General features: G+C 32.5%; 48 protein-coding genes (1 of these 48 running past the window's edge). 19 read left to right on the top strand and 29 right to left on the bottom strand.

Annotated features, from left to right (window positions below):
• The 6 genes from OLM54_RS12470 to OLM54_RS12495 form a co-directional block, all read right to left on the bottom strand.
• Window positions 1-940: the 5' portion of an endonuclease/exonuclease/phosphatase family protein gene (locus OLM54_RS12470; RefSeq protein WP_264534944.1), read on the bottom strand. 107 nt of this gene lie to the left of the window's left edge; the window shows 940 of its 1,047 coding nt (coding positions 1-940); it begins with the start codon at window positions 938-940; its stop codon lies off the left edge, out of view.
• 19 nt (window positions 941-959) lie between these two features.
• Window positions 960-1,820, bottom strand: coding sequence for a rhomboid family protein (locus OLM54_RS12475; protein ID WP_264534945.1), 861 nt, complete (start codon window positions 1,818-1,820; stop codon window positions 960-962).
• Between the two features lie 56 nt (window positions 1,821-1,876).
• On the bottom strand, window positions 1,877-2,692 hold the full coding sequence (locus tag OLM54_RS12480; RefSeq protein ID WP_264534946.1) for a rhomboid family intramembrane serine protease: 816 nt from the start codon (window positions 2,690-2,692) through the stop codon (window positions 1,877-1,879).
• Window positions 2,689-4,596: a DNA mismatch repair endonuclease MutL gene (gene mutL, locus OLM54_RS12485; protein WP_264534947.1), complete on the bottom strand. Its 1,908-nt coding sequence runs from the start codon at window positions 4,594-4,596 to the stop codon at window positions 2,689-2,691. Before mutL ends, OLM54_RS12480 begins: the two co-directional genes overlap by 4 nt.
• Window positions 4,597-4,814: 218 nt before the next feature.
• Complete coding sequence (ribH, locus tag OLM54_RS12490) at window positions 4,815-5,387, bottom strand: 6,7-dimethyl-8-ribityllumazine synthase (protein WP_264534948.1); 573 nt, start codon at window positions 5,385-5,387, stop codon at window positions 4,815-4,817.
• Window positions 5,388-5,467: 80 nt separating this feature from the next.
• Window positions 5,468-6,247 carry a tetratricopeptide repeat protein gene (locus tag OLM54_RS12495; RefSeq protein WP_264534949.1) on the bottom strand — a complete coding sequence of 260 codons (780 nt, stop codon included), beginning with the start codon at window positions 6,245-6,247 and terminating at the stop codon, window positions 5,468-5,470.
• 323 nt (window positions 6,248-6,570) lie between these two features.
• Between OLM54_RS12495 and recF the strand changes: the two genes are divergently transcribed.
• The 9 genes from recF to OLM54_RS12540 all read left to right on the top strand — a co-directional run bounded on the left by recF (window position 6,571) and on the right by OLM54_RS12540 (window position 14,859).
• Window positions 6,571-7,650: a DNA replication/repair protein RecF gene (gene recF / locus OLM54_RS12500; RefSeq protein WP_264534950.1), complete on the top strand. Its 1,080-nt coding sequence runs from the start codon at window positions 6,571-6,573 to the stop codon at window positions 7,648-7,650.
• Between the two features lie 164 nt (window positions 7,651-7,814).
• On the top strand, window positions 7,815-8,492 hold the full coding sequence (locus tag OLM54_RS12505; protein WP_264534951.1) for a DUF2461 domain-containing protein: 678 nt from the start codon (window positions 7,815-7,817) through the stop codon (window positions 8,490-8,492).
• 96 nt (window positions 8,493-8,588) lie between these two features.
• Complete coding sequence (locus OLM54_RS12510) at window positions 8,589-9,644, top strand: glycosyltransferase (RefSeq protein WP_264534952.1); 1,056 nt, start codon at window positions 8,589-8,591, stop codon at window positions 9,642-9,644.
• A gap of 134 nt (window positions 9,645-9,778) precedes the next feature.
• A complete protein-coding gene (murB, locus tag OLM54_RS12515) occupies window positions 9,779-10,792 on the top strand; it encodes a UDP-N-acetylmuramate dehydrogenase (protein ID WP_264534953.1) in 1,014 nt (337 codons plus the stop codon).
• 35 nt (window positions 10,793-10,827) lie between these two features.
• A complete protein-coding gene (locus OLM54_RS12520; RefSeq protein ID WP_264534954.1) occupies window positions 10,828-11,442 on the top strand; it encodes an FMN-binding negative transcriptional regulator in 615 nt (204 codons plus the stop codon).
• Between the two features lie 83 nt (window positions 11,443-11,525).
• Window positions 11,526-12,632, top strand: a complete 1,107-nt coding sequence (locus OLM54_RS12525; RefSeq protein WP_264534955.1) for a glycosyltransferase — start codon at window positions 11,526-11,528, stop codon at window positions 12,630-12,632.
• Window positions 12,623-13,174, top strand: coding sequence for an RNA polymerase sigma factor (locus tag OLM54_RS12530; RefSeq protein WP_264534956.1), 552 nt, complete (start codon window positions 12,623-12,625; stop codon window positions 13,172-13,174). Before OLM54_RS12525 ends, OLM54_RS12530 begins: the two co-directional genes overlap by 10 nt.
• Before the next feature lie 159 nt (window positions 13,175-13,333).
• The gene (locus OLM54_RS12535; protein ID WP_264534957.1) at window positions 13,334-14,161 is read left to right on the top strand and encodes an energy transducer TonB; all 828 of its coding nucleotides are present in this window, start codon (window positions 13,334-13,336) and stop codon (window positions 14,159-14,161) included.
• 317 nt (window positions 14,162-14,478) lie between these two features.
• On the top strand, window positions 14,479-14,859 hold the full coding sequence (locus tag OLM54_RS12540) for a PH domain-containing protein (protein ID WP_264534958.1): 381 nt from the start codon (window positions 14,479-14,481) through the stop codon (window positions 14,857-14,859).
• Between the two features lie 67 nt (window positions 14,860-14,926).
• On the opposite strand, the gene OLM54_RS12545 is transcribed toward OLM54_RS12540, so the two are convergent.
• Entirely contained in the window at window positions 14,927-15,805 is an 879-nt protein-coding gene (locus tag OLM54_RS12545) for a M48 family metalloprotease (protein WP_264534959.1), read from the bottom strand.
• 321 nt (window positions 15,806-16,126) lie between these two features.
• On the opposite strand from OLM54_RS12545, the gene lipA reads away from it, so the two are divergent.
• The 3 genes from lipA (at window position 16,127) to OLM54_RS12560 (ending at window position 20,279) form a co-directional block, all read left to right on the top strand.
• The gene (gene lipA, locus OLM54_RS12550) at window positions 16,127-16,993 is read left to right on the top strand and encodes a lipoyl synthase (RefSeq protein WP_264534960.1); all 867 of its coding nucleotides are present in this window, start codon (window positions 16,127-16,129) and stop codon (window positions 16,991-16,993) included.
• Between the two features lie 90 nt (window positions 16,994-17,083).
• On the top strand, window positions 17,084-18,082 hold the full coding sequence (gene gap, locus OLM54_RS12555; protein ID WP_264534961.1) for a type I glyceraldehyde-3-phosphate dehydrogenase: 999 nt from the start codon (window positions 17,084-17,086) through the stop codon (window positions 18,080-18,082).
• A gap of 25 nt (window positions 18,083-18,107) precedes the next feature.
• Window positions 18,108-20,279 (top strand): ATP-binding protein, encoded by a 2,172-nt coding sequence (locus OLM54_RS12560; protein ID WP_264534962.1) that lies wholly within the window; start codon window positions 18,108-18,110, stop codon window positions 20,277-20,279.
• A 33-nt stretch (window positions 20,280-20,312) separates the two neighbouring features.
• Here OLM54_RS12560 and lpxK read toward each other — a convergent pair whose 3' ends face one another.
• From lpxK to OLM54_RS12575, 3 genes are read right to left on the bottom strand one after another with little or no spacing between them, the layout of a single operon-like run.
• Window positions 20,313-21,335, bottom strand: a complete 1,023-nt coding sequence (gene lpxK / locus OLM54_RS12565) for a tetraacyldisaccharide 4'-kinase (RefSeq protein WP_264534963.1) — start codon at window positions 21,333-21,335, stop codon at window positions 20,313-20,315.
• 4 nt (window positions 21,336-21,339) lie between these two features.
• Window positions 21,340-21,621, bottom strand: a complete 282-nt coding sequence (locus OLM54_RS12570) for a Txe/YoeB family addiction module toxin (RefSeq protein ID WP_264534964.1) — start codon at window positions 21,619-21,621, stop codon at window positions 21,340-21,342.
• Entirely contained in the window at window positions 21,597-21,848 is a 252-nt protein-coding gene (locus OLM54_RS12575) for a DUF2683 family protein (RefSeq protein ID WP_264534965.1), read from the bottom strand. The genes OLM54_RS12570 and OLM54_RS12575 overlap by 25 nt, the downstream gene beginning before the upstream one ends.
• Window positions 21,849-22,044: 196 nt before the next feature.
• Here OLM54_RS12575 and OLM54_RS12580 point away from each other — a divergent pair, with 196 nt between their 5' ends.
• The 3 genes from OLM54_RS12580 (at window position 22,045) to OLM54_RS12590 (ending at window position 24,958) form a co-directional block, all read left to right on the top strand.
• On the top strand, window positions 22,045-23,139 hold the full coding sequence (locus OLM54_RS12580) for a Nif3-like dinuclear metal center hexameric protein (RefSeq protein ID WP_264534966.1): 1,095 nt from the start codon (window positions 22,045-22,047) through the stop codon (window positions 23,137-23,139).
• A gap of 3 nt (window positions 23,140-23,142) precedes the next feature.
• Complete coding sequence (locus OLM54_RS12585) at window positions 23,143-23,922, top strand: zinc ribbon domain-containing protein (protein WP_072974617.1); 780 nt, start codon at window positions 23,143-23,145, stop codon at window positions 23,920-23,922.
• Window positions 23,923-24,106: 184 nt separating this feature from the next.
• On the top strand, window positions 24,107-24,958 hold the full coding sequence (locus OLM54_RS12590; RefSeq protein ID WP_264534967.1) for an alpha/beta fold hydrolase: 852 nt from the start codon (window positions 24,107-24,109) through the stop codon (window positions 24,956-24,958).
• Window positions 24,959-25,077: 119 nt separating this feature from the next.
• Here OLM54_RS12590 and OLM54_RS12595 read toward each other — a convergent pair whose 3' ends face one another.
• Window positions 25,078-25,761: an ArsR/SmtB family transcription factor gene (locus OLM54_RS12595; RefSeq protein WP_264534968.1), complete on the bottom strand. Its 684-nt coding sequence runs from the start codon at window positions 25,759-25,761 to the stop codon at window positions 25,078-25,080.
• A gap of 74 nt (window positions 25,762-25,835) precedes the next feature.
• Here OLM54_RS12595 and OLM54_RS12600 point away from each other — a divergent pair, with 74 nt between their 5' ends.
• The 3 genes from OLM54_RS12600 (at window position 25,836) to rluF (ending at window position 28,402) form a co-directional block, all read left to right on the top strand.
• Window positions 25,836-26,987 carry a cytochrome P450 gene (locus OLM54_RS12600; protein WP_264534969.1) on the top strand — a complete coding sequence of 384 codons (1,152 nt, stop codon included), beginning with the start codon at window positions 25,836-25,838 and terminating at the stop codon, window positions 26,985-26,987.
• A gap of 14 nt (window positions 26,988-27,001) precedes the next feature.
• A complete protein-coding gene (locus OLM54_RS12605) occupies window positions 27,002-27,346 on the top strand; it encodes an antibiotic biosynthesis monooxygenase family protein (protein ID WP_264534970.1) in 345 nt (114 codons plus the stop codon).
• Between the two features lie 243 nt (window positions 27,347-27,589).
• The gene (rluF, locus tag OLM54_RS12610; RefSeq protein WP_264534971.1) at window positions 27,590-28,402 is read left to right on the top strand and encodes a 23S rRNA pseudouridine(2604) synthase RluF; all 813 of its coding nucleotides are present in this window, start codon (window positions 27,590-27,592) and stop codon (window positions 28,400-28,402) included.
• Window positions 28,403-28,474: 72 nt separating this feature from the next.
• On the opposite strand, the gene OLM54_RS12615 is transcribed toward rluF, so the two are convergent.
• The 14 genes from OLM54_RS12615 to OLM54_RS12680 all read right to left on the bottom strand — a co-directional run bounded on the left by OLM54_RS12615 (window position 28,475) and on the right by OLM54_RS12680 (window position 46,564).
• On the bottom strand, window positions 28,475-29,221 hold the full coding sequence (locus OLM54_RS12615) for a LytR/AlgR family response regulator transcription factor (RefSeq protein WP_264534972.1): 747 nt from the start codon (window positions 29,219-29,221) through the stop codon (window positions 28,475-28,477).
• The gene (locus OLM54_RS12620) at window positions 29,214-30,956 is read right to left on the bottom strand and encodes a tetratricopeptide repeat-containing sensor histidine kinase (RefSeq protein WP_264534973.1); all 1,743 of its coding nucleotides are present in this window, start codon (window positions 30,954-30,956) and stop codon (window positions 29,214-29,216) included. The genes OLM54_RS12615 and OLM54_RS12620 overlap by 8 nt, the downstream gene beginning before the upstream one ends.
• 114 nt (window positions 30,957-31,070) lie before the next feature.
• Entirely contained in the window at window positions 31,071-31,577 is a 507-nt protein-coding gene (locus OLM54_RS12625) for a hypothetical protein (RefSeq protein ID WP_264534974.1), read from the bottom strand.
• A 255-nt stretch (window positions 31,578-31,832) separates the two neighbouring features.
• A complete protein-coding gene (locus tag OLM54_RS12630; RefSeq protein ID WP_264534975.1) occupies window positions 31,833-33,224 on the bottom strand; it encodes a DUF4173 domain-containing protein in 1,392 nt (463 codons plus the stop codon).
• A gap of 56 nt (window positions 33,225-33,280) precedes the next feature.
• Entirely contained in the window at window positions 33,281-33,574 is a 294-nt protein-coding gene (locus tag OLM54_RS12635) for a winged helix-turn-helix domain-containing protein (protein WP_264534976.1), read from the bottom strand.
• Window positions 33,575-33,578: 4 nt separating this feature from the next.
• Window positions 33,579-34,193, bottom strand: a complete 615-nt coding sequence (locus tag OLM54_RS12640) for a hypothetical protein (RefSeq protein WP_264534977.1) — start codon at window positions 34,191-34,193, stop codon at window positions 33,579-33,581.
• A 386-nt stretch (window positions 34,194-34,579) separates the two neighbouring features.
• Window positions 34,580-35,506 carry a magnesium transporter CorA family protein gene (locus tag OLM54_RS12645; protein WP_264534978.1) on the bottom strand — a complete coding sequence of 309 codons (927 nt, stop codon included), beginning with the start codon at window positions 35,504-35,506 and terminating at the stop codon, window positions 34,580-34,582.
• Between the two features lie 367 nt (window positions 35,507-35,873).
• Complete coding sequence (locus tag OLM54_RS12650; RefSeq protein ID WP_264534979.1) at window positions 35,874-36,761, bottom strand: bifunctional 5,10-methylenetetrahydrofolate dehydrogenase/5,10-methenyltetrahydrofolate cyclohydrolase; 888 nt, start codon at window positions 36,759-36,761, stop codon at window positions 35,874-35,876.
• Between the two features lie 136 nt (window positions 36,762-36,897).
• Window positions 36,898-38,250 (bottom strand): signal recognition particle protein, encoded by a 1,353-nt coding sequence (gene ffh / locus OLM54_RS12655; protein ID WP_264534980.1) that lies wholly within the window; start codon window positions 38,248-38,250, stop codon window positions 36,898-36,900.
• 238 nt (window positions 38,251-38,488) lie between these two features.
• Window positions 38,489-40,168 carry an MBOAT family O-acyltransferase gene (locus OLM54_RS12660; RefSeq protein ID WP_264534981.1) on the bottom strand — a complete coding sequence of 560 codons (1,680 nt, stop codon included), beginning with the start codon at window positions 40,166-40,168 and terminating at the stop codon, window positions 38,489-38,491.
• A gap of 1 nt (window position 40,169) precedes the next feature.
• Complete coding sequence (locus OLM54_RS12665) at window positions 40,170-41,501, bottom strand: GDSL-type esterase/lipase family protein (protein WP_264534982.1); 1,332 nt, start codon at window positions 41,499-41,501, stop codon at window positions 40,170-40,172.
• 82 nt (window positions 41,502-41,583) lie between these two features.
• Window positions 41,584-43,065, bottom strand: a complete 1,482-nt coding sequence (locus OLM54_RS12670) for an SGNH/GDSL hydrolase family protein (RefSeq protein ID WP_264534983.1) — start codon at window positions 43,063-43,065, stop codon at window positions 41,584-41,586.
• Between the two features lie 287 nt (window positions 43,066-43,352).
• The gene (locus OLM54_RS12675) at window positions 43,353-44,435 is read right to left on the bottom strand and encodes an HmuY family protein (RefSeq protein ID WP_264534984.1); all 1,083 of its coding nucleotides are present in this window, start codon (window positions 44,433-44,435) and stop codon (window positions 43,353-43,355) included.
• 17 nt (window positions 44,436-44,452) lie between these two features.
• A complete protein-coding gene (locus tag OLM54_RS12680) occupies window positions 44,453-46,564 on the bottom strand; it encodes a TonB-dependent receptor plug domain-containing protein (RefSeq protein WP_264534985.1) in 2,112 nt (703 codons plus the stop codon).
• Between the two features lie 105 nt (window positions 46,565-46,669).
• Here OLM54_RS12680 and OLM54_RS12685 point away from each other — a divergent pair, with 105 nt between their 5' ends.
• Complete coding sequence (locus OLM54_RS12685; protein ID WP_264534986.1) at window positions 46,670-47,572, top strand: DUF6607 family protein; 903 nt, start codon at window positions 46,670-46,672, stop codon at window positions 47,570-47,572.
• Between the two features lie 136 nt (window positions 47,573-47,708).
• Here the strand turns inward: OLM54_RS12685 and OLM54_RS12690 are convergent, their stop codons facing one another.
• The 4 genes from OLM54_RS12690 to OLM54_RS12705 all read right to left on the bottom strand — a co-directional run bounded on the left by OLM54_RS12690 (window position 47,709) and on the right by OLM54_RS12705 (window position 57,535).
• Window positions 47,709-49,142 (bottom strand): SusD/RagB family nutrient-binding outer membrane lipoprotein, encoded by a 1,434-nt coding sequence (locus tag OLM54_RS12690; protein WP_264534987.1) that lies wholly within the window; start codon window positions 49,140-49,142, stop codon window positions 47,709-47,711.
• 15 nt (window positions 49,143-49,157) lie between these two features.
• A complete protein-coding gene (locus tag OLM54_RS12695) occupies window positions 49,158-52,343 on the bottom strand; it encodes a SusC/RagA family TonB-linked outer membrane protein (RefSeq protein ID WP_264534988.1) in 3,186 nt (1,061 codons plus the stop codon).
• Window positions 52,344-52,899: 556 nt separating this feature from the next.
• Window positions 52,900-54,348 carry a RagB/SusD family nutrient uptake outer membrane protein gene (locus OLM54_RS12700; protein ID WP_264534989.1) on the bottom strand — a complete coding sequence of 483 codons (1,449 nt, stop codon included), beginning with the start codon at window positions 54,346-54,348 and terminating at the stop codon, window positions 52,900-52,902.
• A gap of 4 nt (window positions 54,349-54,352) precedes the next feature.
• Window positions 54,353-57,535, bottom strand: a complete 3,183-nt coding sequence (locus OLM54_RS12705) for a SusC/RagA family TonB-linked outer membrane protein (RefSeq protein ID WP_264534990.1) — start codon at window positions 57,533-57,535, stop codon at window positions 54,353-54,355.
• Window positions 57,536-57,671: the final 136 nt, after the last annotated feature.

Raw genomic sequence — 57,671 nt, forward strand, 5'->3', positions numbered from 1 at the left:
CAATTCTGGCAGGATAATATCTAAATTTATAAGTTGCGCCAAAACCTTGTCCCGCTTCTTCAAAAGTATCTTTTAATTTTCCTTTAATACTTCTGTAAACATAAGAGAAAGGACTATTATTCATGTCTCCACAAATAATATACGGCGTTTTACATTGCTTGATATTTTCTTTAAAAATCTCAGCTTGTTCTTGTTGCTGTCTAAATCCTTTACTGATTCTTGTATAAATCTGCTGTGATTTTTGCTTGTTTACATTATCAATATCATCTGATATTTTATCAACGTCCGGAGATATTTTAATCGATTGCAAGTGCATGTTATATACTCGTATAACATCTTTACCACGCTTTATATCGGCAAAAATGACATTATTATCTGATTTAGGGAAAATAATTTTTCCTTCGTTTATAATAGGAAACTTGGAGAAAATCGCCTGTCCGGTTTTTATTTGATTGCCATCAATAAAAATATAACGATGCGGATACACTTTTAAATCCAAATGAGCAGAGTTTGAATATTCCTGAACACAAAGAATGTCCGGATCTTTTTCGTCTATAAACGCTTTTATATTAGATGGAATATCATCGCGGTCTAACCATTTAAAAACATTAAACAAACGCACGTTATAACTCATTACTGAGAAATCCTTTTCGTCTTCAATATATTCTTTTGGAGAGAATTTGTAAAATTTGCTAATAAACGTGATTCCGGTTAGCAATACCAAACCAGACAAAATAAGGCGCTTTTTAAACTGAATTGCCCAGTAAATAAAGAACAGACCGTTTAAAACAAAAAACGCCGGCATAAAAAGCGTTAACACTGATAAAAGTGGAAAACTTTTAGGTGCCAGAAAAGGTAGAATATAGATACTAAAGGTCACTACAGTTAGCACTATATTTAAAAAGAACATTATTTTATTAAACCACGACAGGTTTTTCATTTTTTCTTTATTACACGGATTATTTTCCTGCTTTAAACAAAAATTCTTTTTCTTCTTTTGTCAAACAATCATAGCCAGACTGGCTAATTTTATCCAATATTTCATCAATTTGCTGTTGCGTTTTATCTTTCGTAACAATTTTTGATGTTGGTTTTTGTGTAGGTTTATTGTAATTTTTATGAACTTTTTTGAAGGGGGTCGATGGTGATTTTCTGAATAGATTCGTAAAAAAATCTAATATACTCGAAACCACTATACTCAAATCAGTTCCATTTTGAAGCAATTTAATGAAAATAAATCCAAAAACAGCGCCGGCAAGATGCGAAATATGTCCGCCCGTATTACCAAGTCGAAACTGCATCAAATCTAAAATCAAAATTACAGCCGTTATATGCCATAATTTTACATTTCCAATTATCAGTAAACGAATATTCATTAATGGCTGATATGTTGTTGTAGCCACCAAAATTGCCATAATTGCTGCCGAAGCACCAACAATAGATGCAGAATAATGCAGGAAATAATAACTTAAAGCAAAGATAAGTCCGGCAAAAATTGCGCTTAGAATATATAATCCTAAATATTGTTTTTGAGTAAAATAGGTTAGAAATAAAGTACTTGCGAAATTTAATACCATCATATTAAACAACAAATGCCAAAATCCGTCGTGAAAAAAAGCATACGTTAAAAATGTCCAGGGTTTAAACATAAACACATCCGGATTTGATGATAAAGCCAACCAATCAGGAAAGTCAAACTGCCCAATAGAAAATTGATAAAAGAATAGTGAAATCAGAAAACAGGCAATGTTCCAATAAATAAGACGCATCGCTATGCCTCCTAACTTATATTGTAATTTTAAATCATCCAGAATATTCATAAAAAACTTCTTTTTGGTCCCGAAACTCGGGATAATTGACTACCTAAAGTTAGAAATTAATTCCAACGATTTTTATTAAACTGATTTTTTTTCCAATACAACATCATAAAAAAACCAGCAACTGCTCCACCGATGTGAGCAAAATGAGCAATTCCCGTTCCACCTGCTCCAAACAAAGAACTTCCTTTAAATCCTAAAAACAAATCAATTGCCAAGATACCTGGAACAAAATATTTTGCTTTTATAGGAATTGGAATAAACATTATTCCTAATTGTGCATTTGGGAACATGAAAGCAAAAGCTGTAAGCAAACCATAAATCGCTCCAGAAGCACCAAGTACAGGTGACTGAACAATACCGCTTGCCTGAACTAATGAATTAAATTGTTCCTGAGTGCAATGTACCTTATTCAAAATAACTGAGACATCACTACCTTGTATCATCTTACCATTTGAATCAAATAATGATGAAAAATCAGCATTCAGAATTAAATGAAGATCAGATTTAGATAAATTTAAAGTAGATACAGAATCTAAAAAAGATTGCAACTGTAAATAATTAACACCTGTATGAAGTAAAGCAGCACCTAATCCACAGGAAATATAGAAAAACAAGAATTTTTTTCCTCCCCAAAAGTGTTCTAGTGCAGAACCAAAACTATACAATGCAAACATATTAAATAAAATATGAGCAAAATTTGGCAACTTAGCATGCATAAACATGTGTGTAATCACCTGCCAAATCCTGAAATTATCGCTTTCGGGATAATACAACATAAAATATTCATAAGAAACTGGCACTAATTGAGCGCCAATAAAAAATATGATATTAATTATCAATAATTGTTTTACTACGGGAGTTATGTTCATCATAAGGCAAACTTTTTATCTATATCTTCAACGCGCATCGTGATGAAGGTTGGTTTTTGAAAAGGTGAAATATTGGGATCTTTACAGGCAAATAATCCATTTACTAAATTATCCTGCTCTTTTTCGGTTAAATAAGATCCTGTTTTAACCGCTAAACTTTTTGCCATCGATTTGGCAATTGTATCGTTTTGACTGTAACTGCTGGCAGGAATTCCGTCTTGCAAATCGCTTAATAATTGTTCAATTACCATCGAAACTTCACTTTCGGTAATATTAACCGGAATTCCGGAAATTACAATATGATCTGTTTGTGCCTGCTCAAAAACAAAACCTGTTGTTTCCAGCGAAGGTTTTAGTTCTTCAATCAATGTCATTTCATCAGAAGAATAAAACAAATTTAACGGAAACAATAATTGTTGGCTTGAAGCCTGATTAACCGTCATATTCAGCAAAAATTGTTCGTACAAAATGCGTTGGTGCGCACGTTGCTGATCAACAATGACCATTCCTGATTTTATAGGCGAAACTATATATTTTTTATGTATTTGATACGTTTTCTGAGGCGCTTGTTCAACATCATCATCATTAAATAAGGAAGATGTTACTTCTTCATTTTCAAATGTAAAAGGAGAACTCTCTATGCTTTCGATACTTTCTGTATCTAAACCCACATATAAACTCTCCCAACTTGCAGTTGGCTCAACTCTTTTTGAATATCCTGAATACGAATTAGATCCGGAACCCGAACCTGATCCTGAATTCGAATTTGATTTAGAATAATGCTGATTGGTTTTATCATCGGTAAACGGATTAAAATTTCCATCAACCTGAATAGTTGGCGTTTCAGCTTCTAAATCTTTATAATAATAGGGCGTATCTAAATTAGCATCGCGATCAAAGTCTAAAACCGGAGCTACATTAAACTGTCCTAAACTATGTTTAATAGACGCTCTTAAAATAGCATATAAAGCTTGTTCGTCATCGAACTTAATTTCGGTTTTTGTTGGATGAATATTAATATCGATCGTGTTTGGCGGAACTTGCAAATAAAGAAAATAACTCGGTTGCGAGCCGTCTTTCAAAAGTCCGTCGTATGCAGCCATAACCGCATGATGTAAATAGCCGCTTTTAATGAAACGATCGTTTACAAAAAAGAACTGTTCTCCCCTGTTTTTCTTAGCAAATTCAGGTTTACAAACAAATCCCTGAACGTTTATAATTTCGGTGTCTTCGCTAACAGGAACTAATTTTTCATTGGTTTTACCGGACATTATACCCACAATTCGCTGACGATAACCTGCAGCGGGTAAATTGTACATTTCACTTCCGTTATGGTAAAAAGTAAAATGAATATTTGGATGTGCCAATGCGACACGCTGAAACTCATCCATAACATGGCGAAATTCAACTATATCTGACTTTAAGAAGTTGCGTCGTGCCGGAATATTAAAAAATAAATTTTTAACCGCAAATGAAGTCCCTTTTGGCAAAACAGCAACTTCCTGAGAAATAAATTTACTCCCTTCGATAACAATATGAGTTCCCAGTTCGTCCTGATCCTGCTTGGTTTTCATTTCCATGTGTGCAATTGCCGCAATAGAAGCCAAAGCTTCTCCGCGAAAACCTTTTGTACATAATGAAAATAAATCTTCGGCCTGACGAATTTTTGAGGTTGCGTGACGTTCAAAACACAAACGCGCATCGGTCACACTCATTCCTTTACCATTATCAATAACCTGAACCAAAGATTTACCGGCATCTTTAATAATTAATTTAATGTCGGTTGCACTTGCATCAACCGCATTTTCGAGCAATTCTTTGACTACCGAAGCGGGTCTTTGAACCACTTCTCCAGCGGCAATTTGATTAGCAACGTGATCAGGAAGTAATTGAATAATACTCGACATTAAAAAATTTGGGTTTAAGGTTATGCTTTGATTTTAGTTTATTGTATTGTAAAAACCTCAGATTGATACTGTTAATTTATTTCCGGTTATAAAATCCAAGTTCTACAAATTTAATGAATTTCTATTGGGTTTTAGAACTTCATCTGTCATAAAAAAAACAAAAAACCTATACTATTTTTACACAGTACAGGTTTTAATATTTTTAAAACAATTGTGTTTTATTCTTTTTCTATTTTTCTTGGAGTTTCCTCTATTTGAATCGCGCCAGAAGCTAATAAAGGCTGATTAAAAGGATGCGACATAGAAGCCTGTTGACGAATATATGCCATTTTTATTGCTGCAATTGCCGCTTCAGTTCCTTTATTTCCGTGAATTCCACCGCTTCTGTCAATAGATTGCTGGATATTATTATCTGTTAAAACACAAAAAATAACCGGAATATCAGTTTGAACATTCAAATCTTTTATTCCTTGCGTAACACCTTCGCAAACAAAATCAAAATGTTTTGTTTCTCCCTGAATTACACATCCAATAACAATTACTGCATCAACATTTTGGGTCTGCAGCATTTTTTTTGCTCCATAAATAAGCTCAAAACTTCCCGGAACATTCCAGCGAATAATTTGCTGTTGTGGAACTTCACAATCAATTAAGGCATCAAAAGCGCCATTATAAAGTCCTTCTGTAATGGTTTCATTCCATTCAGAAACAACAATCCCAAATCGAAAGTCTTTCGCATTTGGGATTGTGTTCTTATCGTATTCTGATAAATTTTTATTTTCGGTAGCCATCTTTATATTTAAGATTTTAGAGTTCAGATTTTAGATTCTTTAATACAAATCTACAATCTTAAATCTAAAGTCTAAAATTTTTATTGTGCTAATCCAATCAATACATCAACAGAAGCAGCTTCCGGAGTTGTATCGTAGTTTTCTTTAATATCTGTTAAATACTTTAAAGCATCTTCTTTTTGTCCTAAAGCAATAGCTGTTTTTCCGGCTTTTAATAAGAAACGAGGTGTTGTAAAGTCGTTTTTATTAGATTCAGCAGCTTTTACATAATACTCAAGAGCTTCTTTTTGTTGATTTTTTTGAGAATAAGCATCTCCAATTGCACCTTTTGCCAAAGCGCTTAAAATTAAATCTTCAGATTTAAATTCACCTAAATATTTAATTGCATCGTCAAATTTACCAGTATTTAAATAAGCCATACCAGCATAATAGTTAGCCAGGTTTCCAGCATCTGTTCCAGAATATTCTTCAGCAATTTTAATGAAACCGAATTTACCTTCAGAACCATTTAAAGCCAATTTGTATAATGAATCGCTTGCTACACCGTCTGTCGCTTTTTGAAAGTTTTGTTGAGCAACAAACATTTCATTTGCAGCTTCGTCTTGTTTAGGAGCTTCGATAAATTTTTGGTAAGCCAAATATCCAATAGTAGCAACTGCAATACCGGCAACTAAACCAATAATGATTTTTTGATTTTTAGCAACCCAATCCTCAGTTCTTGAAGCAGTTTCATCTAATTTTGAAAAAACACCAGCCGTTGTGCTGTCTTTTTCGTCAATGATTACCTGTGTTTCTTCATTTACTTCTTTAACTTCCTTTTCTTTTGGTGCTTTATATCCTCTTTTATTGTAAGTAGCCATTTAAAATTAATTTAGTGAACGGCAAAAATAAAATTTTTATTGAAACTAAAGCAAAAAAAAGCAAATTTATATCCATTTTAAAAAAATAATTCACTAAATGTTAATTTCTAATTCCGTAATACCAAAATAATTTACTCCTAAATCCTTTAAAAGCCTATTATATGGATATTTTTCAATAATTTGCACCCTCAAATTTTTGCTGTTCAACAAGTGATTTTTCTGAGCTAATACTGAAATTTTAGCCCCGGATTTTTAATCTGTAGCTAAAAACAAAAATCAAATTGATAAATACATCAAATTTTATCTTTAGAGTTCCTTAAAAAATGCATTTAAACAAAATTTCTTTATTCAATTATAAAAATTTCTCCGAAGCCAGTTTTGAATTCGATAACAAGATTAATTGTTTCGTGGGCAAAAACGGAATCGGAAAAACAAATGTGCTTGATGCTATTTATCATTTAGCTTACGGAAAAAGTTATTTTAATCCGCTTGCCGTGCAAAATATCAAACATGGAGAAGAATTTTTTGTTATTGATGCCGAATTAGAAAAAAATGGAAGAACCGAACAAATTGTCTGCAGCTTAAAAAAGGGACAAAAAAAAATCCTGAAAAGAAACGGAAAGGCTTACGATAAATTCTCTGATCATATTGGTTTTATTCCTTTGGTAATTATTTCTCCCGCCGATCGTGATTTAATTGTGGAAGGAAGTGAAACACGCCGTAAATTTATGGACAGCGTGATTTCGCAATTAGATTCTACATATCTTCATCAGCTTATTCAATATCAAAAAATAATTGCACAGCGAAATGCCTTGTTGAAATATTTTGCGCTGAATCATGTTTTCGACAATGATACCTTATCTATATATAATGAGCAATTGGATGGTTTTGGAAAGTCTATTTTTGAAAAGAGAAAAGATTTCCTCGAACAATTTATACCTATATTTAATATACATCATCAGGCCATAACCGGATCTGAAGAAACGGTACAATTGGTTTATGAAAGTCATTTGTTCGAAAAAGACTTATTGACTATTTTACGCGAAAATATTAATAAAGATCGTGCTTTGCATTATACAAGTGCGGGAATTCATAAAGATGATTTATCGTTTGAAATTGATTCGCATCCAATAAAGAAATTTGGATCGCAAGGTCAGCAAAAATCTTTTTTGATCGCTTTGAAACTGGCTCAATTCGAATTCCTGAAAAAACAAAGTGGTGTAAAACCATTATTGCTTTTTGATGATATTTTTGATAAACTCGATGAAACACGCGTTTCTAAAATTATCGAAATGGTGAATAGCGAAACTTTCGGACAGCTTTTTATTTCTGATACACATCCGGAACGAACCGAAGCTATCGTAAAATCAACACATCAGAGTTATAAAATATTTAATTTGTGAAAAGTTTTTTTGCCATGAATTTACTAAAATCAGAGCTTTGACAAAGTTTAAAACTTTGTCAAAGCTGAACGAAACCTAATTTAGAAATTCGTGAAATTAGTGGCAAAAAAAATCATTAATTTAGCTCTCAATAAAACTTAAAAACAACTGCTATACATACTGCTATGCTAACGAAAGAATCATTGCAATTTTTAGACGATTTAAAAATCAACAATAATAGAGATTGGTTTCAGGATAATAAGAAACGATACGAGGTTTTCAAAAAAGATTATCATCAATTGGTAAGTGATTTTCTTGATGTTATGAAACCACTTGATCCTTCATTAGAATTATTGGAAGTTAAAAATTGTACTTTTCGAATCAATCGTGATATTCGGTTTTCAAAAGATAAATCTCCTTACAAAGCTCATTTAGGCGTTTGGATCTCTGGCGGAACGAAAGGTTTAAATCGTGCCGGATATTATGTACATATTGAAAAAGGCGCGAGTTTCATTGCCGGTGGATTCTATTCGCCGGAATCTGAAGATTTAAAAAAAGTACGTAAAGAAATTGCGTTTTTCCATGATGATTTAGAAGCAATTTTAGCCGATAAAAATTTCAAAAAAGAATTTGGGAGCTTAGATGTCAACGAAAATAATTCGCTCAAAAATCCACCAAGAGGTTATGAAAAAGACCATCCTGCAATTGAGTTTTTAAAATTGAAAAGCTTCACCGCTGCTCAAAAATATGATATTAGCGAAGTGACCAAAAAAGATTTTGTTGCTAAAATGAGTCAGAAACTGATCGCTTTAAAACCTTTAAACGAATTTATTAATCGTGCTTTAGACACGGATGAATTTTAAAAAATAAGCAAAAATTTTCGCCACAAATTTCGTAGATTCACACAGATTTAATCTTTTAAAATCATTTAATCTGTGGCAAAAAACTAAAGTTATCGAATGAAAAGAAAAATACTTTTTCTGGGAGAATCTTATCGCGCCGATGCCATAACCTGGATGAAAGGTTTAAAAGAATTTGGCGATTTTGACATTATAACCTGGGAACTTCAAACTCCAAATAATTCAAAACTCAACCGTTTTAAGCGTATTGCAGAATATTTCTTCTCTCCTATTTCAATTCGGAAAATTATTCGACAACAAAAACCGGATATGGTTATTGCCGAAAGAACAACGAGTTATGGTTTTCTTGCCGCATTATCAGGATCTAAAACTATTGCAATTGCGCAACAAGGCCGAACTGATTTATGGCCTGAAGGTTCTGTTTTATTGCCTTTTAAGAAATTTATTCAGAAATATGCTTTTAAAAAAGCGCATTTAATACATGCCTGGGGTCCGGTTATGACAATTTCTATGAAAGAAATTGGTGTAGATATGACCAAAGTTTTGGTTATCCCGAAAGGAATTGACTTGACACTTTTTTCTCCTTCTGTTACTAATTCAAATAAAATTGAAGCTATTGTAACGCGTTCTCTGCAACCGGAATATCGCCATGATTCTATTTTGAAAGCCTTTGCAATTTTACATCAAAAAGGAATTGATTTTTCGTTAACGATTGTTGGCGACGGAACTCGTTTGCAATTTTTAAAAGATTTAGCCAAAGATTTACACATCGAGAACAAAGTGATTTTTACAGGAAGAATCCCGAATACTGAACTTCCTAAATTATTACAACAATCGAATATTTATATCAGCATGCCAATTACCGAAGGCGTTTCGGCATCATTATTTGAAGCAATGGCATGTAATTGTTATCCGGTCGTTTCAGATATTCCCGGAAACCAAAGCTGGATCAAACATCGTAAAAACGGGCAATTAATCGAAATTGATAATGTCGAAATACTGGCAGAAGAATTGATCTGGTCTTTTGAAAATACTGAATCTCGAAATAACGCCATTTTAGAAAACAGAAAATTTGTTGAAGAGAATGCTAATTATGATATTAATATGAAGGTCATTTCAGATAAATATCATGAGTTGCTGGATTCTCGAAATTAATTTACCACAAAGAGCGCAAAGTTTTACGCAGAGTTTGCTAAGCTTTGCGAGCATGGCGTAAAACTTTGCGCTCTTTGCGGTTAGACAAAATTATAATTCTTACTTTTGAACTCAGATTTAAAAGCCTTTTATTTATGGAAATCCAATCCAATTTTTCTTTAAAAAACTACAATACTTTTGGCATTGAAGCCAAAGCAAAACAATTCGTTGCTGTACATTCAGTTGCTGAATTGAAAACTATTTTAGAAGAAAACAAAAACGAGAAAAAATTTATTCTTGGAGGCGGAAGCAACATGCTTTTAACAAAAGATATCGATGCTTTGGTAATTCATATTGATTTAAAAGGCAAAAAAATCATTAAAGAAGACGATGATTTTGTTTGGGTCGAAAGTCAGGCCGGCGAAACGTGGCACGATTTCGTACTTTATACCATCGAAAACAATTTTGGAGGTTTAGAAAACATGTCATTGATTCCGGGAAATGTGGGTACAACTCCGGTTCAGAATATTGGCGCTTACGGAGCAGAGATAAAAGACACTTTTGTTTCGTGTGAAGCAATGAATATCGAAACTCAGGAAATGAAAACTTTTACAAATCCTGAATGCAATTTTGGTTACAGAGAAAGTATCTTTAAAAATGACGTTAAAGATCAATATATTATTACATCAGTAGTTTATAAACTGACAAAACACAATCATAAAATCAATACTTCATACGGAGATATTACGGCTGAATTGGCTAAAAACAATGTTACAACTCCAACTTTAAAAGATGTGAGTAACGCGGTAATTGCCATCAGACAAAGTAAATTACCGGATCCGAAAGAGCTTGGAAATAGCGGAAGTTTCTTTAAAAATCCGATTTTATTGAAATCTGATTTTGAAAAAATCCACCAGAAGTTTCCTGAAATGAAATATTATGAAGTTTCTGAAACGGAAGTAAAAGTTCCGGCGGGCTGGTTAATTGAGCAAGCCGGTTTTAAAGGAAAACGTTTTGGAGATGCCGGAGTGCATAAAAATCAGGCTTTGGTTTTAGTCAATTATGGAAATGCAACTGGACAGGAAATTTTAGCTGTTTCGAGAGATGTTCAAAAAACTGTTTTTGAAATTTTTGGAATTCATATTGAAGCTGAAGTTAATGTGATTTAATTTTTTTTGAAATCTTTGAAATAAAACTACCAAAAATGTATACACCTAACTTATACAAAAATGAAGATCCGGAATCAATCAGAGCTTTTTTGAAAGAAAATAGTTTTGGGATTTTGATTAATCAGACGAACGGAAAATTATGTGCAACGCATATTCCGATAGAACTTGAATTGAATGCTGACGGAAAAGAAATTCTGCAAGGACATATTTCAAAATTAAATCCGCAAGCTGAAGGTTTTGCCGAAAATGATCAGGTTTTAGTTGTATTTACTGGTCCGCATAGTTATATTTCTTCATCATGGTATGATCATGAAAATGTACCAACATGGAATTATATAGCCGTACATGTTTATGGACGAATAAAGATTGTAGATGAAACGGCGACGATAGAACAACTCAAAAAATTGGTTGACAAGTATGAAGCTAATTCAGTAAACCCAGTTAGGGTCGAAGATTTATCAGTAAAAACAATGCGTGAAGCCAGAGGAATTTTTGGTTTTGAGATTGAAATTGATGAAATCCAGGCCACTAAAAAGCTGTCTCAAAACCGCGATGATCACAATTATAAAAATATAATCTCCGAACTGGAAAAAACTGAAAACCCTCAGTCTATTGCTGTTGCGAAAGAAATGTCGAAATGCCGAAAGTAAATTGGTATTAACCGTTGAAAATTAGGAATTCATAAGTACATTTGCACTCGAAAGATTGAAAAATTAAAAGACATTAAAATCAGATGCTTATATATATATTTTACTTTTTTATTGCCATAGTTGTTGTGCAGCTTTTTTATTATCTTGGTGTTTTTGGCAAATTTGCTTTTGCTAAACCACAAACTATTACGCCAAAAAACATTCCTGTTTCTGTAATTGTATGTGCTAAAAACGAAGAAAAAAACGTTACAAATTATATTCCGTTATTAGCAGAACAGAATTATCCTGATTTTGAAATCGTATTAATTGATGATGCATCAAGCGACGAAACGCTGGAAGTTTTTGAAGAATACGAAAAAAAATATTCCAATATTCGTTTGGTTAAAGTACAAAATAACGAAGCTTTTTGGGGAAATAAAAAATATGCGTTAACGTTAGGAATAAAAGCGTCTAAAAAAGAATATTTATTGTTTACCGACGCTGATTGTTATCCAACTTCAAAAGACTGGATTACTGCTATGGCTTCGCAATTTACTACAGAAAAAACGATTGTTTTAGGATATGGCGGTTATGAAAAAAAGGAGAATTCTTTATTAAATAAAGTTATCCGATTTGAAACTATACTTACTGCTGTTCAATACTTTTCATGGGCAAAATCAGGTTTACCATACATGGGAGTTGGCAGAAATTTAGCCTATAAAAAAGAAGAGTTTTTTAATGTAAACGGTTTTATAGATCATATTCAGGTTCGTTCCGGCGATGATGATTTATTTATAAATCAAGCTGCAACAAAAGCCAATACCACGATTGCTTATAGTCCTGAAAGTTTCACTTATTCTAAACCAAAAGAATCATACAAAGCCTGGTTTATTCAAAAAAGAAGACATACCTCTACAGCAAACTATTACAAGTTTTTTGACAAAATGCAATTGGGTCTTTTCTATAGTTCACAATTATTCTTCTTTTTAACAGTTATAGTATTACTGGCTTTCCAATTTCAATGGATCGCCGTAGTGGCACTATTGGCAACCCGTTACACAATTGTGTGGATTGTAATGGGATTTTCTGCCGGAAAATTTAGAGAGAGAGATCTTAAAATTTGGTTTCCTATTGTTGAAATCATGCTTATATTCACACAAATTAATATCTTTATAACTAATATCTTTTCAAAACCTGTACATTGGAAATAAATTCTAAAATAGAGAAAGCTAAAAAAGGCGACCAGATTGCCTTTACTTTTTTATTAGATTTTTATTGGAATGAAGTGTACAGTTTTATGCTAAAACGTACCGAAAACGAAACGATTGCAGAAGATATTACTATCGAAACTTTCTCAAAAGCTTTTGACAAAATAGGATCTTATAATCCTGAATTTCAATTCAATACATGGTTAATCGCAATCGCGAAAAATGTCTATATTGATTTATTGCGAAAAAAGAAAACCAATCTTTTTATTGAAATTACAGATGCCGAAGATCAACAAGCTTACAACATCGCCGACCCTACTCCATCGGCGGAAGATGCTTTGATTAAAGAGCAAAATCTATCGCGTTTACTGCAATGTATTAAGGAATTAAAGCCGCATTATCAGGAAGTAATTCATTTACGTTACTTTCAGGAAATGACGTATCAGGAAATTGCACTCAAGATTGATGAGCCTTTAAGCAATGTAAAAGTAAAATTACTTCGAGCTAAAAAATTATTAGCAGAAATCATCGAACGTAACAGATAATTTATTATCTTTAGATAAAGAATAAAAAATCTTCTTATTTATTCTTAAAACATTACTAATTTAACAAACAAAAAGTTCTTTAATTTTCCGTTCTTAGTTACAAACTAATCCATTTGGCTTATGATTTAATGTTTACTTAACCTTAAAATCCAATTAACTATGTCTAAATCTAGTATCTACGAATCCAAGTGGACCAATCTTGTTTTCGAAAACAAAAACAAAGAGTATGGAGCGTATCAATTGCGCCAGGAAAGTTCCAAAACATCTATTACAGCACTATTTATGGCGTTGCTTTTAATTGCAGCTTTAGGAAGCATATCGATGCTAATTAGCAAATTCAGAGCGGTTGACATTGTTCAAGGACCACTAATTATTGATGAGCCAATAGTTCCTGTATTAATAGATCCAACTATTGTACAGCCAAAAACAGAAGAAGCGGTAGCGCCACCTGTTCAGCAACAAATTGCAGAACCAACAACTAATGTACAATTAATAAATCCGGTTGTTACAGCTACTCAGGATGCGGTACAAGATATCGCGCCAAACACGGAGAACCATGCTGTTGTAGACAATACTTCGACAGGAACAGGAACTTCTGTTAACACATTGCCATCAACTGGTAACGGTGGTGGAGAAGGAATTCAACCTGCAGATACAGGAGATTCTGTTTTGAGCACAGCTGCATTAGACAAAATGCCTGAATTTCCAGGTGGAATGGCGAAGTTTTATGCTTATGTTGGAAACAATTTTACAAGACCAGAATTAGATGCTGAAAGAACACTAAAAGTGTACGTTTCATTTGTAATCGAAAAAGATGGTTCTATAACTGACATCATGGTGAGAAATGATCCTGGTTACGGAGTTGGCAAAGAAGCTATTCGAGTTTTAAAATCATTAAAAACAAAATGGAGTCCGGGAATCTTAAACGGTAAAGCAGTACGAACTGCATATAATCTTCCAATTACAATAAAAACAGAAGCAGAATAAAAAAACAAAAAGCAGAATTTAGGTTCTGCTTTTTTTATGGGCTTAAATTATTTCACGCAGATTTTAAAAAGATTTAAGCAGATTTTTTAATTAAAAATCAATTATAAAATTATCTGCATATATCTGCTTAAATCTTTTTAAAATCTGCGTGAAACAAAAAACTTGTGGCTTAGCGACATTACAGCTAATTAAAATAGCACAAAACTTTACTTACTATTTCTTAATCTCTTAATGGTAAAAAACAACTTCATTTTTTTTATTTTAATTACTTTTACAATACAGAAAAAGAAATTCATTAAAACAAAAAAATCAATAAAATGGGAATATTTTCAGCACTTCTTGGTAACGCTGGCGCAGTTAGTCAGGAAGATTTAATTAAAAAATACGGTCAGCTTTTAACTGATAACGAAGAAGTAGAAATGGGATTTAAATTAATTCGTGATACTTTTATCTTTACTAATAAAAGATTAATTCTTGTTGATGTACAAGGAATAACGGGAAGTAAAACAGAATATAAATCAATTAGTTATAAAAGCATTACTCGTTTTAGCGTAGAAACTGCCGGAACTTTTGATCTTGATGCCGAATTAAAAATTTGGGTTTCAAGTGAGTTACAGCCAAGTATTGTAAAGCAGTTTACTAAATCTGTAAATGTGTATGAAGTGCAAAAAGTATTGGCACATCACGTTTTAGGATAATTTATTAAATAAGAAACCCGACAGATTTTAAAAATTTGTCGGGTTTTATTTTTGACTAAATTAGAAATTATTTCTTTTTAGTGGTTGTTGTTTTTTTAGTAGTTGTAGTCTTTTTTGTTGTTGTTTTTACAACCGGAGCAGTATTTACAATTTTTTGCTGTACATAAGCTTTATAAACACCATCTTTCTCTGCTCTTTTCTTAGCATCATCAGCTCTTTGTTTAGAGTCCGGGTGCGAACTCATCATTTGATCAATAAATGAAGCTTGGGTTCCTTCACTCATTTTTGCCAAAATTCTGAAAGCAGATTCTTCTGCATTTATATTATAACCATTCTTTTTCAAGAAATTATAAGAAAACAAATCTGCCTCAGCTTCTTGCTTACGGCTAAATTTACTATCAATAATAGAGCTTCCAATTTTTCCTAACTGGCTATCTGTAACACTTGCAACTGTTGTTGATTGTGAAGCCGCCGCATCCATTAAAGCTTCTTTTTTATAAGCCGCTTTAATAGCGTCCTGAGAATCATGATTTGCAACGTGACCAATTTCGTGACCAATTACAGCAAGCAATTCATTATCATCCATAATATCCATTAATCCTGAATATACACGAACGCTTCCATCTGCGGTAGCAAAGGCATTTACTTCTTTTAATTTGTATACTTTATAGTTTAAAGTATAGCCATCGCCGGTAGTATGTTTTCCAAAAACTCTATTCAATCTTATAGCGTATCCATCTGTTGCAGCAGCGACTTCATTTTCAGTATCCATTTTATCAACCGCAGCTTTAGATAATGCGGCAGCATCGGCGTTACTGAAAGTAAAACCTGTAACACCTTTTTGAACAGCTCCTATTGCTTTTTCTCCAAAATTAATTTGCGCATTCATTTTAGTAACTCCAAACGAGGCAAATAAAACTCCTATTACAATTAAATTCTTTTTCATGTTTTTTATAATTACAATTTAACAACAAATGTACTATTAAGAAAATATCATTTTAACCCTTGTTCACTTATTTTTTAACAAATAAAGGTATAAATTTTAAATGAGTAAGAATCAAACAACTGTCACAATTATTCATCTTTTCAGAATAAAAGATGGAAAAAAGAAAACTTTAGATCATTCTAGCATTTTTAAACATAATATTTTAACATCTTAATGAAACAATTATTAAAACGGTTGTATAGAAATCCGGTTTTAAATTAAATTATAAACGAATCTCCAAATAAACTACATTGCTTATCTTTGTACTTTGAATTTTGATATATGGAAACAATCATTGAAAATATACCAACTGCTAAACCTAAATGGTTGAAGGTAAAACTTCCAATTGGACAAAAATATACTGAACTACGCGGTTTAGTTGATAAATACAGCTTAAATACTATTTGTACCTCAGGAAGCTGCCCAAATATGGGTGAATGCTGGGGCGAAGGAACGGCAACTTTTATGATTTTAGGAAACGTTTGTACACGTTCCTGCGGATTTTGCGGTGTTAAAACCGGAAGACCTGAAACCGTAGATTGGGACGAACCTGAAAAAGTAGCGCGTTCAATAAAAATCATGAATATTAAACACGCTGTAATTACAAGTGTTGACAGAGATGATTTAAAAGATGGCGGTTCTATTATCTGGATAGAAACTGTGAAAGCTATTCGCAGAATGAATCCGAATACTACGCTTGAAACTTTGATTCCGGATTTTCAGGGAATCGAAAGAAATCTTGACAGAATTGTTGAAGCAAATCCTGAAGTGGTTTCTCATAATGTTGAAACAGTTCGTCGCTTAACACGTGAAGTACGTATTCAGGCAAAATACGATCGTAGTCTTGAAGTTTTACGTTATTTAAAAGAAAAAGGAATCAACAGAACAAAATCCGGAATCATGTTAGGTCTTGGAGAAACTGAAGAAGAAGTTTTTCAAACCATGACAGATTTACGCAATGCAAATGTTGACGTTGTTACGATTGGCCAATACCTACAGCCAAGTAAAAAACATTTACCTGTAAAGGAATTTATTACGCCGGACCAATTTGCTAAATATGAAAAATTTGGTTTAGAGTTAGGTTTCCGTCATGTCGAAAGCGGACCATTAGTTCGTTCTTCATACAAAGCACAAAAACATATTTTATAAAAAGGTTATTTGCTTAACTGTTTAATTGTTTAATCGCACTGGTAATTAAACGATTAAACAGCTGAACGATTAAACAAATAAACAAAGAGATTGAAAACTAGAATTGCTATTAACGGTTTTGGAAGAATTGGCCGAAATTTATTCCGTCTCCTTTTAAACCATCCTGAAATTGAAGTTGTTGCGATCAATGACATTGCTGATAATAAAACCATGTCGCACTTAATTAAGTACGACAGTATTCATGGTGTTTTGCCTTTTAAAGTAAGCCACGACGAAGAAAGCATTATTGTTGATGGAAAACATTATTTATTTTTTCATGAAAAAAAGATTTCAAATCTGGACTGGAAAAATCACAATATTGATTTCGTAATAGAATCAACCGGGAAATATAAAACACACGAAGAATTAAATGCGCATATTATTTCCGGAGCAAAAAGGGTAATACTTTCAGCTCCATCAGAAGTTGATACTATAAAAACTGTTGTTTTAGGAGTAAATGAACATATTTTAGACGGGACCGAAACTATTGTTTCAAATGCAAGCTGTACGACAAACAACGCTGCTCCGATGATAAAAATTATCGATGAATTATGCGGAATCGAGCAAGCGTACATAACAACGATACATTCTTACACGACAGACCAAAGTCTTCACGACCAGCCACATAAGGATTTACGCAGGGCGAGAGGCGCAAGTCAGTCAATTGTTCCAACAACTACAGGTGCAGCTAAGGCATTAACAAAAATTTTTCCTAAATTGCATGAAAAAATAGGTGGCTGCGGAATTCGTGTACCGGTTCCTGATGGTTCATTAACTGATATTACATTTAATGTAAAGCGTGCCGTAACTATTGAAGAGATTAACAAAGCATTCGAAAAAGCCTCAAATACAAGTTTAAAAGGAATATTAGATTACACAGAAGATCCGATCGTTTCGGTTGATATAATTGGCAATACAAATTCGTGCTTATTCGACGCACAACTAACATCTGTTATCGATAAAATGGTAAAAGTGGTTGGTTGGTACGATAACGAAATTGGCTATTCATCACGATTAATAGATTTGATTTTACTGATGAGAAAAACATAAATTCATTGTAAAAGCATTGCAATACATGAAATACCACCTTTTAATTCTAATTAGTTTTTTTAATTCAATTTTGTATTCTCAAACTAGACAGAATATAGATAGTATTTCCTATTATAACAAGTTAGCCAACACCAATCTTAAAACTAAAAAATACAGTCAGGCGATTTTTTTCACTAAAAAATCAATAGCTTTTTGCGAAACCAATCACAAACCTGAAAGTTTAGCCAATCAAACTTTTAAGCTTGGAAAAATTTACTACAATCAGCGGAAATACGAAGATGCCTTACGAAACTTTCACAAAAGTGTTTCATTGTTTGATAATGTAAAACCTACTTGTACCAAAGCCCTAGCACTGCATTATATTGGTGTCACAAACACTGCAAAAGGCAATCACCAAACAGCCGATATTTATTATAAAAAAGCACATACGCTATTTAAAAAGCTAAATATTGTTGATAGTGCCGAAGTTTTAAACTATCAAAAAGCGATGGCGTTTAAAACTAATAATGATTTAAAAGCGGCCATAAATACCTTCAAAGCAATAACCAAAAAACCTGACAATCATTCTATTTTAAAAACTAAAGTCGATTCATATTATCAGCTTGGTTTAATCGAAACACAGCTCAAACAAAACGATTCGGCCATTATTTATTATGATAATGCTTTAGAACTCAATTCAAAAACCACAGATTTAATTCAAAAATCAAAAATTGTACTTGCAATAAGTCAGTATTACAAAGAAAACAGAAACTTTGATCTCGCCTACTCTTATCTTGACGAACATTATCAAATAGAGAATTATATTTTAAAGCTAAAGAATGCCAAAATAGATTTGAATGAATTTGAAAGATTCAAAAAAAATCAATCGCTGAACAATGTTTTAAAACGGGAAAGCGAAGAAAAAATCCAATTAAAAACCTATCGGTATTCTAAACTTATCAGCATTCTGGCCATTGCTCTAATATCAATTTTATCACTTTTGAGTTTAGCGTTATATAAAAACAATATTATCCGGAACCAGAATAATTTACTTTTAAGAGAAAAAAACAAAGAATTAATTCTGGCTAAAAACAAAGCCGAAAAAGCATCAAAAGCCAGATCTGAGTTTTTATCAACTGTGAGTCACGAGCTTCGAACTCCTCTGAATGCTATAAACGGAATCACACATTTACTTCTTGAAGATAGTCCGAAGAAAAAACAATTAAAATACCTCGAATCCCTAAAATTTTCCGGAAATTATCTTACCACTTTTATCAATGAAATTCTTGAGATAAATAAAATAGATTCTACAAAAGTCGAAATAGAAAACATTACTTTCAACTTAAAAGAATTACTTTTTAATATTCAGGGTTCCTTAAAAGAATTAGCTACTGCCAATAAAAACTATTTTAATCTTGAAATAGACAAAACAATTCCGGACAATTTAATTGGCGATCCAACTAAAGTTTCTCAAATTATACTTAATTTAATCAATAACGCTTTAAAGTTTACTCAAAACGGACATGTGAATGTAATTGCCAAATTATTCGCTAAAACCGAAGAAAACGCAACTATTTATTTTGAAATTGTAGATACGGGAATTGGTATTCCTGAAGATAAATTGCAGACTGTTTTTGAAAGTTTCTCACAAGGTTCTATAGAAGTAAATCGAAAATATGGCGGTACAGGTTTGGGATTAACTATTGTAAAAAAACTAATCGAACTTTTAGGCGGAGAAATTAAACTAAAAAGCGAGGTTGGAAAAGGTTCTACTTTTACTTTCAAACTGGATTTTAGTATTAATAATGAACCAATGGAAAAGGTTGAAGAAGTAAAACTATACAATGATACGCAATTAAAACACAAATCGATTTTGTTGATTGAAGATAATAAAATCAATCAGATGATTACCCGAAAAATGCTCGAAAATAAAGCGATTTGCTGCGAGATAATCGATAATGGCGAAGAAGCTGTAGAACTTTTAAAAGTAAAACACTTTGATATGATTTTGATGGATGTTCATTTGCCGGGAATAAACGGAACAACGGCTACCAAACAAATTAGGGAATTTGATAAAACTACTCCAATTATTGCTTTAACAGCTATTTCGCTTGACGAAAACAGAGACATGTTATTAGCATTTGGCATGAATGACGTAATTACAAAACCTTTCGTTCCTGACGAATTTTACAGCACAATTGCTAAGTTTTTTGATTAGTTTTTTTTTAAAAGTTGCTCAAATTTTGAGTTACTAAGATTCTAAGTTAATCTTAACATAATTAAAAATTGTTGCATCAAAATTTTGCTGATTATTGATAAAAGTACTTTTGATGGGAAGATAATACAGTTGCGAAATCAATTTAGAATCTTTTAGGCGAACATAATCTTTTTCTGTTGTGATGATTTTTTTGTTTTGCGCTTTATATTGAATTTCATCTAAATCTTTTTCAGAAAAATGATGATGATCAGGAAAGGTCAGACATTCATCATTTTCATTTTTCAGATAATTAAAAAATGGCGTTGGTTTTGCAATTCCTGCCAAAAGCAATTTTGACTCATTTTTGATTTCGTTTACAGCAATTTTTTCGTCTTTACCATAAATGGCATCATCATAATCTATAAAAGTAAAATATAATTGCTGTGAAGGGGTTAATTTCAATTTCTTCCAAATTTCACTTTGTTCTTCATCAGACAAATTCTTCGGGCATTTTGTTACAATTACGATGTTGGCGCGATTGGCTCCTCTCCTGCTCTCACGCAAATTTCCGGTTGGCAGCATAAAATCATCAGAATATAAATCACCATAAGAAGTCAGTAAAATATAAAACCCAGCTTTTACTTTTCTGTGCTGATAAGCATCATCAAGTAAAATTATTTGAGGTCTTATTTTCTGCGAAAGCAATTGTGTAATTCCATTAGTTCTGTTTGCATCAACCGCAACCTGGATATTTGGAAATTTTTGATAAAACTGAAAAGGTTCATCTCCCAAAACGGCAGCGTTTGAAGTTGCATCAGCCAAAACAAAACCTTCCGATTTTCGTTTATAACCACGACTTAAAGTGGCAACTTTATATTGATTCGATAATAACCGAATTAAATATTCAATTTGTGGGGTTTTCCCAGTTCCGCCAACACTTAAATTTCCAACGGCAATAACCGGAATATCAAACGAAGTAGATTTTAGAATTTCTTTATCAAAAAGAAAATTCCTGATTGAAGTAATGAATCCATATAATATGGCAAACGGAAAAAGTATTTTTCGAAGTAAGTTCATAGAATTATTTATCAGAATAATGTCCCATGGCTGAAATTACAAAAACAGTTACAATTTCGTTTTCAATACGGTAAATCAATCGGTCTTTTTGATTAATTCGTCGCGACCATAATCCTGAATATTCATGCTTTAGTTGTTCAGGACTTCCAAATCCTTCGTATGGATTTTCTGTGAGATCAATTAAAATTTTAGCAATATTTTTAATAGAAATTTTATTTCCTGATTTTTTATGTTTTTCAATATCCTGATTTGCAATTTTAGTTACTTCAACCCTAAACTTCCCCATATATCTTTCGGATCTAACCTTGTTGTTTCGCCATTTTTAATATTTTCTTCTGCTTTTTTAACTTTCGCAATAAATTCAGGAGTATATATGCTTTTTTCTTTTTGGAGTTTTTTCGAATCTGTTTCAATAATTTCAATTTCGTCAAAATCTTTAAAACTATCAAACATAGCGATAAAAGCTTTCCCTATCTTTGTACGTTCGTTTATTTTTACGGTTAGTGTTTTCATAGTTTTTGATTTAAATACAAAGATACAAAATTCACATTATGTTAGTAATAAGAATTATTACCAACAGTAACAATTTATCAAACCAAAGAACAAACTTTTCAAAAAAAGTGAATTTATCTAATTATAATATTTTTCGTTAATTTGTTTCAGGTTTTGATCTCAAAAAACTTGAAACCTGAAACTTGAAACTTTAAAAATGAAAATCAAAAATATAATAGAAGTTCTTGAAGAAATGGCTCCTTTGGCATACGCCGAAGATTTTGACAATGTTGGGCTTTTAGTTGGAAATACAGAAACCGAAAGCACCGGAGTTTTAGTTTGTCACGATGCTTTAGAAAACGTAATTGAAGAAGCGATTAGTAAAAACTGCAATTTGGTCGTTTGTTTTCATCCGATTTTGTTTTCCGGAATCAAAAAAATCACTGGCAAAAATTATGTTGAACGTGCGATTTTAAAAGCGATCAAAAATGACATTGCGATTTATGCTGTTCACACCGCTTTAGATAATCATTCGGCTGGCGTTAATAAAATTTTCTGTGATGCTTTAGGCTTGACAAACACGAAAGTTTTGATTCCGAAACAGAATTTCATTCAAAAATTAGTGACTTACACTGTTCCTGAAAATGCTCAAAAAGTACGTCAGGCTTTGTTTGATGCCGGCGCTGGAAATATTGGAAATTATGAAAATTGCAGTTTTAACTCCAACGGAACTGGAACTTATAAAGGAAATTCTGAAAGCAATCCGGTAATTGGAGAACGTTACGAATTGACTGAAACCGAAGAAATAAAAATTGAAGTTACGTTTGAAAAACATTTGCAATCCAGGATTTTAAAAGCACTTTTTGCAAGTCATATTTATGAAGAAGTGGCTTATGAAATTTATGATCTTCTAAATTCTCATCAAAATATTGGTTTAGGAATGATTGGTGAATTTGAAACTGAAATGGATGAAAAAGAGTTCTTAAATTTCGTAAAAGATAAAATGATTGCTGATGGAATTCGTCATTCTGCTTTTTTAGGAAAAAAAATCAGGAAAGTTGCTGTTTTGGGAGGTTCAGGAAGTTTTGCCATAAAAAATGCAATTATAGCCGGAGCTGATGCTTTTTTAACTGCCGATTTAAAATACCATCAGTTTTACGAAGCCGAAAACAAGTTACTTTTAGCAGATATTGGTCATTTTGAGAGCGAACGCTATACAAAAAACTATATTGTTGATTATCTTCGAAAAAAAATCCTTAATTTTGCAATCATTTTATCAGAAGAAAATACAAATCCAGTTAAGTACTTATAGAATATGGCGAATACGAAAGAATTAAGTGTTGAGGACAAGTTAAGAGCAATATACGATTTACAGCTTATTGACTCTAGAATTGACGAAATCAGAAACGTAAGAGGAGAACTTCCTTTAGAAGTGGAAGATCTAGAAGATGAAGTTGCAGGTTTAAGCACTCGTTCAGAGAAACTGAAAAGTGAACTTGAGGTGATTGAGGATCTTATCAAAGCAAAGAAAAATGCTATTGATGAGCACAAAGAGGTTATTAAAAAATACACAAAACAACAAGAATCAGTTCGTAATAACAGAGAATTTAATTCTTTGACTAAAGAGGTTGAATTTCAGGAATTAGAAATTCAATTGGCTGAAAAGCAAATCAAAGAAATGAAAGCTTCTATCGAACATAAAAAAGAAGTTATTTCTAACTTAAAAGAAAAACTTGACGCAAAAAGTTCGCATTTAAAACATAAAAAATCTGAACTTGACGCTATTATGGCCGAAACTCAAAAAGAAGAAATCTTCTTATCTGAGAAATCTGCTGAGTTTTCAGGTCAAATTGAAGAGAGATTGCTTGCTGCTTACAACAGAATCAGAAGCAGCGTTCGTAATGGTTTAGCTGTAGTTTCTATCGAAAGAGGAGCTTCTGCAGGATCATTCTTTACTATTCCGCCACAAACTCAAGTAGAAATTGCTTCAAGAAAGAAAATCATTACTGATGAGCACTCTGGAAGAATTTTGGTTGACAGCGCATTAGCTGAAGAAGAAAAAGAAAAAATGGAGCAATTGTTCTCTAAATTCTAAATATCAGGTCCCGATTTAATCGGGACTTTTTTTTATCATTATTTTTTGCCGCAGATTAAAAAGATTAGAAAGATTATTTTACTTTTTGAGTGATTTATAATCTGTGTAAATCTTTTAATCTGTGGGAATTTTTTTTTTACGAAGTTTAAAATCTTATTTTTTACCTTTAGAAAAAAATTAAGTTTTGGGAATTAAAAAAGGAATTCGTTTCATTACATTAAAATCGGTTGGACAATATATTAACTTCTTGAGTTATGTTCGCCCACAAAAAGCTGTTGCACTTTCTTACGCTCTTTTTAGTCAGCCAAGAATTGGAAGATTACAGAAAGACAGTTTACCTAAATTTTTAAGAAACACAGAGACAGAAACGTTTCATCATAACGAACATCATTTTCAGACTTATATCTGGAAAGGAAATGAAACCAAAATACTTTTAGTTCACGGTTGGGAAAGCAATGCTTCCCGCTGGAAAAAAACGCTGCCTCATCTTCAAAAATCAGGAAGCACTATTATAGCGATCGATGCTCCGGCACACGGACAAAGCAGCGGTAAAGAATTTAATATTCCGCTTTATGCCGAATTTATCAATAAAGCAGTAGAAAAATACCAGCCAACAATAATTATTGGTCACTCTATTGGCGGAGCTGCCTGTGTTTATCATCAATATTTATTCCCAAATACCAGTATTAATAAAATGGTGATTCTGGGAGCGCCTTCTGATTTAAAAACTTTGATTGACAATTATATTTCAATGTTAAGTTTGAATACTAAAATGTTTTCACTTCTTGAAAGCAAATTCATTAATCGTTTCAATTTTAAAATAGATGATTTCTCCGGACAAAAATTTGCTGCAGAATTTAATGTTCCGGGCTTTATTGCGCATGACACCTCAGATAGTGTTGTTGCTTTTGAAGAAGGTAAAAAAATCGCCAGTAATTGGAAAAATAGCCAGTTTATAGAAACCAAAGGTTTAGGTCACGGCATGCATGATGATGAATTGTATGACAAGGTTATTGAGTTTTTGTTTTTTTCTTAAAGGTTCAAAGCTACAAAGGCTCAAAGGGACAAAGTTAGCTTTGTCATCCTGAGCGGAGTCGAAGGAACGTAGCAGCTCGACATAGATTGGCTAAAGTCTACAATCTTCAATCTAAAATTCTAAGAAACCACGATCTTAAAATATTTCAATAATTCCTTCTCACCTTTTCCGGTAATAATTATGGCTCTTGAATCTTTTGTTCTTCTGAGCCAGTCCTGATCCAGCATTTTATTCAATAACAATGTTCCTATTGAACCTGCGATATGGTTTCGTCTTTCGCTCCAATCGAGACACGGTTTCAGGAATATTCGTTTTTGTTTTTGGGCTTCTCCTAAATTAATTCCGAAATCGAAGAACCATTTTTTGCCTTCGGAACTAATTTCAAAAGTATCATTCTTGCTCAGAATTATTTTTTGCTCTAACAAACTATCGCTTAAAGCAACGCCAATTTTTCCGGCCAAATGATCGTAACAAGTTCTGCAATATTTTATTGGAGGATAATGATCTGTTTCTTTTTTTGATCGAATTTCTGGCCTCGGAACAAGATTTGTCATTGCTTCAACAGCGTACGCTACTTCTTTATTTAAAAATCTATAATATTTATGTCTTCCTTGTTTCTCCACAGAAAGTAAATTTCCATCGAGTAGTTTCGTCAAATGCATGCTTATATTTTGAGGCGAAGTATTGGCAGCAATTGCAAGTTCTGTTGCAGTAAAAGCTCTACCATCGAGCAATGTCCACATAATTGCGGCGCGCGTTGGATCGCCTATTAATGCTGCTGTTTTTACAAATTGATCTTCCATTTAGATTTTATAGTTAAGTATAAACTGAAGTATTCGCTTGTAAAGTTAAATAACTTTGCTAAAAACAAATCAATATGGCTTCCAGTTTATTTCATCAGTCAGATGTTGCAGATCCTTATTCAATTTATAAAGGAATGTTGGATAAAAATCCGGTTTATTGGGATGAAATCAATCAGATCTGGGCCATTTATTCTTATGAATATTGTGTTCAAATTTTAAAAAATCCGAAGTTCGAAATTCCTCTTGTGAATCTTGATAATGAGCAAAAACTAAATGAAACTGCTTTAGTAATTCTCTCTAATTTAACTCGTTTGTCAAATGGAATTCAACATAAAATTACCCGTGAAATTGCTATGTTATTATTTTCTAACATGAATTCTATTGCTATAAATCAAATTATTCTTCAATTGATTGAAAATGATTTATATGAGAATAAAATAGATTGGGTGAATTCTGTTTGCAAAAAATTACCGGTTTTAAGTATTTTAAAAAGTTTTAGATTTAAGGAAGAGGATTGCGATTTTATTACTGAAAAAATAGAGGCACTCAGCAAAATAATGCTTCCCAAAAAAACTGATGAACAAGTAAAACTGATTAATGATAATGTCGGAAAATTATATTTTATTATCGAAAAACAGCTTTCTGACTTGCCTTTTTACAAACCTTTATTAATTAAAGTTTCAGAGAAAAACGATGTTTCTGCAGAAGAAATTATTCCGATTGTTATTAGTAATTTTATTGGCTTATGCATTCAAAGTTATGATGCCGGGCGTGGAATTCTGAGTAATTCATTACTTCAAATTATTCGAAATAAAACTTTTTCAAAGAAGATAGAAATAGAAAAATCGGTTGTAGAAACTTTGCGTTTTGATCCTCCAATTCATAATACCAGAAGAATTGCAACTGAAGATATCCTTATCGGCAAAAACCATATTAAAAAAAATGATTCGGTATTGATTGTTCTTGCATCGGCAAATAGAGATGCTGAAAGGTTTGACAATGAGTTCGATTTTAATATCGAAAGAATGAACAATAACGAAAACCTGGCTTTTGGGATTGGCGGACATATCTGTCTGGCTAAATATTTCTCTATCAATTTAGCAACTGAAGCTTTATGGTATTTATTCGATCAATATAAAACGATTCGTCTTTTAGAAGACAAGATTCATTATGAACCTTTAATTAATGCCAGATTGCCGAAAAACATCTGGATTTCAATTCTATAATTAAAACACAAACTATGATAGCTGTAATTTTTGAAGTAATTCCTAATGAAGGAAAAAAAGAAGAATATCTTGATATCGCCGCCAATTTGCGTCCGGAATTAGATCACATTGATGGATTTATTTCGATAGAACGTTTTCAGAGTTTTACAAATCCCGAAAAGGTTTTATCTCTTTCTTTTTGGAGGGATGAAGAAAGTATTCAACAATGGCGAAATCTTGAAATGCATCGTTATGCTCAGGCAAAAGGACGAAATGAAATTTTTAAGGATTATCATTTAAGAATTGCGCATGTTGTTCGTGATTATGGTATGTTTGACAGGAAAGAAACGCCTGAGGATAGTTCTGAGTTTCATGGTTAAAAAAGGTTCAAAGATGCAGAGGTTCAAAGGAGCAAAGGTTTTTGAGCTTGTCATTTCGACCGAAGGGAGAAATCACATTAGAAACTCCGTAAACAATGTTAATAATCTTTGTCGATTTTCGTGTGTGATTTCTCCCTTCGGTCGAAATGACAAAATTGTTGAAAATCTAAAATTCTAAGAAGTCCAACAATCTAAAATCTAAAATCTAAACTCTAAAATTGAATTTTTGCTTACTTTTGCAAGATGGAAGAGAATTTAAAACGTCTGAACAAATTTATTGGAGAAACCGGCTATTGTTCTCGTCGTGAAGCCGATAAATTAATTGAAGAAGGACGTGTAACAATAAATGGCGTTGTGCCGGAAATGGGAACTAAGGTTTCACCGGATGATGAAGTGCGGATTGACGGAAAATTGATTGTTGAGAAGCATGAAAAATTGGTGTATCTGGCATTTAATAAACCTGCCGGCATTGAATGTACAACTAATCTAGAGGTCCGTAATAATATTGTGGATTATATTAATTATCCAAAACGTATTTTTCCGATTGGAAGATTGGATAAAGCCAGTGAAGGATTAATTTTCATGACAAATGATGGTGATATCGTAAACAAAATTTTGCGCGCCAGAAACAATCACGAAAAAGAATATACTGTTACGGTAAACAGACCAATTACAGATCGTTTTATTGAACGGATGGGAAATGGTGTACCGATTTTGGATACTGTTACAAGAAAATGTAAAGTGGAACAAATCAGTAAATACACTTTTAAAATCATTTTAACGCAGGGTTTAAACCGTCAGATTCGTAGAATGACGGAGTATTTGGGTTATGATGTAACGGCTTTGAAACGTATCAGGATCATTAATATTTCACTGGATATTCCGGTTGGTCGTTATCGTGATTTAACCGATGCCGAGATTAAGGAATTAAATGAGTTGATTGAACCTTCAAGTAAAACCGAAGAAGCGAGTTTACCAAAAACTGAAGCTCCAAAACGAAGAACAGAGTTTATTTCAGAACATGATCCCCGATTTAAGAAAAAAGGAGATTATTGATTTCTATAAAACTAAAAAATCCTTCAGTTCATGAAGGATTTTTTAGTTTTAGTTTATTTTTGAAAGAAATACTTATCTCAAAATTCGAAAGTTTTTTACAAAGTCTTTGTATTTGTCACTCAAGGTTACTTTGTGATTTCCTTTTAGAATAACCAAATTATCATTAACGATTATTTCTTCGATTTTACTTAGATTTACGATATAATTGCGATGTGTCTGGCAAAATTTAGCGGTGTCGAGAAGCTGAATAATTTTGGTTAATGAAATTAAAATGACAAACTTTTCAACGTCTGTAATGATATTGCAATATCGATCTTCAACTTCGATGTAAACAATATCTTCAATTCGGACTTTTTTTAGGGATTTATTCTTTTTGATAAAAAGAGAATCGTTGCTTATTACGGTGTCCTGATCTTCGCTATGAAAAACATTGGTTTGTTCATAGAATTTCTCAACTGCCATTTCTAACGCATACAAAATTTCAAGTTCATTAAAAGGCTTCATTAAAAAACTAAACGGTTTCGTTAGTTTTGCTCTTTCAAAAATTTGACGATCTTTTGAACTGGTTAAAAAAACAAAAGGTTTTACACCATTTGGAACAATAGTTATGGTTTCTGCAAAAGTAATTCCGTCTGGTTTTCCATCTAAAAAAACATCAATAACGACGATGTCGATTGTGTTTTGATAAAACATGGTTAGCGCCTCCTGATACGTAGAAGCAATCCCTACAATATTATAATTATTTGCGGTAAGTACTTTTACAAGCGCATCACTTTCTGCGACAGTATCTTCGATAATAAGTACATTTATATTATCCATGATTTTTAAACTTTGGTAATACTATAATAATTTTAGTTCCAACATTTTCTTCACTTTCAATTTCGAGTTTTCCTCCATTTTTACGAATCAGGCTTTTGCATAATTGCATTCCTAATCCGGTTCCTATTATATCGTCATTTTTCTTTTTAGAAAGTAAAACAGTTTCTTTTAGTAATTCTTGTCTTGTTGGTTCGTTCATTCCCAAACCGGTATCTTCGATCACTAAATAACAAAAATCTTCAGATGAAGGTCTTGTATAAATTGAAATTGTGCCGTTTTCTTTTGAGAATTTAATGGCATTATCTAACATGTTTCGAATAATAATTTTCAGCGAATCTAAATCAGCAAAAACATAATCTTCTTTAGAAACATCGTTATTAAAAGTAATGTTTTCATTTAACATCAATGGTTTATAATTGTATTCTACATGTTGTACAATTGTCGCCAAATGCAAAGATTCCTGATAAAAATAGGCTTGTTTTGTTTGCAATAAAGCCCAATTTAGCAAATTATCAAGCAGGTTATAAGCTCCGTTTGCAATGGTACTATTGTTGTGCAATAAAACATCAAGTTCTGTAAAATTTTTACTTTCCAGATTCTCCATCAATTTGCCGTTACTTGTTTTCAAGGCATTTACTGATGATCTTAAATCGTGGCTTACAATAGAAAATAGTTTATCTTTTGTGGCATTTAATTCGTCTAACTCATTTTTTTGAGCCAGAATAATTTTACTGTTTTTAATTTTTTGTCGGTAAAAATAAACTCCGGTTCCAAACAATATTAAAAGCAAAAGTGACGAAATAATGAATCCGTTTCTTTCGGCTATTTTTACTTTATTCTCGGCTGCAAGAATATCTACTTCTTTTTGTTTTTGTGTTACGGCAAATTTCTTTTCTACTTCGGCAATTTCCCAAACTTTATTTTGATCGTTTAAGGAATCTTTCCATTGTTCAAATTCTTTTCTATATGTTAAAGCTAATGGAAAATTTTTCCTGTTTTCCTCTACCGCTGCCATATTTTTGGCTGCTGCTCTTTTCAGATCGAATGATTTTACTTTTTTAGATAAATGATATGCTTTTTCAAAATATGGAATTGCCTGACTGTCTTTATATTGTGTATAATACAAATTGGCAAGATCCATATAAGACCCAATAAGTGTTAGAGTGTCTTTTTCTCTTTCTTGTAAATTTACACTCTTAAACAAATAGGTTTCTGCTTTATCAAACTCGTTGAGATGCAAATAGCATAATCCTATATTATGTAAAATACTACCCTTGTAAACATTGTATAATTTATTTACGGGAAGCTTTTCAATTTCCTGAAAATATTGCAATGCACTCTTAAATTCATTTTGTTCTAATGCAATTTCGCCTAAATTAATTTTCACTTTATAATAATGTTGAAAATTATCTGACACTTTATTAAACTCTTTTTTAGCTTCTTTAAGGAGCTTTTTATGTTTAAAACTAATTGCTCTAAAGTAATAACAATAATCTATTAGTTCAATATTTTTGGTAGCACTAAGCTCCTTCATAGAATAAACTAAAGTAGAATCCCAATTTTTTTCTCTGAAAAATGTTTGGGCTTTATTAAAGTTAATGTCTTCTTCAAATTTCCTGGCTTTTAATTTAATTTCAATATTAAATAATTTGTCAACAGGATATTTGTCTTGTGAGAAAAGAAAAAAAGGAATAAGAAATACTATTGAAACAATACATGATTTAATTTTAATCATTATATATTTTATAATTATTTTTCGAAGTTAATTTCAATAATGTTTCACGATTTAAATCCTATAAATATTTGCATTTATTTATAGGATTTATTTTTGCAGAAAGAAAATTACATCTTAGTATCCTCCTCCTGTTCCTTGCTGTACCGTAGTTTCTGTTCCTCTTGAAGTTTCAGGGTCTATATCCCAAAGAAAAGTTTGAATTGTTGCTATATCAGCAAATGCCTTTTCTCCATAAGGGTCTTTTTCAGCTTTAAAACTTGCTTCATAAACATCAAAATTTTCTTCTATGCTATCATCTATATCATACGCTATAAAAAACTGCAGCTGGCGTTGTCCACGAAGATCAACATACCAATTTTGATAAATATCAAATTTTAATTCGTCTTTTTTCTCGTCTTCTCCTTGTCCTTTTGGTTTACGTGCAACCAAAAAAACTGCCCTAATTTGAAACGTTCCATCTATCATTATTGTAGCCTGAACAATTGGAGCAAAAGGAATTTTTGAATTATTCTCCGGAAAACGTATAGGTTTTAGTGTTAGTTTACTTTTGCTTTCTGTTTGTATACATTTACCAGGTGGATAGATTTTTTCAGTTGGTGAATAAAGGGTAGTTTTTGTCATGGGTTTTTGTTATTAGGTTAAACGTTAATGATTATCTATATTTTTAAGAAATACTCTAATTAAACAAATATAAAATGATCAAAAAAACATTGTTTTTTGGAATCCAAATATAGTAAACATTTTCTTAATAAGATTTAACCCCTTTGTAATAACTGTATTAATTAACAATTATTTGATTAAATCTTTGGTAAAGAATGGACTACATATGCTGTGATAAAAAAAAAACCCATTCAAAACAGAATGGGATTTAGTGATTTATTTTTTATTACTGTTTAAAAACTCATAATACAAGACCTTCGATAAAACGGTTTCATTTTGATATTTCTCAATTTCATTTTCTCTTTGAATTTCATTGTATTGTCCATCGAATTTATGTAGTGAAAAATATTCTCTTCTGGTTTCGTCATTAAAATTCAGACCGCTCAAAAACCTTGGTTCGACTCCTTTATTTACCGAGATGTTGTAATTTGTAATTAGATTTCCCCAATTAAAGAAACTGCATAAAAGTACTGTACCGTAAAAATACCAAACCATCTGATTAAAAAGATAGGCGTTTGTTTTTTGCTTGGTGATTTTTAAAAAGGCATATATTAAACCTATTATGGCTAAAATCAAAAATGCATATACTCCCAATCGTTTATAGGTTAATCCGAAGAATGAAACATATTCTGAATTTTTTATAGCCGTGCTCAAAATTAGAACTCCGTTTAATACAATCCATATTTTAGAAAGTCGTTTTAGATTTGCTGCTTTTTTATCAAAATTAAATCCTCCTTTAAAATAAAAAAGAATCACTCCAACCGCCATAACAATCGAAAAAATAATTGCATTTACTCTTTCATGTGTGTCTGCACTTAATTTTGACGCCTCGATTACTTCAAAAAATTGTTCGTAATTATAGGTTACAATAAAAACTAAAAGCATTAGGTTTAAAAGCAATAGGGTGATTTCGCCGCTTTTTCTTTCAAAATTTAAATCAAGAAACGAGAATGTATTTTCGTTTGTATTCTTTTCTTTATCTGAGAATTCATTATTTAATTTTGGATTTAAATCATACGAAACTTCGGGAATCCAATAGTTCCAAAAAGTAAATGAAATGTAAAATCCTAAAACAGTAATGACAAACAATTGCCAGATATCCAGATCTAATTGATAATCTGTAAAAAGTGAAGAAAAATGATCGCTTCCAAAAGAATAAACTGTAAAAAATAGTGCCACAAAAATGATCGGTATAATAAAATAAGCAATTAGTTTTTTAGTGAAATTATTATGGATTTTACTTTCAGGAAGCCATTGGCTAAACATAAAAACACGTCCTAACGTTGTAATTCCGTTTAAAAATACAAGTGGAAAAACCTGTAGTATTTTAAGCTGTACCTCATGTGTTTTAAACTGCAAAAAAACGATTGACAGAAACATAGCCAGAAAAGACACAAAATCGCCATACCATGCAAAAGCCAGACACGATAAAATAGCGGTAATTACTAAAACTAAATGGGAACGATCTGTAAACCGATCCTGAAAGAAATAACAAATCAAGCCTGTCAAAACCAGTCCAAAAATAGCAAGGTTTACTCCTATTGATTCTTTGTAAAAAAGCAGTGTAAATATTAAACTGCAAACTAAGATAAAATGATGTTTTTTCATAATTGTTGAATTTAAAAGTACTTTGTATTTCAAAGTGTTTAGATAAAAAATTTTGGTTATTTAGATTTCATTAATTTTTCAAGACTATTTAGGTGTTCTTTAAAGGCTGCACGTCCTCTATCGGTTACTTTATAGGATGTTTTGGGCTTTTTACCCACAAATTCTTTTTTAACTTCTATATATTCTGCTTTTTCTAAAGCTGTAGAATGGCTTGCTAAATTACCATCAGTGATATTCAAAAGCGTTTTCATTTCTGTAAAGTCAATCCATTCATTGACCATCAAAATAGACATAATCCCTAATCTGACGCGGCTTTCGAAATCCTTATTTAATTTATCAATGATTCCCATTGGTTTATTTATATTTTTTGAACATTATTAGTCCGTACAAGATATGCAAAATTCCAAACCCAATTATCCAAAAAACCAATCCATATCCAATAAAAAATAACGAAATACATCCCAAAATAAGCTGGCTAAAACCTAAATATTTAACATCAGAAAAGGTATATTTTTCAGCATTTATCAAGGCTAATCCGTAAAAAATTAAAGTTGTTGGCGATACCAAAATAAAAATTTTATGATAAATCAGCGCTAAGCAAAATATTCCGCCAGCCATTAATGGAATTGCCAAATTAAAAAGCATCTTTTTTGTAGCCGTTGTCCAAATTGGTAAATTATACTTTTTACTTTTTCTGATGGTGAAAAAGATCCCAAAAGCCAAAGCAAAGATTAAAATGATTAATCCGCTTGTGATTAATTCAGAAACTAAATTACCGCTAAGCGAAACATGTTCTCCATCAAGATAATCAATTCCGTTTATTTTAAACAGCTGATAAACATATAGTCCGCCAATTAAAGCAGATAATCCTGCAAATACTCCTGAGAGTCCGCTTAAAGATATAAATCTGGAAGAGCGCTCCATCATAGAGCGAATATGCGATAAGTCTTCTTGATGCTTCTGGTTCATAATAAAAGTACTTTGAGTTACAAAGTTATTATTTATTTTGAATTGGCAAACTAAAAAATGTTTTTTTTATCGAAAAACATGTCAAATTAATATCTTTTATTGAGAAAAGATGTAATCCCTAGGGGTTATTTAATGATGTGGAATTTCTTGTTTTGTTACCAATATTCAATTCCTAACGGAATATCTCGGAGAGATTAAATGTTGGTAGAAAATAATTTAACGATTCTTTTTTTGTCCTGTAGGGACTACATAATTTAAAGTTATCTCGTATTATTGAAACCTACAAGGTTTTGAAAACCTTGCAGGAACAAGGACTTTTATCACGCCCAAATTATAAAAACGAAAAAGCCTACTCGATTGAATAGGCTTTTAATGTGAGATAATTATCAAAACCATCTTCTGCGTTTGAATAAAAACACGCCAAATGAAGATAAAACAATCGATACTAAAAGAAGTATCCAAATGCCATATTTGCTTTCTTCAAGACCGTTTGGCACGTTCATTCCGTATAAACTGGCAATTAATGTTGGAATCATTAATATAATGGAAATCGATGTCATTTGTTTCATAATATTGTTCATATTATTTGAAATTACCGAGGCGTACGCATCCATCATTCCGGTTAAGATATTACTGTAAATATTAGCTGTATCCTGTGCCTGACTTAATTCTATTTCAACATCTTCGAGCAAATCTAAATCGTAGTTGGCTTTATATGCTCGTAGGTTTTTGATTCGATGAAACAAAACATCATTTGCTTTTAATGAGGTGATAAAGAAAACTAAACATTTCTCGATTTGCAGCAACGCCTGCAATTCTTCATTTTTGATGGATTTCTCTAAATTGTCTTCGGCTAATTTTATCTTTTGATTAATTTGTTTTAGATATTTTAAATACCAAACACTTGATGACAGGAGTAATCGCAAAACCCAATCGGAATTATCCTTAACCAGAATGTTTTTTCGTCGCGAATACAACATAAAATCATATATGATTTCTGTCTTGTAAAAAGTAATTGTTACACAAACATCGTCTTTAAAAATGACACCAAGCGGAATGGTTTGAAAAGGTAATTTTACATCATCACTTTTGATGGGAACGCGCATGATTATCAGCGTCCAGCCATCTTCGATTTCAATACGAGGTCTTTCGTCAATGTCCTCAATATCGTTGTAAAATGCTTCGGGAATCTGAAGTTCTTCTAATAAATATGTTTTGTCTGCTGGTGTTGGAGATTCAATATTAATCCAGCAATTTGGCATCCATTTTGGGATTTCGATTAATCCGTTATTGTTTGTGTAAAAGGCTTTCATTTCAAAATACAGGGTTTTATTATAGCATTTTGAAAATTTCAAAAAGCTATTTTAATTTAATACTAACGAATAATAATCGTTCATTTGGAGAAGTTTTTTTTAAGTGATGCAAAAGTATTCTTTATTTTTAAGAACTAAAATTTTAAACTATTAATTATATATTAAAATGGTTCTCTTGGCAGTTTTTTTAAACACATAGAAACATAGATATTGCAACAGCAAAAAAGACGTTTCACTTTTTTTAAACAAACATAGCCAGCACCAACTTAAATTCTATGTTTCTATATGTTAGATTTTTTTTAGTTGTATCATACAAAAAAGCCTGCTCTATTGAACAGGCTTTGCATTATTATTATTTTGAAACAAATTATTTGTTTTTCTCGTTTCTCATTTTTCTTGCTAAAAGTGTGTTTTGAAGCAACATGGCAATTGTCATTGGTCCTACTCCACCGGGAACCGGTGTAATGAATGACGCTTTTTTGCTTACTTCATCAAAATCAACGTCGCCTTTTATTACATATCCTTTTGAGTTTGATGCATCGTCTACACGAGTAATTCCAACATCAATAATTACAACTCCGTCTTTGACCATATCTCCTTTTAAAAATTCAGGAACTCCTAAAGCTGTAATAATAATATCTGCATTTTTAGTGAATTCTGCTAAGTTTTTAGTTCGGCTGTGGGTTAATGTAACGGTTGAATCTCCGGGATTTCCTTTACGGCTCATTAAAATACTCATTGGTCTGCCTACGATGTGGCTTCTTCCAATAACTACGGTGTGTTTTCCGGCAGTTTCTACTTTATAACGTTCTAATAGTTGCATGATTCCGAATGGCGTTGCCGGAATAAAACTATCCATTTCTAATGCCATTCTTCCAAAATTTGTTGGATGAAAACCATCTACATCTTTATCAGGATCAATTGCTAATAGGATTTTTTGTTCGTCGATATGTTTTGGCAAAGGCAATTGAACGATGAATCCATCAAGATCATCATCTTCGTTTAATTCTTTTATTTTCGCTAATAAATCTGCTTCGGTAATATCTTCCGGTAAAGCGACTAAAGTTGAATCGAAGCCAATTTGCTGGCAAGATTTTACTTTACTTCCTACGTAAGTTAAACTTGCTCCGTTGTTCCCTACGATTACAGCTGCTAAATGAGGTACTTTTCCTCCGGCTGCTTTTATCGATTGAACTTCGGCTGCAATTTCGTTTTTGATGTCTTCAGATGTTTTTTTACCGTCTAGTAGTTGCATTTTTTTTGTTTCAGGTTTAAAGTTTTTTTGTTTCAGGTTTCACGTTATAAGCGAAACACATATATATTTTATTAAAAAAAAGTTTCAAATTTCAGTCTCATAACTTGAAACCTGAAACTTGAAACTTTTAATTTTATTATCTCGGCATTCCGCCTGGCATTCCTTTCATGCCTCCCATCATTTTCATCAGGTTTTTTCCGCCCGGACCTTGCATCATTTTCATCATTTTGCTCATTTGGTCAAACTGCTTCATTAACTGATTTACCTGCTCGACTTTCGTTCCTGAACCTTTTGCAATTCTGGCTTTTCTTTTTACGTCGATGATGGCCGGTTTACTCCTTTCAATTGGTGTCATCGAATGAATGATGGCTTCAATATGTTTAAAAGCGTCATCTTCTATTTCTACATCTTTCATGGCTTTTGAAGCTCCCGGTATCATTCCAACCAGGTCTTTCATATTACCCATTTTCTTTACTTGCTGAATTTGAGTTAAGAAGTCATCAAAACCAAATTCGTTTTTAGCGATTTTCTTTTGAAGTTTTCTGGCTTCTTCTTCGTCAAATTGTTCCTGCGCTCTTTCTACAAGTGACACAACGTCTCCCATACCAAGAATACGCTCTGCCATACGATCCGGATAGAAAACATCAATTGCTTCCATCTTTTCGCCTGTACCCACAAATTTGATTGGTTTGTTTACAACCGATTTAATCGAAATTGCAGCTCCACCACGTGTATCACCATCTAATTTTGTTAAAATAACTCCATCAAAATTCAGGATATCGTTGAAGGTTTTTGCCGTATTTACAGCATCTTGTCCTGTCATTGCATCAACAACGAACAATGTTTCCTGTGGCTGAATTGCTTTATGAACGCGTGCAATTTCATCCATCATTTCCTCATCTACTGCCAAACGACCAGCTGTATCGACAATAACTACGTTAAAACCGTTTGCTTTTGCGTGTTTGATTGCATTTTGAGCAATTTCAACTGGATTTTTATTTTCCGGTTCTGAATAAACCTCAACACCTATTTGGTCTCCAACAACATGCAACTGGTTTATCGCCGCAGGACGGTAGATATCACAAGCTACAAGAAGCGGTTTTTTATTTTTCTTTGTTTTTAAATAGTTGGCCAGTTTTCCTGAGAAGGTAGTTTTACCAGATCCTTGTAATCCTGACATTAAAATAATCGAAGGATTTCCGCCAAGGTTAATTCCTGCAACGTCACCGCCCATTAATTCGGTTAGTTCGTCTTTTACTAACTTCACCAATAATTGTCCTGGCTGAAGTGTTGTTAATACGTCCTGACCAATTGCTTTTTCTTTTACTTTGGTTGTAAAATCTTTAGCAATTTTAAAGTTAACATCGGCGTCTAATAAGGCACGACGAACTTCTTTTAAGGTATCGGCAACGTTTACTTCTGTAATTTTACCGTGCCCTTTTAATATATGGAAGGCTTTATCTAACTTATCACTTAAATTATCAAACATACTATTTTCTTTATTTGAAGTGCAAAGATAATCTAATTAGATATTTCAGGCAATTTTTATTTAACTGCATTTAACCGCAAAGTTCGCTAGGTTTTTTGCTCGCAAAGTCGCGAAGTCGCAAAGTTTTTTATATTCTTTGCGACTTCGCGACTTTGCAAGATTATTACTTTTATGTTTATTAAACGCAAAGAATAAAACCTTTGCACCTTTGTAACTTTGTAACTTTGTCCCTTTTCTTTTAAAATTGAAAGTAAATAAACGGCTGTGAACCTGCGATTGCTGTAGCGTAAACGATCCAATAAACAAAACCTAGTATTATTGCTTTTACTAATAATGGTGTTTTATCGAAAACTGATTTCATGCCGTTTGTAAAAACTTCAGGCAGAAAATGCCAAACATATCCAAACAACATTAATAAAAATACATTTTTGTAACCTAAAACTATAGCTTTCCAATGTTCCGGTTCGAATGTTAACTGACCAATATTATTGATTACCTGCAAGGCTGTTTCGAAATCTCTGGCTCGGAAAAAGATCCAGCAGAAAACTACGAAATGGAATGTAATCAGGATGGAGAAAAATCTCCAAAAGAAATTAGATTCTTCTTTTTTGGATGGAAAAAGTTCCATGAAAATTTTATGAACCGCTAACGCTAATCCGTGTAAGGCTCCCCAAATAATGAATTGTGCTCCGGCTCCGTGCCATAATCCGCCCAAAAGCATTGTCGTGAATAGGTTGAAGTTGGTTACAAGCGTTTGATTTTTTTTCTTCGAAAGTAAAAATGTCAGGCAAAAAATACCTATTGATCCAATTGCAATTGCTAACGGAATAAAGCTTTCGTTTACATTTGAAATTCCCCAAAGTAATAATCCGAAGAAGAATAAACTCGGAAATAAATATCCGGCGAATGTTCCTTCTCTGTTTCCTCCGATAGAAATATACAAGAAATCTTTTAACCAGGTTGATAACGAAATGTGCCATCTTCTCCAGAAATCTGTAATCGATACTGATTTATAAGGTGTTCTAAAGTTGGTCGGTAATTTAAATCCTAACAATAAAGCGATTCCGATTGCCATATCTGAATATCCCGAAAAATCACAATAAATCTGGATTGCATATCCGTAAGATGCCATTAAATTTTCGAATGATGTATAATTCATCGGTGTATCAAAAACACGATCGACGAAGTTTATCGAGATGTAATTTGAAATTACTGTTTTCTTAATTAATCCGCCAATAATCAAAAACAAAGCGTTATTTACGTCTTGTTTGGTAAGGTTTAATTTTTGATAAATCTGCGGAAGAAAATCTTTTGCCCTAACAATTGGTCCGGCAACAAGTTGTGGAAAAAACGAAACGAAAAATAAATATTCGATATAGTTTTTTGTTGGTTTAATTTCTTCGCGATAAATCTCGATAATATAACTCATCGACTGGAAGGTGTAGAATGAAATTCCGACAGGAAGAAATATATTATGCAATTCAAAATGACCGTTGAACATGTCATTGTAAGTTACAATCACAAAATTCATGTACTTAAAATAACCCAGCAATCCTAAGTTTAAGATCACGCTTATAACCAGATATATTTTTTTTGCACTGTCTTTTGTTTCTCTGTAAATAATCTGACTCAAACCATAATCGACTACAGAAGAAAGTAATAATAACAGAAAATAAATTCCGCTTGACTTATAATAAAAGAAAAGCGAGAATAGAATAACGTACGTTAATCTTAAATAAAATGTTTTGCGTAAAAATGCATACACAAAATAAAAAACCAAAAACAAACCAAGAAATAAGCCTGTATTGAATAATAATTTTTCGTCCGGATTATAAATAAACCAACTTTTGACCTGCTCTAATGTAATTTCTCCAAAATTTTGAACAAACCAATTATTTATGCTATTACTTGTTATCAACTTACTTTTTTAATTTAAAATTATCATATGCTTTTAAAAATGCTTCTGTAAAGAGTTTCCCTTGTTTTTCATACCCTTTTTTAGAATAATGAACAAAATCAGGTCCAATTAATCCTTCTGATCTTAATTTTCGTACTCCGTTCATTCCTCCAAATTCATCATATAAATCCCAAACTGCAAAATCGTCTTTTTCGGCATCGCTATTAATACGTTCTGCATAATCTTTAACGTATACATTTGGTTTTCTTCCTCGGTGTAATGATGGTGGCGGAGTCATTACAAGTATCGGAACATTAATATTTTGCTCTTTAAGTTTGCTTATAAATTCACGTAATTCCGCTATATATTTGGAGGCTTCCATATTGTCGTAACTTTCATTTGTTCCCAGTGAAAATATCAACATGTCAGGATGTAAAGCTTTTAATTGTTCAAAGAACAACGGATATTTATTATAATCTGAGAATTTTGCGCCATTTACCCCAATTCCGCTATAGGTTATTCCAGGAGCATCTTTTTCTAAAACAAGTCCGTTAAGTTCAAATTCTGATGCGTTTTTATTCGGAATCAAATAAATTTTATCTAATGCTTTTTCTGATTTATAATAATGAGAAAATGCGTCGGTTTCAAGATTTAGCGAAACAAATTCAGAACTTTTTATCTCTTTTGGTTTTGTTTCGTTTGTTGGAATTTTCAGGGTTCTTCCGGCACGAATGTTATTTGATTTCAGCCCGTTTGCTTTTTTAATATCAGCTACAGAAATATTGTATTTATCTGCAATTACAGAAATAGCTTCTCCTTTTTTAATTTTATGTGTGATAACTTTTCGTTCTGTCGACTGAATAATATTGGTTTGAGATGCTATTGCCAAATCAAACATATTTTGGTTTTGTGGTGTAATAATATGAATGGAGTTGAATTTATAAGCCGGATCTTTTATATTCAATTGTACCGCAAAACCACTAGTATCTCTCCAAAGTCCAATTCCGCTTAAACCAACCGGTCTGCTTTTTACCGGATAAATATTTCGATAATTTTCCCAGGTTCTGTTCGAGTAAAATCGCTCGTTATAAGATCCGTTTGTTTTTGCCAATTGATACGGAAAAACAAATCCGCGTCCGGCATTTCCAAATTGCTGCTGCAGCACTTTTCTAATTTTATTGGTCATTAAATCACTCTGAATATGAGAATCACCAATATGTACAATATTTATTTTTTGCTTGTTATCACTTTCGTTTTCTTTCAATCTCTTAAAAACACTTTCTAATACTTTTGCATTATAAATGTGATTTCCTTCATAAGATTCAATCGTTGTACTGTCGATTTTGCTAATCATACTTTTAGTTATTGGAAGTGAGTCTGACTTTTGCGCTTTATCATTTGTCGAGAAAAAAAGACAACAAAAGAAAATAATAAGTTTATTCATTTACACTATCTTTTTTTACAGCTACAGAATCGGTTTTTGCCTTTCTGACTGTTTTTGGTTTAACTGCTACATCACGTTTTTCGCGCAGCAATTTATATTGTTCGTAACCTTTATTTAACTGATCATACAATAAATTACCAATAGCTTTTGCACCTCGCTGATTAAAGTGTGTATAATCTTTATTGGCTTTGGCCGGAGTTTCATCAACCCATTTTACCATAGATCCGTCTCCACCCATTAATGTATATAAGTTTACAAATCCGGATTCTGTTTCAAGCGCATATCTTTTTTGGGCTTTCATTAACGGAACTACGGCCGAGTCTGTTTTCATTTCCAAATCATATTTGGTCGATTTATCAGCAGTTGAAACGATTAAAACAGAAACGCCCGGAAAAGATTCCTTGATTTTATTTACGGTTTTCTTCATTCCTTTTTCATACCAAAAATAATTTTTGGTACCGTAATTTAAAACATTTGTTCCATAATGCAGTATAACCAAATCATATTTCAAACTGTTATTGAAACTCTGCATCACATCGGCATTAAACATAGAAATTGGCAATCCTGAATTTCCTCTTTGCGAAAAGTTATCTACGTGAACTCCGATTCCGTTATCGAAATTAAAACCATAAATAGGAATTGAATCTGCCTGAACAAAATTTGCCTTGAATGCTTTTATGCTTCCTGAAGTTACTTTTAATGTGTTTACAAGATTATTCGGAACCAGATTTTTATGTAATGTATCTTTTCCTATAATAAAATTGACATTTCCTCTTTTAGAAGATCTTCCGTAAAATAAGGTAGGACTATCTAACGAAGCTGCAAATTTATTAAGTCCCGCTTCATATTGCACCCATGTTGGATTGGTTCTGTCATTTGCAAAGAAAACATGTCCGTTTACTCCAAAAGGGCTTGTTGGTCTTTTTACGTTTAAGTATGATTGTGTTTTCCAGTTTTTAGAATAAACGGATTTTACAGAACCTCTTGATGCAGCAGATTCTGAAGTTATGGAGACAAAACCAACTCCATTTCCGCCAAAACGCTGTTGGTAATTGTTTCGAACATCCTGAACAATTAAATCACCATCGGTCATCGAATCGCCATAATACGCAATTCTAACTTTAGATTGTGGATTTTTTTCTAACTGATATAATTTCTCATAAAAAGAAATGAGGTATTGATATCCTTTGTAGTTTTCAAAAGTTTCGGTTGGAAATTCAATTCCTTCGGCAGCATCAAAAACAATTTTTTTCTGCGCTTCCTGTTTTTCAACTTCTGCAATGCTGTCACTTTCTCCGGATAAAGAATCATTTGCCACCGACTCTAAAAGCAAACTATCTATAAGTACGCTTTTGGGATCGACTTTACTATCGGGAAATATCTTATTTGGTAAGATTTGTTTAAATCCTATAAAGGCTATAAATGCCAATGCGACAATTGCAAAAGACTGAAAAAAATATGATTTTGTATTCACTTAGTAATTATAAATTTGAAGAATAAACTAACAAATATTTAATTTCAATTTTTGTTAATCCTTATAAAAAAAATACCTGCAAATATAGAATTAAACATTAATCTATCGTTCTTTTTAACAATAAAAAAAGAGATCAGATAAATCTGATCTCTTTCAAAAAAAATAAAAAAAACAAAGCTAATGATTAACTAAAATTTAGTCCATTATATTATAACATAGGTTTTAAAGTTTAAAAACTGAAACCAATAATGGCTAAATTAATCTTATATTTTTTTAATATTTTTATATTATTTTAAGATTGCGTACTCTAAAGTAACATGCCCTCTTTCTCCTGCTTCGTTTGTCATAGCAAGAAATTTAACTTTATAATAGTTTCCTGCAGCATCTTTAACTACATAAAAACGATCTGTTCTTACACTTGGTAAAGTAGTTGGTCCACCACCACTTCTCCAGTTAGCCCCAATTGCTCTTTGATCAGTTATAGATGCAGTAAAGTTTGATTCAGTAACATTTGCTTTAGTAAAAGCTGCATACGTTACATCAGCCGTTGCTAAAACCTGGTAAGCCTGAGTTCCTCCTTTTGAATTTGTTGTAATAAAATCAGAATATCCGTAAGTAACTTCTGAACCAGCATTTAAATAATTAGTAAACACAGTGAAGTTTAAGTCCCATTTTGCCTTTTGTGGCTCAACAGAAACTGTATTTCCTGTTGCTAAACTGAAAAATGTAAAGTTAAAATCAGTATCTTTTGAAATTGTTTTTTCTGTAAAAGTAGTAGACGTTAAATCTGCATATTGAATTTTATATCCGTTTCCGCTTCTTAATATTCTAACTTTTTTCCATCCTCTTGAATCACCATCTACACTAACTGAACCAGTTGCAGGTTTAGTTGTTGAAACTTTAAAACCAAGATTAACTAAATATACTTTGTTATCTGCATCTGTAGCTGAAATTTCTGCAATTGCAGTTCCAATTCCTGCACCGGCACCAGCCAAAACACCTGTTGGATTATCAACATATCCATTTGATGCAAGGGTTTCACCCGCTCCAACTGAAACATTAGCATCGATTACTTGTGATAAAGTAATATCTGAAGTTTCTAATTTTTTTACAGCCATTTTAACTGATCCGTTTAGGACAACTCTAAAATCTGCACCAGTTGAAAAACCGAAATCCCAGGCTTCTCTGTTTACTGATTTAGATTCTTCAGAACTTAAATCAAGGTAAACTTGATTTGGCTGATTTGCTCCGCCAACTGCCGGCTGTAAGGTTGCTCCAACTGTTGGGATTTCAACTACCGGAGTATCGTCATCACTTGAACACGCTACAAGAGATAAAAATGCGAATGAGAGTACTAATAATTTTTTCATTGTATTTCTGTTTTATATTAAAGATTAAGGTTATATGCTAATTTTAAAAAGTAAGAACGTCCGTAAGCAAGCATTAATGTCGATGCTGTTGCATGCCCAGCGCCCTCACTTGTTCTTGTTCTGTTTACATCTGTTATATTAAAAATATTTCGTGCTCCTACAGTTACTTCGAATTTGTCTTTAAAGAAATTCTTTCTGATAGAGGCATCAAACCAATTACTTGGATCTATTTCAGACAATACATATTCTCCGCTTCCAAGAACATATTGTTGCGTTTTGCCGTTGTATTTGTAATATCCTGAAACAATTGTTTTCCACTTCTGAATGTTATATGAAAAGCTGGCATTTAAATTGAATGAATAAAGAAATTTATCATCGGAAACTATTAGCAAATTGTCAATTTTTTGAGAAACACCTACTAATGCAGCCCCAACATTGAATGTCAAATTATTTATTCGAAATTGATTCATTGTCGAGAAATTCCACATTTTGTATTTACTAATATTGATGTATTGATTTTCTGGAGTTCCGGTATTAGGATTGTTACGTATAAATGCCATATCAATTCGATCATTAACATCTAAATAACTTCCCGAAAATGTGCTTGAAATTTGCAAACCTGAAGAAAGTGATGTAAATTTTTTCAAACTTGCTTCATAAGAAGTGCTGGTTTCCGGAATTAAATCTTCATTTCCTGCAAAGAAGTGTCCGTCAAAAATTTGGTTTGCGTACAATTCCTCAAAATTTGGTGTTCTAAAACCATTTCCATAAGAAGTTCTAAGTTCAACTCCTTTATTAAATAAATATCTTAATGCAATAGAAGATGCGTATTGATTTTTAAATTTAGATTGTGCAGAAAATCTCAATCCCGGTTTTATAGAAAATCGATCTGTTGCCATAATTTCTGAAGACACAAAAAAATCATAGTTTTCGAGTGTTTTATGAACCGGAGTTATGATATTATTTTCTTTCTGAACAAGTGCAAAACCTTTATTATTTACAAACTCATATCCTAACTGTAAATCAATTGTTTTATCTGAGAAGAAATTATTTAAAGTTCCTGTAGACGAAAGAACTTCCATGGATTGATCTTTTTCGGTAACATTCAACCCTTCGGTTTTAGTATATAAATAATATCTAAAATTCTCTATTTCGCGCTGTTGTTTTTGATGGGTAACAGAAACATTATAATTCAACTGAGAAAATATTGAACCGGTTGCATTTAAATTATGAAAATATCTGTTAGTAAAATATCTAATATCATCAGCATAACGATAAGATCCTAATGCAGGAGTATAATTAGACTGTACTGTACTATTATAAAAATCTACTTTTTCATCTAAATATTCAAATTTGTAAAAAATTCTAAAGTTGTCTTTATGGTATGATATCAAAGCATTTCCGTTTAACTGATCTTTTGGTAACCAGCTATAACCACGTGTAAAATCAGTTTCAATGTAATCTTTTCCATTTCTTTCATCTAAAAAACCCTGAAAATCATTTCTATTTGCACCAACGCTTACAAACCAGTTTTTATTGAATGTATGAGCAACGCGCAAAGATTGAATGTGACGTCCTTTATCAAAAAGAGAGTATTCATTACCTACTGTTTCTTCTTGTATCGAAGCATTGATATCCCATTTATACTTAGACGATTTTTTTGTAATAATATTCAAAACACCGCTTACGGCATTGGCTCCGTAACTAACTCCCATAGAGCCTTCGACAATTTCTATATGATCAACATCATTGAGGTTTATTTGCGACAGATCTGTATTATTTCCTAAACCCGCTTCGTTTACCAATGGTATATTATCTACTAAAATTTTAAAATACTGAGCATCTAATCCAAATAACGAAACTGTAGAACGTCCCGTTGTTCCGCTTGGTCTTACTGTAATATTCAGATATTGATTTAATACATCTGCTAAATTATTCGCTGCTAAATTTTTTATGTCCTGACTTGAGATTACACGAACATTAAAAACTGATTTCTTAATAGATTGTGGTTCAAATTGTCCGGTAACAACAACTTCTGAAAGTTTATTTACTGCCGTAGTATCTTTCTCCTGCGCAACAGAAATTTGGCAAAGAAGAAACGCTGTAAAAAGGGTAATTTTGATTTTCATTATTTTTATTCAGTCTTAATAATGGCGCAAATATATAAACTATTTTTATTTGTTCTAAATAAAATTTATATATTTGCGAAAAATTTTAAAACAAAATAATAAGTTATGATTTCAAAAAGCCTCTATTTTTCGGCCGTAATGGCTTTGACTTGTAGCCTTGGTTTCAGTCAGGACAAAAAACAACAAGACATTAAATCAATTAAATCAATGTGTGGTTGTTATGAAGTGAAATTTAATTTTACAGAAACTTTTCAATATCCTAAGGATAGTCTTACTTACAAACCATCTGAGACTAAACATGAATCTGCCTTAGAATGGGTAGAATTACTGGAAGACACTCCAAATAAAATCGTAATGCAGCATTTATTGATTGTAAGCGATGATATGATTATCAAACACTGGAGACAAGATTGGTTATATGAAAACACTGACTTATATTCATTTGACAAAGGAACTTCCTGGAAATACAAAAAATTAGATAAGAAAGCTGTAAAAGGGCAATGGACTCAAAAAGTATATCAGGTAGATGATAGTCCGAGATATGAAGGATCTTCGACTTGGGTTCATGTTGACGGACAAGATTACTGGTCAAATGTTGCTGATGCGCCTTTACCAAGAAGAGAGCAAACAAAACGTAATGACTATAATGTTTTAAAAAGAAGAAACATTCATGAAATTACTGCTACAGGATGGAATCATGAACAAGACAACGCTAAATTGATTAGAGATGACAGCGGAAAAGATGTTTTATTAGCGGAAGAAAAAGGAATGGACATTTATACTAAAGTTCCGGATATTAAATGTATAGCAGGCCAAAAATGGTGGAAAGAGAACAATGCACTTTGGAAAAACGTTCGTGACAAATGGCAAACTCTTTTTGACAGACATCAGGACTTAAACTTAGAAGCTAAAGTGGATAGAAAAGCGCTTTATTCTCTTTTGTTTGATTTAAAACCAGACGCTACAAAAGCAGAGACTGATGCCATCATCAACAAGTTTGTAAAATAAAATATTTGTGTTAGTTGTAAAAAAGCCGATAGTTTTAGAACTATCGGCTTTTTTCTTTTAATTATAATTAAGATAGTAAAAATCATCTATCGTAATATGAATGCCTTTTATAATTTTTTTGATTTAAAGAATACTATTATCTAGTTCCCCCAGCCCACCAAACTTTTTCTTTATATACATACGAACCATCTCCGTATAGATCTTTAATATTTGAATTTGAAGCAACATCAGATTGACCATAAGCAAATCTTTGTGGGAATAATTCAGGTTTTGGGTTTACCATAGGGATAAGGTCGCCATTACCCAATGCTTGTAAACGTCTAATATCATTATAACATTCAATGCCTTCGTTTTCGTAAAAAGAAATATGTTTTTCTACCATTATTTTTTTCAATAACGTATTACCAGTTAATGTTCCAATAGAAGCAATGTAGGTATCTGCCTGAGCATCTGTAAATATAATCTCTTGCTTTTTATTGTACGCAGCTTTTATGGCAGCATTCATAGTTGTTTGCGCTTCAGGAAGACTTAATCTGGCTTCAGCTTCGGCTTTCAGGAATAATAGTTCATGGTAGCTTAGTAGGTAAATTGGGTTTCTTTCATTCATAAGTGCTGAGATAGAATATAAGCCTTGTCCTTCTACATCTGCTTTTGAATTGTCAAAAGGAACAACTATTCCATCTTTTTTTGTAAAAAATGCAGTAGTACGGGCATCGGCTGGTCCATTAGCAACCATAATGTCGTAAAAACTTTTAGCAACACTTATAGCAGCTCTATCTAATTGGAATCTGGCATAAGGATTTGGAACGCTGCTATTTACAAGTTTTAATTCGTCATCAACATTAGTAAAAGAAGCACTTACATAATCAATTACACCTTGGTAATCAGCATTTCTAAGCGATAATCTCATAGTGTATCTTGCTAATAAACCATTTGCTGCTTTTATCCATTTTGCTGAATTTCCACCATAAATTACGTCCTGTTTTCCTAAACTTGCATAAGTTGTTGTTTTGTTTAGATTGGCAATACCTTCATTTAATCTTTTAAAGATGTCCAGATATATATATTCTTGCTTGTCAACTTTTGGTTGGAAAATTATCCCTGGTTTTCCTGCTTCCGTATAAGGGACATCTCCAAAAAGATCTGTAAGAACAGCTAAATTATAAGCTAATAAGATCTGAGCGATACCTAATGTTTGATAATTTCCTTGTTCATTTCCTGTCGAACATTTATCAATGATTATCCCTAATGCTTTTAGTTGTGAGTAGCTATTATCCCACCCATTGCTGTAAGTCGAAGATAATTGCGGTTCATTTCGTCTAACTTGTGCATCATACATTTGGTTATGATTTCCTGCATTTAATTCAGAGTAAATTCCTGCATAAAATGAATCATCAGCACCAGTTACAGTGAAAGCAGAATTTACCATTACATCAGTAATGATTAAGCGGGCAGCCATATCTGTAGGATTGTTCAAATTCTTATTTATGTCATCCATTTTGTCCTCAGAACAAGATTGGAATAAAAATAATGCGAGTAAAGCTGTTATTGTTATTTTTATATTCTTCATTTGATTTTTTTTTAATTAAAATTTAAAGTTCATCCCAAAACCAATGCTTTTAGTTTGTGGCATTGACCATTGTTCGAATCCACCAGAAAAATTATTATTTCCTTGTGTTGCTTCCGGATCAAGGTTTGGCATTTTAGACCATAACAAAATGTTTCTTGCAAAAACAGAAGCCCTAAGATCTACTGTGTTATTCAATAATTTAGGAAATTGATAGCCTAAACTAACTTCTCTTAATTTTACAAAACTTGCATCAAATACAGCTGACTCTGCTATACCATTTAAGGCTGCTTGTAGCTTCTGCTCTCCTACATCCCTTGTTCCGCCTATAATGATGTCATTAGGAGTTCCATCTTCTTTAACACCCGGGTATACAAATTCAGAAGTCCTGTCTGCCGTTCTTGCGTCTACACCATAATAGTTCATTAAGTTGTTTGATCCGCTGTACATTTTTCCTCCATTTTTCCAATCAACAACAGCTCCTAATGAAACTCTTTTGTATGTTAACTGAGTAGATCCTCCTAAAGTAAATTTAGGTGCAACTTCTCCTAACGCTTTTAATCCACCAGCCATAGGAAGACCGTTTTTGTCTACTATAATGTTGTTCTTGTCATCTCTGGCAAAGCTTGTACCATAAATAACCGGAAAACGATCTCCAACACTGGCTCTAAGCTGTGGTGTTGTAAATCCGCCTAAAAAGATATTGTCTACACCATCTGCTAACTTTTGGACATAAGAATCTATTTTTGAGAAGTTCACATTAAATGTCCAGTTAAAATCTGCTGTACGTATTGGATTAACAGTTAAAGTTAATTCGTGTACTTTGTTAAGCATTTCTCCGCCATTTGTTACAAGAGAACTCGCTCCGGTTGAACCTGCTAATGGAACGTTGAAAATTTGATCTTTTGATTTTTGTTCAGAGTAAGTATAATCAATTCCAACTCTGTTGTTGAAAAACTTTAAGTCTGCTCCTATTTCATACGATTTTGTATTTTGTGGTTTTAGATTCGAATCGTATTGAATACCGTAAGGAATAAACGAACTTACACCTCCCGATAATGGATAGCTTATAGGAGTTCCTGACCAAAATCCGCCTCTATAATCAGGAGCTGCATAATAGTTGCCAATGTAATCTCCTGCTTGTCCTACTTCAGCAATCGATCCTCTAAGTTTGGCATAAGAAAGAAAAGATTTTCCTTTTAACCCTTCTAATTCTGTTATCACAAAACCCAGAGAAGCCGATGGATAAACAAAATCTCTATTTCCTCGTGGCATAAATGATGCAATATCTTTGCGTATAGTGGCTCCCAGGAAAAGCATATTCTTATATGAAAACTCAACATTGCTAAAAAAACCAACAGTACGTTTTTGTCTTCGATATTCTTCAGCTGTTACTGTTCTTGCATTAGCAATTGTAGGCCATCCGCCAAAGTTGAAAGCAGTTCCAAGGTCATCATATTCTTTAGTGTTTTGATGATTGTATTCATTTCCAGCCAAAACATTTAAATTAAAATCGTCAGTAATATTTAAGTTATAGTTTATTGTCAATAGAGAGTTAATCACATCATTTGTTGTACCATAAAGATGGGCACTACTACTTTGTCCGGATAGATCAAGTTTATTTCCAAACTCAAAAATATCTCTATAATTGGTTGTCCATGAATCTACACCTGCCTGGTATTTAACGGTTAGTTTCTGATCACCGTTTTCACTTATAACAGGAGAATATTGAACATATCCATTTCCGTAAACACGATTCGTTTTTTCGCTAAACTCATTGTTTTTAGCTGCCCAATAAGGATTATTGAAAACGTTTGGTCTGAAATAAATTTGGTCATAAGGGTTTGTTGGAGATGCATAGCCGTTTCCTTTTAAGTCGTAACTCCTGGGGGCAGCAAACACACCTGCTATAGCAGCATCATTTGCAGCAGTACTCTTATCTATTTTAGTTTGCACATAGTTTACTGAGAAACCCGTTTTCCATTCATTATTTAATTTTGTGTCTACAACAGCTTTTACGGTATATCTGTTCATTCCTGTTTCAGGAATAATACCATCTTGTTTAGAATTTCCGATACCAAAAGAGTAATTCGTTTTTTCTGTTGCCTGAGCAATATTTAAGGAATTATTAATCGTAAATCCAGTATTGAAAAAATCATCAATATTATTATAAGCTTTTGGAGCAATCCATGGATCCAGACCGGCTTTTACTCTTTGGGGTACAAAATATTTACCCGGTCTTAGAACACCTCCATTATTTGCATTGGCAACATTTCCTCCGTAAACGGGGTCATTTGGCAATTCTGAAATTTTTGGTCCCCAATTCATTGAAGCATTTGGATTGAATATTCCATCAGAACCTTGTGCATATTCATTTTGGGTATCCGGTTTTTTTGAAATTGTTTCAAAACTTACAGAAGTATTAAAAGTAATAACAGGTTTACCGCTTTGAGCTAAGTTTTTTCCACTTTTTGTTGTAATTAAAATTACACCATTTGAAGCTCTTAGTCCATATAAAGCAGATGCAGCTTGTCCTTTCAAAATGTTTATTGACTCTATTTCGTTTGGATCAATATCCACAGCTCTATTAGCAACATCAGATCCGGTCACGCCATTACCTGTGCTAAAATCAGGCTGCGATGCTACGGGCATACCATCAATAACGTATAGAGGAGTATTGTTTCCGGTAAAAGAACGAGCACCACGAATTACAATTTGAGAAGAAGCTCCCGGAGCACCACTGGAAGAAGTGATTTGTACACCTGCTAACTTACCTTGTAAAGCACCAGAAAGACTATTGTTATTTGCTCTGGTAAGGTCTGCTGCCTTTACTTCCTGAGTAGCATATCCAAGGGCACGTGTGCTTTTCTTAACTCCTAATGCAGTTACTACAACACCTTCAAGTTCTACAGATTCATCTTTTAGTTTAATATTTACAACTGAAGAATTTGCAGTTACTTCCTGGGTTTTCATTCCGATATAACTAAATATTAAAATTTGTTTTGATTCTGCTTTGATAGAATATTTTCCATCTAAATCAGTCTGTGTTCCTGATTTTGTCCCTTTAACTAAAATACTTACTCCTGGTAAAGGAATTCCTGCATTATCTGAAACTGTTCCTGTAATTGCTTTTTCTTGCGCAAATGTTAATTGCAAAGCAAGTACAAAAAAAAGCACCATAAATCCTTTTAAGTTTTGTTTCATTATTTTGATTTTTTGATTTAAGGGTGCAACTTATCACAAAATAATAATTTTAACAAGAATTTTATTTTATTTAACAATATAAAATATAATAATTATATTACATAAATAAATATTTTGAAGAGAAACAAAAGAGAAGTTATTGATCTGAAGGCTTTTACCATTGATAATTGAAATTAGTTTTGTAAGAATAACTCTAAAATCAAAAAGCTTAAATAAAAACATAAAGACGTCATTATTTTATGGTTTCAGCATTTAGCAAAAATTATAAATTATTTAAAAGAGAATTATGATAATAAAAAAACCGTCTAAATCAAGTCTAGACGGTTTAATCCTTTTATCACTTTCTTCTAAAAGCTTACTAATTCAAAATAGTTAAAAATAAATATAAGGAGTCATTTTTGAAATTTTATATATCAATGAGGCTGTAATAAATCTGTAGCAAAAATACGACTTGATATAAGTTTTAATTTGGTACAATAAGTTCAAAAAGCAATAAAAAAAGCCAATAGTTTTACAACTATCGGCTTTTATTTTAAATACTAGAATTGCTATAAAATTACAAAGGAGTTTGCTCAATTAATGGATTTGCATCAATTTCTGCTTGCGGAACCTGAAATATAAATCTGTTATCTCCAACAGGAATATTCAGTTTTCCAAATGCAGGATGATTGGAGCCCGGATAATCTCTCGTAAGGGCAACGCCCAAACGTTTCATATCAAACCAGGCATATCCTTCTCCCCATAATTCAATTCTTTTTTGAAGAATAATTTCATTTATTAAGGCAGCACCACTATTTACAGATAGCACATAGGCCGGATCTCTTGTTATCGTAATATCATACAAGGCTTGTCTTGCTGCCGGCTCATTTCCTGCTTTGGCAAGGGCTTCTGCTTCAATATAATATAATGCAGCAGATCTTAAATAGATATAATCTCCTGAATCTATCGTTGGATCTCTAAATTTAATATTAGCATATTCAGGCAGTGCAGGATAAGTTGCATTTCCTCCCGGTGCTACAAAAGCAGTTTTTCTAAAATCTGTATTTGAGATACTATTGTAAAGATTTTTATCTATGTTTTTATAAACCTGCAAACCACCTGCATATCCGGAATCATTTGTATTATCAAAATGAGAAAAGAAACTGGCCACGAAAGTACTTTGTGCCGAAGTTATAGTTGCCCCCCACATTACATCCTTATTAAGTGAAAGATCGTAAAAACCATTTAACCATTCACTTTGTGTCAACAATGGATAATTTTGTCTTGCATCATGTGCCAGTGGAGCTGCTTGTGCATATTTTCCCATTTCAAGATAAACATCGGCTAAAAAAGCTTTTGCAACACTTTGGTTTACGGCGGCTGTGCCAGAAGAAGGAATACCATCTAATAAAGCAATAGATTCTAATAAGTCATGTTCTATAACGGCATAAACTTCGGTAACTTTTGCTCTAGGAGCGCCATCTAATGTTACTGCAGTATAAAGTGGTACAGAAAGTTCATCTTCATTTCCAATATATGTTGGTCCATATATACGTGCCAGCATAAAATAGAAATAGCCTCTTAAAGTTAAAGCTTCTCCTCTAATTTTTTTCAAATCATCAGTAATTGCCGCCTCAGCCGGAACTGCGGTTAATACAACATTTAGAGTTTTAATTTGTGGATAATAAACGCTCCATGCCAATCTGGATCTGGTGTTTGTTTGCTGTCTTCCTAAATAATTATAAAAAGAAGCATACCAGCTTGATTTGGTCATTAACATATCGTTTGACATCATATCTGTCGCTACAAGTATCGATTTGTGCCCATAATCTTCGTGGTTACCGGCTACAGACAAACCATAAGATCGAAGTGCAGAATAAACTCCATTTATAATTGCCGCATTTGCTGCCGCAGATGTAGCAAGCTGTTCATCGTTAATAGTTGATTCAGGTACTGTGTCAAGAAATTCTTTCTCACAACTTGTCGATATTAACAAGGATAAGGTAAGTATAATTATTTTTTTCATGTTTTTAGAAATTTACTGTTAAACCAAATGAAACTGTTCTCATTACCCCATAAACATTCAATGACTGTCCGTTATTCGTTCTTGAGCCCAGATTGTTTAGTCTTGGATCCATCCCTTTTCTTTCTGACCATAATGCTAAATTAGATCCCATTAAACTAAATTTTGTAGATTGAATTCCAAGATCCAAAAGTCTGCTGTTTTTAAAATCATAAGACAAGGAAATATCCTGAATACTTAAATAGTCGGATTTAATTAAGAAGTAATCTGAAGCAGACATTTGCAGGGTCGAAATATGATCAATTCTTGGAATATCAGAATTTGGATTATCAACAGACCATGCTTTTTCTACATCTTTATGATAATTTTGTCCAATATTGTCAGAGCCGGAATACATGGCAGTCTGATAAACTCCATCAAACATATATCCGCCAAACTGATACGCAAAACTTGCCTGAAAAGTTATGTTTTTATATCTAAATACAGTTCCAAATCCACCGTAAACGTCTGGATTTGCATCTTTATCACTTAAATATTGGGTTGAATTTCCATAAACATTTGTTGTAGTTCTGCCCGTTACGTTTCCTGAAGCATCTTTTACATCCATATACCACAATGCATCTCCATTTGTTTTATCAACGCCGGCAAATTCTCTTAAATAATAGGCATACGCAGGAGCACCAACTTCAAAACGGAATATTCCATTTGTAAAAGGCTTTGGCAATGCTGTTATTTCATTTTTGTAATGTGTTCCATTTACCCAAATATTAAAATCGATGTCTTCCGTTTTAATGGCATCAATTCCTAAGTTTACCTCTACACCTTTGTTATTCATGTCACCAATATTCTCTGTAACAAAAGAAACTCCGGTTGATGGTGAATTTGGTCGGTTGTAGATCAGATCACTTACTTTTCGTTCAAAATATTCTGCTTCGATATTAACTCTGTTGAATAATTCAATTTCAAAACCAACATTCATATTTTGCGATTTCTCCCATTTAATATCTCTATTTCCCTGATATACGGTAAGAACACTTGCGTTTCCGTCAGCATCAGGTACTATTTCATATTGCGTTTGATAGGCATAGTAATTTCTTGCGCTTCCAAAATAAGAACGATGGCTTATTTGCGATGTTGCAGGATAGAATATATTATCATTTCCTTGTTCACCGTAACTTCCTTTAATTCTTAAATCAGTAATTACTTTAGATTTAGGAAAGAAAGATTCTTTTAAAATAGACCATGCGGCTCCAAAACCGTAGAAATTACCCCATCTGTTTTCAGGTGCAAATACAGATGAACCATCTCTTCTAAAACTACCATTAATAAAATATTTCTCTTTGTAATTGTAGTTTAATCTTGAGAAATAACCTTCGACTTTATATAAATCATTGTATCCGTCTACATATACATATTTAGTTGCATTACTCAAAATAGGCAAGTTTGGAATAACGGCTCCTGATTTTTGACCCGCAAGCATTTTTGATTTATAGTCTGATGATTCATGACCAACAAGAATATCAAGTGTGTGGCTTCCAAAGGTTTTTTTCCAGGACAAAAGCTGTTGGTTTGTTATGGTATAATCGTTTGATGTTGCTGTAGAATTTCTACCATTTACGCCCATATCATCTCCACCTTCTCCGGTTGTTGTGTTTAAATAATATCCTGCCAATAAATCATATCCAAGATTATATCTAAAATTAAAATCTTTTAAGAAATCAACAGAAACATATCCTCTTGCTCCAAACTTATTTTCTTCATTTAAATTGGTGTTTAACAAAGTCGTTGCATAAGGATTTAGATTTCCTCCATAAGGGCGAACTCCTGTTTTATTAAACTCATATGCCGGAGCGCCATCCTGGTAAATTATATTTCCATTCGCATCTCTTTGCCAGATGGTATATATTGGTGCAATATTTCTTGCCCAGCTAAATAAATTACTATACGTAGCAGATCCTACCTGAGAAATTGGTGCATTTTGATCTGTATTGGCAAAGTTTATATTTGCTCCAACTTTTATTTTTGTGTTCACGTTATAATCTACATTTGCTCGAACGGTTGCACGCTTAAAATTTGAATTTATGGTGTAACCATTATCTTTAAGATAACCTACAGATAAATACGAACTAAGATTTTCTGTACTTGCTGATAAACTTAAAAAATGTTCCGTTCTGGTAGCGTCTCTAAACAATTCTTTAGACCAGTCATCATGATATAATAATTTGGCATTTGGATTAAGTTGTCCCGTAGTTGGGTTTATAACCTGATCATCCGGCACATTATAATTGTTATATCCTAACGAATACGTGTCACCCGTAATTAAGGTTTGTGCTGCTATGTTTGATGCATCAGTATTACTTTCTCCATCATAAATTAATCCGTTTCTTATTCTGTTGTAAACGACTTTATAATATTCTCCCGGATCAGTAATCATATCATATTCAGGAACCGCTCTTGAGTTTACCCCTATTTTAGTTTCATAAGTTACTTTTAGCTGTCCTTTTTTTCCTTTTTTAGTAGTTACAATAATAACCCCGTTTGCTCCTCTGCTTCCATACAATGCATTTGATGACGCATCTTTAAGAAAACTTATAGATTCAATATCCTGAGTTGCTATAGCGTTTATGTCTCCATTATAAGGAAAACCATCAACAACATACAAAGGTGCATTTGATGATGAAATAGATCCAATACCTCTAAATCGTACTTGGGGAGGATCTCCCGGTTGTCCTGAATTAGCACTAATTTGTACACCCGCAACTTTACCTGTTAAAGATTGAATGGCATTTGAAGCCTGAGTATTTTCTAATGCTTTGGCATCAATTTTAGTAACGGCACCGGTAATCTCAGATTTTTTTTGAGTACCAAAAGCAACTACAACAACGCCTTCAAGTTCTAGAGCATCTCCAACTAATTTTGCATTAACAATGGTCGATGATGCAGGTTCTTCATTTGCTTTCATACCAATGTAGGTAAATAGCAAAATTTGATCTGGTGAAGCTTTTATCGAGTACTTCCCATCAAAATCAGTTTGTGTTGCATTTTTTGTTCCTTTAACTGATACGGTAACACCCGGAATTGGCATTCCGGTGTTATCAGAAACAATTCCTGAAACAGTTCTTTCTTGTGAAAATGCTACTTGAGATAGCATTAAAAGAAATATTACAAATCCTTTTAATTTTTGTTTCATTACTATTATTGTTTAAGGTTATTCATGCAAATTATTAAAAAATAACAATTTTAACAATATTTTTGTAGTGTTTAACAATTTAAAACGATGAATTTACTTGCTTTATTACGAAAAAGTAATTGTGTTAACATAACTT

It is taken from the genome of Flavobacterium sp. N1736, assembly GCF_025947065.1.
Taxonomy (GTDB): domain Bacteria; phylum Bacteroidota; class Bacteroidia; order Flavobacteriales; family Flavobacteriaceae; genus Flavobacterium.

Coding starts and splice junctions, on each gene's coding strand:
- murB (WP_264534953.1), top strand. CDS start 9,779: ATGGAAATCCAATCCAATTTTTCTTTAAAAAACTACAATACTTTTGGC.
- OLM54_RS12650 (WP_264534979.1), bottom strand. CDS start 36,761: ATGCAACTACTAGACGGTAAAAAAACATCTGAAGACATCAAAAACGAA.
- rluF (WP_264534971.1), top strand. CDS start 27,590: ATGGAAGAGAATTTAAAACGTCTGAACAAATTTATTGGAGAAACCGGC.
- OLM54_RS12630 (WP_264534975.1), bottom strand. CDS start 33,224: ATGAAAAAACATCATTTTATCTTAGTTTGCAGTTTAATATTTACACTG.
- OLM54_RS12520 (WP_264534954.1), top strand. CDS start 10,828: ATGTATACACCTAACTTATACAAAAATGAAGATCCGGAATCAATCAGA.
- OLM54_RS12680 (WP_264534985.1), bottom strand. CDS start 46,564: ATGAAAATCAAAATTACCCTTTTTACAGCGTTTCTTCTTTGCCAAATT.
- OLM54_RS12685 (WP_264534986.1), top strand. CDS start 46,670: ATGATTTCAAAAAGCCTCTATTTTTCGGCCGTAATGGCTTTGACTTGT.
- OLM54_RS12480 (WP_264534946.1), bottom strand. CDS start 2,692: ATGATGAACATAACTCCCGTAGTAAAACAATTATTGATAATTAATATC.
- OLM54_RS12570 (WP_264534964.1), bottom strand. CDS start 21,621: ATGGGGAAGTTTAGGGTTGAAGTAACTAAAATTGCAAATCAGGATATT.
- OLM54_RS12560 (WP_264534962.1), top strand. CDS start 18,108: ATGAAATACCACCTTTTAATTCTAATTAGTTTTTTTAATTCAATTTTG.
- OLM54_RS12615 (WP_264534972.1), bottom strand. CDS start 29,221: ATGGATAATATAAATGTACTTATTATCGAAGATACTGTCGCAGAAAGT.
- OLM54_RS12475 (WP_264534945.1), bottom strand. CDS start 1,820: ATGAATATTCTGGATGATTTAAAATTACAATATAAGTTAGGAGGCATA.
- OLM54_RS12690 (WP_264534987.1), bottom strand. CDS start 49,142: ATGAAGAATATAAAAATAACAATAACAGCTTTACTCGCATTATTTTTA.
- lpxK (WP_264534963.1), bottom strand. CDS start 21,335: ATGAACTTACTTCGAAAAATACTTTTTCCGTTTGCCATATTATATGGA.
- OLM54_RS12665 (WP_264534982.1), bottom strand. CDS start 41,501: ATGATTAGCAAAATCGACAGTACAACGATTGAATCTTATGAAGGAAAT.
- OLM54_RS12645 (WP_264534978.1), bottom strand. CDS start 35,506: ATGAAAGCCTTTTACACAAACAATAACGGATTAATCGAAATCCCAAAA.
- OLM54_RS12605 (WP_264534970.1), top strand. CDS start 27,002: ATGATAGCTGTAATTTTTGAAGTAATTCCTAATGAAGGAAAAAAAGAA.
- OLM54_RS12525 (WP_264534955.1), top strand. CDS start 11,526: ATGCTTATATATATATTTTACTTTTTTATTGCCATAGTTGTTGTGCAG.
- OLM54_RS12705 (WP_264534990.1), bottom strand. CDS start 57,535: ATGAAACAAAAATTAAAAGGATTTGTAATATTTCTTTTAATGCTATCT.
- lipA (WP_264534960.1), top strand. CDS start 16,127: ATGGAAACAATCATTGAAAATATACCAACTGCTAAACCTAAATGGTTG.
- recF (WP_264534950.1), top strand. CDS start 6,571: ATGCATTTAAACAAAATTTCTTTATTCAATTATAAAAATTTCTCCGAA.
- OLM54_RS12635 (WP_264534976.1), bottom strand. CDS start 33,574: ATGGGAATCATTGATAAATTAAATAAGGATTTCGAAAGCCGCGTCAGA.
- OLM54_RS12620 (WP_264534973.1), bottom strand. CDS start 30,956: ATGATTAAAATTAAATCATGTATTGTTTCAATAGTATTTCTTATTCCT.
- OLM54_RS12535 (WP_264534957.1), top strand. CDS start 13,334: ATGTCTAAATCTAGTATCTACGAATCCAAGTGGACCAATCTTGTTTTC.
- OLM54_RS12675 (WP_264534984.1), bottom strand. CDS start 44,435: ATGAAAAAATTATTAGTACTCTCATTCGCATTTTTATCTCTTGTAGCG.
- ribH (WP_264534948.1), bottom strand. CDS start 5,387: ATGGCTACCGAAAATAAAAATTTATCAGAATACGATAAGAACACAATC.
- OLM54_RS12505 (WP_264534951.1), top strand. CDS start 7,815: ATGCTAACGAAAGAATCATTGCAATTTTTAGACGATTTAAAAATCAAC.
- OLM54_RS12510 (WP_264534952.1), top strand. CDS start 8,589: ATGAAAAGAAAAATACTTTTTCTGGGAGAATCTTATCGCGCCGATGCC.
- OLM54_RS12540 (WP_264534958.1), top strand. CDS start 14,479: ATGGGAATATTTTCAGCACTTCTTGGTAACGCTGGCGCAGTTAGTCAG.
- OLM54_RS12545 (WP_264534959.1), bottom strand. CDS start 15,805: ATGAAAAAGAATTTAATTGTAATAGGAGTTTTATTTGCCTCGTTTGGA.
- OLM54_RS12600 (WP_264534969.1), top strand. CDS start 25,836: ATGGCTTCCAGTTTATTTCATCAGTCAGATGTTGCAGATCCTTATTCA.
- OLM54_RS12495 (WP_264534949.1), bottom strand. CDS start 6,247: ATGGCTACTTACAATAAAAGAGGATATAAAGCACCAAAAGAAAAGGAA.
- OLM54_RS12625 (WP_264534974.1), bottom strand. CDS start 31,577: ATGACAAAAACTACCCTTTATTCACCAACTGAAAAAATCTATCCACCT.
- OLM54_RS12575 (WP_264534965.1), bottom strand. CDS start 21,848: ATGAAAACACTAACCGTAAAAATAAACGAACGTACAAAGATAGGGAAA.
- OLM54_RS12580 (WP_264534966.1), top strand. CDS start 22,045: ATGAAAATCAAAAATATAATAGAAGTTCTTGAAGAAATGGCTCCTTTG.
- mutL (WP_264534947.1), bottom strand. CDS start 4,596: ATGTCGAGTATTATTCAATTACTTCCTGATCACGTTGCTAATCAAATT.
- OLM54_RS12585 (WP_072974617.1), top strand. CDS start 23,143: ATGGCGAATACGAAAGAATTAAGTGTTGAGGACAAGTTAAGAGCAATA.
- OLM54_RS12595 (WP_264534968.1), bottom strand. CDS start 25,761: ATGGAAGATCAATTTGTAAAAACAGCAGCATTAATAGGCGATCCAACG.
- OLM54_RS12695 (WP_264534988.1), bottom strand. CDS start 52,343: ATGAAACAAAACTTAAAAGGATTTATGGTGCTTTTTTTTGTACTTGCT.
- OLM54_RS12700 (WP_264534989.1), bottom strand. CDS start 54,348: ATGAAAAAAATAATTATACTTACCTTATCCTTGTTAATATCGACAAGT.
- OLM54_RS12640 (WP_264534977.1), bottom strand. CDS start 34,193: ATGAACCAGAAGCATCAAGAAGACTTATCGCATATTCGCTCTATGATG.
- ffh (WP_264534980.1), bottom strand. CDS start 38,250: ATGTTTGATAATTTAAGTGATAAGTTAGATAAAGCCTTCCATATATTA.